This is a genomic window from Mesorhizobium sp. IMUNJ 23232 (assembly GCF_044326205.1).
In the GTDB taxonomy this organism is placed as follows: domain Bacteria; phylum Pseudomonadota; class Alphaproteobacteria; order Rhizobiales; family Rhizobiaceae; genus Kumtagia.
The window spans coordinates 337,115-381,124 of record NZ_JBIRCY010000001.1; the positions used below are offsets into that span (position 1 = coordinate 337,115).

At 64.5% G+C, this 44,010-nt stretch carries 43 protein-coding genes and 1 pseudogene (1 of these 44 running past the window's edge); 13 read left to right on the forward strand and 31 right to left on the reverse strand.

The features are described 5' to 3' along the window. The 6 genes from ACH196_RS01655 to ACH196_RS01680 form a co-directional block, all read right to left on the reverse strand. Positions 1-127: the 5' end (the start) of a suppressor of fused domain protein gene (locus ACH196_RS01655; RefSeq protein ID WP_396644344.1), read on the reverse strand. The gene continues 662 nt to the left of window position 1, outside the view; the window shows 127 of its 789 coding nt (coding positions 1-127); its start codon is at positions 125-127; its stop codon lies beyond the left edge, outside the window. A 23-nt stretch (positions 128-150) separates the two neighbouring features. Continuing rightward, positions 151-594 (reverse strand): DUF3052 domain-containing protein, encoded by a 444-nt coding sequence (locus ACH196_RS01660; RefSeq protein ID WP_396644346.1) that lies wholly within the window; start codon positions 592-594, stop codon positions 151-153. Positions 595-596: 2 nt separating this feature from the next. Next, a complete protein-coding gene (sdhA, locus tag ACH196_RS01665) occupies positions 597-2,447 on the reverse strand; it encodes a succinate dehydrogenase flavoprotein subunit (RefSeq protein WP_396644348.1) in 1,851 nt (616 codons plus the stop codon). 4 nt (positions 2,448-2,451) lie between these two features. Then, positions 2,452-2,847 (reverse strand): succinate dehydrogenase, hydrophobic membrane anchor protein, encoded by a 396-nt coding sequence (gene sdhD / locus ACH196_RS01670; RefSeq protein WP_396644350.1) that lies wholly within the window; start codon positions 2,845-2,847, stop codon positions 2,452-2,454. 2 nt (positions 2,848-2,849) lie between these two features. Further along, complete coding sequence (sdhC, locus tag ACH196_RS01675) at positions 2,850-3,266, reverse strand: succinate dehydrogenase, cytochrome b556 subunit (protein ID WP_396644352.1); 417 nt, start codon at positions 3,264-3,266, stop codon at positions 2,850-2,852. Between the two features lie 298 nt (positions 3,267-3,564). Then, positions 3,565-3,909, reverse strand: coding sequence for a hypothetical protein (locus tag ACH196_RS01680; RefSeq protein ID WP_396644354.1), 345 nt, complete (start codon positions 3,907-3,909; stop codon positions 3,565-3,567). Positions 3,910-4,241: 332 nt separating this feature from the next. Here ACH196_RS01680 and ACH196_RS01685 point away from each other — a divergent pair, with 332 nt between their 5' ends. From ACH196_RS01685 to ACH196_RS01695, 3 genes are all read left to right on the forward strand, one after another. After that, on the forward strand, positions 4,242-4,613 hold the full coding sequence (locus tag ACH196_RS01685) for a hypothetical protein (RefSeq protein WP_396644356.1): 372 nt from the start codon (positions 4,242-4,244) through the stop codon (positions 4,611-4,613). A gap of 137 nt (positions 4,614-4,750) precedes the next feature. Continuing rightward, positions 4,751-6,118: a hypothetical protein gene (locus ACH196_RS01690; RefSeq protein ID WP_396644358.1), complete on the forward strand. Its 1,368-nt coding sequence runs from the start codon at positions 4,751-4,753 to the stop codon at positions 6,116-6,118. Further along, positions 6,115-6,966 carry a hypothetical protein gene (locus ACH196_RS01695; RefSeq protein WP_396644360.1) on the forward strand — a complete coding sequence of 284 codons (852 nt, stop codon included), beginning with the start codon at positions 6,115-6,117 and terminating at the stop codon, positions 6,964-6,966. The genes ACH196_RS01690 and ACH196_RS01695 overlap by 4 nt, the downstream gene beginning before the upstream one ends. A gap of 163 nt (positions 6,967-7,129) precedes the next feature. Here the strand turns inward: ACH196_RS01695 and ACH196_RS01700 are convergent, their stop codons facing one another. The 15 genes from ACH196_RS01700 to ACH196_RS01770 all read right to left on the reverse strand — a co-directional run bounded on the left by ACH196_RS01700 (position 7,130) and on the right by ACH196_RS01770 (position 24,512). After that, on the reverse strand, positions 7,130-7,861 hold the full coding sequence (locus ACH196_RS01700; protein WP_396644362.1) for an SDR family NAD(P)-dependent oxidoreductase: 732 nt from the start codon (positions 7,859-7,861) through the stop codon (positions 7,130-7,132). A gap of 155 nt (positions 7,862-8,016) precedes the next feature. Then, positions 8,017-9,213: a diguanylate cyclase gene (locus ACH196_RS01705; protein ID WP_396644364.1), complete on the reverse strand. Its 1,197-nt coding sequence runs from the start codon at positions 9,211-9,213 to the stop codon at positions 8,017-8,019. Between the two features lie 171 nt (positions 9,214-9,384). Further along, the gene (locus tag ACH196_RS01710; protein WP_396644366.1) at positions 9,385-10,593 is read right to left on the reverse strand and encodes a GGDEF domain-containing protein; all 1,209 of its coding nucleotides are present in this window, start codon (positions 10,591-10,593) and stop codon (positions 9,385-9,387) included. A 140-nt stretch (positions 10,594-10,733) separates the two neighbouring features. Beyond that, positions 10,734-12,143 carry a 3-isopropylmalate dehydratase large subunit gene (gene leuC, locus ACH196_RS01715; protein WP_396644368.1) on the reverse strand — a complete coding sequence of 470 codons (1,410 nt, stop codon included), beginning with the start codon at positions 12,141-12,143 and terminating at the stop codon, positions 10,734-10,736. Between the two features lie 66 nt (positions 12,144-12,209). Further along, complete coding sequence (locus tag ACH196_RS01720) at positions 12,210-12,338, reverse strand: hypothetical protein (protein WP_396644447.1); 129 nt, start codon at positions 12,336-12,338, stop codon at positions 12,210-12,212. A gap of 88 nt (positions 12,339-12,426) precedes the next feature. Beyond that, the gene (locus tag ACH196_RS01725) at positions 12,427-13,017 is read right to left on the reverse strand and encodes an MgtC/SapB family protein (protein WP_396644370.1); all 591 of its coding nucleotides are present in this window, start codon (positions 13,015-13,017) and stop codon (positions 12,427-12,429) included. Between the two features lie 75 nt (positions 13,018-13,092). After that, positions 13,093-13,731, reverse strand: a complete 639-nt coding sequence (locus ACH196_RS01730) for a class I SAM-dependent DNA methyltransferase (RefSeq protein ID WP_396644372.1) — start codon at positions 13,729-13,731, stop codon at positions 13,093-13,095. Between the two features lie 144 nt (positions 13,732-13,875). Continuing rightward, positions 13,876-14,034, reverse strand: a complete 159-nt coding sequence (locus ACH196_RS01735) for a DUF3309 family protein (RefSeq protein WP_349005197.1) — start codon at positions 14,032-14,034, stop codon at positions 13,876-13,878. An 85-nt stretch (positions 14,035-14,119) separates the two neighbouring features. Beyond that, the gene (locus tag ACH196_RS01740; protein ID WP_396644374.1) at positions 14,120-14,800 is read right to left on the reverse strand and encodes an outer membrane lipoprotein carrier protein LolA; all 681 of its coding nucleotides are present in this window, start codon (positions 14,798-14,800) and stop codon (positions 14,120-14,122) included. A gap of 127 nt (positions 14,801-14,927) precedes the next feature. Further along, positions 14,928-17,600, reverse strand: a complete 2,673-nt coding sequence (locus tag ACH196_RS01745) for a DNA translocase FtsK 4TM domain-containing protein (protein WP_396644376.1) — start codon at positions 17,598-17,600, stop codon at positions 14,928-14,930. A 123-nt stretch (positions 17,601-17,723) separates the two neighbouring features. Beyond that, complete coding sequence (locus ACH196_RS01750; protein WP_396644377.1) at positions 17,724-20,339, reverse strand: calcium-binding protein; 2,616 nt, start codon at positions 20,337-20,339, stop codon at positions 17,724-17,726. A gap of 166 nt (positions 20,340-20,505) precedes the next feature. Continuing rightward, positions 20,506-22,278 carry a diguanylate cyclase gene (locus ACH196_RS01755; protein WP_396644378.1) on the reverse strand — a complete coding sequence of 591 codons (1,773 nt, stop codon included), beginning with the start codon at positions 22,276-22,278 and terminating at the stop codon, positions 20,506-20,508. A gap of 182 nt (positions 22,279-22,460) precedes the next feature. After that, the gene (locus tag ACH196_RS01760; protein WP_396644379.1) at positions 22,461-23,117 is read right to left on the reverse strand and encodes a DUF1236 domain-containing protein; all 657 of its coding nucleotides are present in this window, start codon (positions 23,115-23,117) and stop codon (positions 22,461-22,463) included. Between the two features lie 102 nt (positions 23,118-23,219). Further along, the gene (locus ACH196_RS01765; RefSeq protein ID WP_396644380.1) at positions 23,220-24,305 is read right to left on the reverse strand and encodes a putative zinc-binding metallopeptidase; all 1,086 of its coding nucleotides are present in this window, start codon (positions 24,303-24,305) and stop codon (positions 23,220-23,222) included. A 72-nt stretch (positions 24,306-24,377) separates the two neighbouring features. Continuing rightward, on the reverse strand, positions 24,378-24,512 hold the full coding sequence (locus ACH196_RS01770; RefSeq protein WP_396644381.1) for an FAD-dependent monooxygenase: 135 nt from the start codon (positions 24,510-24,512) through the stop codon (positions 24,378-24,380). Between the two features lie 159 nt (positions 24,513-24,671). Here ACH196_RS01770 and ACH196_RS01775 point away from each other — a divergent pair, with 159 nt between their 5' ends. The 3 genes from ACH196_RS01775 to ACH196_RS01785 all read left to right on the forward strand — a co-directional run bounded on the left by ACH196_RS01775 (position 24,672) and on the right by ACH196_RS01785 (position 27,004). Continuing rightward, the gene (locus tag ACH196_RS01775; protein WP_396644382.1) at positions 24,672-25,466 is read left to right on the forward strand and encodes a lytic transglycosylase domain-containing protein; all 795 of its coding nucleotides are present in this window, start codon (positions 24,672-24,674) and stop codon (positions 25,464-25,466) included. Positions 25,467-25,962: 496 nt separating this feature from the next. Next, entirely contained in the window at positions 25,963-26,493 is a 531-nt protein-coding gene (locus ACH196_RS01780) for a hypothetical protein (RefSeq protein ID WP_396644384.1), read from the forward strand. Between the two features lie 61 nt (positions 26,494-26,554). Next, positions 26,555-27,004, forward strand: coding sequence for a c-type cytochrome (locus tag ACH196_RS01785; protein ID WP_396644386.1), 450 nt, complete (start codon positions 26,555-26,557; stop codon positions 27,002-27,004). A 46-nt stretch (positions 27,005-27,050) separates the two neighbouring features. Here the strand turns inward: ACH196_RS01785 and ACH196_RS01790 are convergent, their stop codons facing one another. Further along, positions 27,051-28,022 carry a hypothetical protein gene (locus ACH196_RS01790; RefSeq protein WP_396644388.1) on the reverse strand — a complete coding sequence of 324 codons (972 nt, stop codon included), beginning with the start codon at positions 28,020-28,022 and terminating at the stop codon, positions 27,051-27,053. A 121-nt stretch (positions 28,023-28,143) separates the two neighbouring features. Then, complete coding sequence (locus tag ACH196_RS01795) at positions 28,144-29,367, reverse strand: argininosuccinate synthase (RefSeq protein ID WP_396644390.1); 1,224 nt, start codon at positions 29,365-29,367, stop codon at positions 28,144-28,146. Between the two features lie 183 nt (positions 29,368-29,550). On the opposite strand from ACH196_RS01795, the gene ACH196_RS01800 reads away from it, so the two are divergent. Together ACH196_RS01800 and ACH196_RS01805 are read left to right on the forward strand one after the other, a co-directional pair. Further along, positions 29,551-30,489: a hypothetical protein gene (locus tag ACH196_RS01800; protein ID WP_396644392.1), complete on the forward strand. Its 939-nt coding sequence runs from the start codon at positions 29,551-29,553 to the stop codon at positions 30,487-30,489. Between the two features lie 129 nt (positions 30,490-30,618). Beyond that, entirely contained in the window at positions 30,619-31,260 is a 642-nt protein-coding gene (locus ACH196_RS01805; RefSeq protein ID WP_396644394.1) for a LysE family translocator, read from the forward strand. A 3-nt stretch (positions 31,261-31,263) separates the two neighbouring features. Here ACH196_RS01805 and ACH196_RS01810 read toward each other — a convergent pair whose 3' ends face one another. From ACH196_RS01810 to ACH196_RS01820, 3 genes are all read right to left on the reverse strand, one after another. Next, positions 31,264-31,692, reverse strand: coding sequence for a hypothetical protein (locus ACH196_RS01810; RefSeq protein WP_396644396.1), 429 nt, complete (start codon positions 31,690-31,692; stop codon positions 31,264-31,266). Positions 31,693-31,851: 159 nt separating this feature from the next. Further along, positions 31,852-33,084: a 23S rRNA (adenine(2503)-C(2))-methyltransferase RlmN gene (rlmN, locus tag ACH196_RS01815; RefSeq protein WP_396644398.1), complete on the reverse strand. Its 1,233-nt coding sequence runs from the start codon at positions 33,082-33,084 to the stop codon at positions 31,852-31,854. A gap of 333 nt (positions 33,085-33,417) precedes the next feature. After that, positions 33,418-34,365, reverse strand: a complete 948-nt coding sequence (locus ACH196_RS01820; protein WP_396644400.1) for a hypothetical protein — start codon at positions 34,363-34,365, stop codon at positions 33,418-33,420. Between the two features lie 515 nt (positions 34,366-34,880). Between ACH196_RS01820 and ACH196_RS01825 the strand changes: the two genes are divergently transcribed. Then, a complete protein-coding gene (locus ACH196_RS01825; RefSeq protein ID WP_396644402.1) occupies positions 34,881-35,246 on the forward strand; it encodes a hypothetical protein in 366 nt (121 codons plus the stop codon). Here the strand turns inward: ACH196_RS01825 and ACH196_RS01830 are convergent. Beyond that, positions 35,230-36,123 (reverse strand): DMT family transporter, encoded by an 894-nt coding sequence (locus ACH196_RS01830; RefSeq protein WP_396644404.1) that lies wholly within the window; start codon positions 36,121-36,123, stop codon positions 35,230-35,232. The genes ACH196_RS01825 and ACH196_RS01830 overlap by 17 nt on opposite strands. 149 nt (positions 36,124-36,272) lie before the next feature. Here ACH196_RS01830 and ACH196_RS01835 point away from each other — a divergent pair, with 149 nt between their 5' ends. Continuing rightward, positions 36,273-37,184 (forward strand): LysR family transcriptional regulator, encoded by a 912-nt coding sequence (locus ACH196_RS01835; RefSeq protein ID WP_396644441.1) that lies wholly within the window; start codon positions 36,273-36,275, stop codon positions 37,182-37,184. A gap of 6 nt (positions 37,185-37,190) precedes the next feature. Here ACH196_RS01835 and ACH196_RS01840 read toward each other — a convergent pair whose 3' ends face one another. Continuing rightward, positions 37,191-37,694, reverse strand: a complete 504-nt coding sequence (locus ACH196_RS01840; RefSeq protein ID WP_396644443.1) for an invasion associated locus B family protein — start codon at positions 37,692-37,694, stop codon at positions 37,191-37,193. A 335-nt stretch (positions 37,695-38,029) separates the two neighbouring features. On the opposite strand from ACH196_RS01840, the gene ACH196_RS01845 reads away from it, so the two are divergent. Further along, positions 38,030-38,602, forward strand: coding sequence for a sigma-70 family RNA polymerase sigma factor (locus ACH196_RS01845; protein ID WP_396644406.1), 573 nt, complete (start codon positions 38,030-38,032; stop codon positions 38,600-38,602). Positions 38,603-38,630: 28 nt separating this feature from the next. Here ACH196_RS01845 and ACH196_RS01850 read toward each other — a convergent pair whose 3' ends face one another. The 3 genes from ACH196_RS01850 to ACH196_RS01860 all read right to left on the reverse strand — a co-directional run bounded on the left by ACH196_RS01850 (position 38,631) and on the right by ACH196_RS01860 (position 40,492). Further along, on the reverse strand, positions 38,631-38,975 hold the full coding sequence (locus tag ACH196_RS01850; RefSeq protein WP_396644407.1) for a YkvA family protein: 345 nt from the start codon (positions 38,973-38,975) through the stop codon (positions 38,631-38,633). Positions 38,976-39,069: 94 nt separating this feature from the next. Beyond that, on the reverse strand, positions 39,070-39,663 hold the full coding sequence (gene thpR, locus ACH196_RS01855) for an RNA 2',3'-cyclic phosphodiesterase (RefSeq protein ID WP_396644409.1): 594 nt from the start codon (positions 39,661-39,663) through the stop codon (positions 39,070-39,072). Positions 39,664-39,847: 184 nt separating this feature from the next. After that, positions 39,848-40,492 carry an arylesterase gene (locus tag ACH196_RS01860; RefSeq protein ID WP_396644411.1) on the reverse strand — a complete coding sequence of 215 codons (645 nt, stop codon included), beginning with the start codon at positions 40,490-40,492 and terminating at the stop codon, positions 39,848-39,850. 127 nt (positions 40,493-40,619) lie between these two features. On the opposite strand from ACH196_RS01860, the pseudogene ACH196_RS01865 reads away from it, so the two are divergent. Next, positions 40,620-41,057, forward strand: a pseudogene (locus ACH196_RS01865) (ABC transporter ATP-binding protein); the annotation flags it as partial. Between the two features lie 375 nt (positions 41,058-41,432). After that, the gene (locus ACH196_RS01870; protein WP_396644445.1) at positions 41,433-43,931 is read left to right on the forward strand and encodes an ABC transporter permease; all 2,499 of its coding nucleotides are present in this window, start codon (positions 41,433-41,435) and stop codon (positions 43,929-43,931) included. The last annotated feature ends 79 nt before the right edge of the window (positions 43,932-44,010 follow it).

Sequence of the window (44,010 nt, forward strand, 5' to 3'; positions counted from 1 at the left end):
CGCTGACGGGCGCGCGGAACTGGTGCTGGTGGCCATCATAACGGTGTATGCGCGAACCGCCGGGCGACACTTCCTGGCTCCAGCCGGCTTCCGCGCCGACCAGGAGCAAGGCGGCTCCGGCCGTCATCGCGATCTGCCCAAGCCGGCGCATCACCGCCGCTCCTTGCGGATGACGAGCTTCAGACCGGACCAGACCGCATCGATCGCGGCGACCTTCACGTCGACCAGATCGAGTTTCAGCGCCTCGCTGCGCACAACATCCTCGGTAACGTCGGTCGGCACCTTCGAGGCTTTCTTCGGCCACGACACCCAGATCATGCCGTCGCGCCGGATTGCCGATTGCAGGGCCGGCAGGTGATCCTCGATCTCGGCGCGCTTTTTCGTGAAGGCGTGGATCGCGTCGTACTTCTCGCTCTCGCCTCCAGCATCCGGCCACGCATCGAACCGGTCTGCGGCGGCGAAAAGCGCCGAGTCCACCAACCAGTCAAGTTCGGCGGGCAAAACGATGAAGGCTGCATGCATGCCATCCTTCAAGCCGAGCTTTGTCGCCAGCGGCGTGCCGGAATAGCCTGCCGTGGCGAGCGCCGCGCCCATGCCTAATAGACCCGTGCCTTGGGCGCGATCTTCTTGGGGTCGATGCCGCCCTGCTCGACCGGCAGCGTCGTCTCCGTATGCACCGGGCGATAGCCGAGCGTCACTTTTCCGGACGGGTCGACCCAGGCCAGCGTGTGCTTGCGCCAGTTGGCGTCGTCGCGGCCGCCATAGGGACCGTCGGCATAATCCTCGCGGGCGTGCGAGCCGCGGCTCTCCTTGCGGGCCTCCGCGCCGTAGACCGTGGCGATGGCGTTGGCCATCAGGTTTTCCAGTTCCAGCGTCTCGACCAGGTCGGAATTCCAGATCATCGAGCGGTCGAACACCTTTATGTCCTTCAGCTCGCTCCAGATTTCCGAGATGCGCTTGCAGCCGTTTTCGAGCGATTCCTGCGTGCGGAACACCGCCGCGTCCTCCTGCATCGCCCGCTGCATCTTTTCGCGAAGCACGGCGGTCGGCGTCGAGCCGTTGGCGTTGCGCAGCCGGTCGAAGCGCTCCATGATCTTGTCGACGGACGCTTCGTTGACCGCGGGGATCGGCGCGTTGCGGTCGATCACCTGGCCGGCGCGGATCGCTGCGGCGCGACCGAACACCACCAGGTCGATCAGCGAGTTGGAGCCCAGCCGGTTGGCGCCGTGCACCGAGGCGCAACCCGCCTCGCCCACCGCCATCAGGCCGGGCGACACGCGGTCCGGCTCTTCCGGCGTCGGGTTCAGCACCTCGCCCCAATAGTTCGTCGGCACGCCGCCCATATTGTAATGTACCGTCGGCAGCACCGGGATCGGCTCGCGGGTGACGTCGACGCCGGCAAAGATCTTCGCCGATTCCGAGATGCCCGGCAGCCGCTCGTGCAGCACCGCCGGGTCGAGGTGGTCGAGGTGCAGAAAAATGTGGTCCTTGTTCTTGCCGACGCCGCGCCCCTCGCGGATTTCCATCGTCATGCAACGCGAGACCACGTCGCGGGACGCCAGATCCTTGGCCGAGGGTGCGTAACGCTCCATAAAACGCTCGCCCTCGGAGTTGACGAGGTAGCCCCCCTCGCCGCGCGCTCCCTCGGTGATCAGGCAGCCCGCGCCGTAGATGCCGGTCGGGTGGAACTGCACGAACTCCATGTCCTGCAGCGGCAGTCCGGCGCGCGCCACCATGCCGCCGCCGTCGCCGGTGCAGGTGTGGGCCGAGGTGGCCGAGAAATAGGCGCGGCCGTAGCCGCCGGTCGCCAGCACCACCGTTTTTGCCGAGAAGCGGTGGATCGTGCCGTCATCGAGGTTCCAGGCGACCACGCCGGTGCAGCGGCCGTCCGGCTCCATAATCAGGTCGAGCGCGAAATATTCGATGAAGAACTGTGCATTGTGGCGCAGCGACTGGCCATAAAGCGTGTGCAGGATGGCGTGGCCGGTGCGGTCGGCGGCGGCGCAGGTGCGCTGCACCGGGGGGCCTTCGCCGAACTGGGTCATGTGGCCGCCGAACGGCCGCTGGTAGATTTTTCCTTCCGCGGTGCGCGAGAACGGAACGCCGTAGTGTTCAAGCTCGTAGACCGCCGCCGGCGCCTGCTGGACCATGTATTCCATGGCGTCGACATCACCCAGCCAGTCCGACCCCTTGACGGTGTCGTACATGTGCCACTGCCAGTTGTCCGGCCCCATATTGGCCAGCGACGCTGCGATGCCGCCCTGCGCAGCGACGGTGTGCGAGCGGGTCGGGAAAACCTTCGTAATGCAGGCGGTGCGCAGACCCTGTTCGGCCATGCCCAGCGTGGCGCGCAGGCCGGCGCCGCCGGCGCCCACCACCACCACGTCGAACTTGTGGTCGACGAATGTATAGCCTTTGCCGGCGGCCGCCGAAGTTGCCTGTGCCACTGGATCAGCTCCCGAAGGCCATTTTGAGCAGCGCGAAGCCGGTGAAGACGCCGACCGCGATGGTGAAGAAGGTGTTGGCGAGCAGCAGCGCGAGCTTCATGCCTTCGCCATAGATATAGTCCTCGATAATGACCTGCATGCCCAAGCGCATGTGGTAGAGGCCCGAGATCACGAAAAGAAGCAGCACCAGAGCCACGAAGGGGTTGGCGAGCGCGGCGCGGGTCTCGGCGAAGCCGGCGCCGTTCAGCGCCACTAGCAGGCCGACGAAGAACAGGGTCAGCGGGATGTTGGCGATAGCGGTCAGCCGCTGCCGCCAGAAATGCTCGGTGCCCTCGCGCGCCGACCCCAGGCCCCGGACCTTGCCGAGCGCCGTACGCATGTCCTTGTTGCCGCCGCTCATGATCAAGCTCCCCGCGCCAGGTAACCGGCGATCCAGATCGCCAGTGTCAGAACGACGGAAGCGGCCAGCGTCGCCCAGGCGATCTTCGAGGCCGTATGCTTTTCCAGCCCGACGCCGGTGTCCCAGACGAGGTGGCGGATGCCGCCCATCATGTGGTGCATCAGCGCCCAGGTGTAGCCGAACAGTATCAGCCGTCCGAGCCAGGAACCGAAGATGCCGTCGACGAAATCGAAATAGCTTTGCGACGTCGATGCCGCGATCAGCCACCAGGCGACCAGCAGCGTGCCGAAATAAAGCGCGCCGCCGGTGATGCGATGAATGATCGACATCGTCATGGTGATCGGCGGGCGGTAGATGGTGAGATGCGGCGAAAGCGGCCGGGCGCGCGGGCTTTGGCGGGTGGCTGGTGATTGGCTCATGGCTGCCCCTTGTCGTCGTCGCCCGTCCCGTCGCCGGAACGACTTGGACCGTATCCGGATGCGACTGGACGATGGGTACTTAATGCGCTTTTTGCACCGCGTCAAAGGCCAAAAAACCGTTTAGCCGCGCGGCTTTAGTCAGGGAGAATGAGCAATCGGCGGGTGCGCCGCACTTCAATCGTTTGAAGCTGTCGGAGGTTATGAGAGCCACCTGCCTGCGGGTCAAATGCTCGCCGGACCTGCTTGTCTCATGCACGGAAAATTTTTTTCTCCGGCTCTGTTTCAGAAGCCGGCAAACCTAGCGGGCGCAGTCCATCGGCTTGCCGCCCTTGACGAACAGTGCGTTGTTCCCCTCCAGCACGAGCGCATAGCCGGGAATGCCGTAGCGCGAGCGCTGTTCGGCGGGCGCGGCAGGCAAGGTCACGGCCTCGCCGGTCATGTCGGTCAGAACTACGTCGCTGGAGCGGTTCTCGACGGTGATCGACCCATCCTCGCCACAGCGATATGTGGTCGTTCCGGGCCGGCCGGACGGCTCCGCCGCCGAGGCCGTGGCATGAGTGGACCCGGCATCCCCCTCGCCGACGCAGGCAGCGAGGCATGCAAAAGGGACAGCGAGCAAGGCAATCCGAATGGTCCGACGCAACACGACCTCCTTGCCCTCCCCCGAGCGGGTGGAACTGCATATAGCCGGAAAGGATTGGCGATCAATGGGGCGGCAGCGGGGCAGGCCCGCTATCCACCATGCATTGGCCGGGCATGGTTTCAAGGGCTTAGCCGGAACACCGATCCCTGCCATACCAGCCGCGGCAAACACGCCTGCGACACACGGGGTGGTCGAGGGGTCGACGACAGACAACCCTCGTTAACCATAATCTCCGATAGGCGCCGTACGGCGCCATGCCGGCCTTAACTTTGGTTAAGAAAGGATTAACTTCGCGAATCGAGGAGGCATTGCCTCAATCGAAGGAGAGCATGATGCATCTCGGAATTGGAATTCTCGCAGGCGCCGCGATGAGCGCGGCGCTTGCGATCACTGCCGCAACACCTGCCGCCGCCTGGGATCGTGACCGGGTCTATGCCGACAGTTTCGGCAACCTCGTCATCGAAAGCGCCGCCGGGTTCAAGCGCATCCTCGTCGGCGAAGGCCACGAGGCGGAGCGGCTGGCCAAATATGTCGGTGCCGGCCAGCCCACGCGCGCCGACGAGCCGGAGGTCATCTATTCGGACCGGACCGGCGAGCTGGTCATCGGCGAGTGCTACCGGCCACCGGTGCTGGTGAAGGGCCGCGGCTACATGTACGGCTTCGACCAAGGCGAGATTCCGCTGCAAGGCGGCCCCTGCCAATAGACAGGGTTCCGACGCCGGGTCGTATCAGGCATCGAGATTCGCATGAAAGAGGCGTGCGGCGTCACGCGATGGCGCGGCCCTGATTCGGTCAACTTTGTCCGGCCAAGCTCCGCGTGTTGAGGAACGGTTAACCATCGATGAGCCATGCGGCCCAGTCTCGCCGGCTGAAGGACCATATCGCCGGCCTTGAAACCATGACGCGGTTCGTGCTCGCCACGCTTGCGCTGGCAAGCGGCGTCTACACCTATCTCGGGGTCCGCAGCCTGCTCGACGGCTCGGCAACGGTCGTGTTCTTCGCGGCGGTGATTTATTCGGCCTCGGTGTCGGTCGCCATCTACGGCTTCTGGACCTATCTGATCCGCTTCCTGCCGGAGATGCGCGACGGCGGCTCGCGGCTGGCGCTGCTCGGCATCATGGCGATCGGCTCGGCGATGATCGTCGCCATGGCCTCGTGGCTGAACGCGGCGGCTCTGGCCGGCTCCGCGGCGGTCGAGCAGCATCTGGCCATCACAATCGAGGAATACACCGCCGATCTCGACCAGGCGCACGGCAATGCGCTCGGCTCGCTGTCGCTGCTGCCCGATATCCAGCGCGCCGGAGAGCGTTTCGCCCGGCTGGCGGCGGACGAACAGAGTTCCGGCGCGCTCACCGGCACGTCCGGATCTGGCAGTGTCGTGCAACTGCTCAGCCAGATGTCGGCCCAGATGAAGGAACTGGAGACCACCATCCAGTCCTCGCGCGAACCGATCCAGCTTGCCTTCGAACAGGGCCAGAAACATCTTGCGACGATGCGCGGCCTCGTCTCGGCGCCTGGTCCGATCGAGCAACGCTCCGACCAGTTCGCCGCCGAATCCGTGGCGCTGACCGGTGTCATCGCCTCGCTGGAGCAGACATCGATCGCCGCCTCCGTCACCCGCGCCGCCGCCGACCTGTCGGTCGGCTTCATCGCGCCGGTCGCCGACGGGATGACGCCGGACCTCGCCGGCCGGCAGGATCAGGTGATAACGACGATCCGCGGCTCGGTCGCGGCGCAGTCCAAGGCGCTGTCCGACGCCGCGGCGGAAATCCTCAACCAGCCAAAAGTGCCGGAGCGGCGCTATGTGCCGCTGACCTCGGCGGAGGCTGTGCTGCGTTATGCCGGCGACTTCATCCCGAGCTGGGCCGGCGCGATCTCCATCGACTTGTTGCCTGCCGTGCTGGTCGGCATCATGGCAGTGGTGCATGGCGTCATGCGGCGCGGCGAGGACGAGCTTGAGGAGGCCGACCGCATCACCGCCGGCGACATGCTGCGTTCGCTGAAATACAACGAACTTCTGCAGGCGCGGCTGCGCGAGCAGCAAGCGGCGGAGAAACATGCCGCAGCCGACGTGCCGGCCGGTGCGGCAATTATGGCTGAAGCGTTGCCGCCGGCAGAGCCCGAACGATCAGAACCGTCTACCAGGCCGGCAACCGCCGAGAACGTGACGCCGCTGTCACTATCCGAACGCAAGCGGTTCGAGCCATGAGCCTGCCGGGCGATATCCGTTCAGCCGACGCGCCTGCGGAGCGGGAACAGCGCCGCAACCTGCTCGTCCGATATCTCTCCCGCTTCGACGACGGCGAGCTGCTTCGCTGGGCGTTTCGCGGCCTGCTGATCGGCGCGGTAAGCGTTCTGGCGATCGACCTGCGCGATCTCGCCGAGACCAATGGCTGGGCGTTTGCCGAGATTGCCGCTCCGGCGGACCCTGAGCCGGTGCTGCCGCCCGCCGTCAAGGTCGGCGTTCCCGATGCTCCCTCAACCGATCCGCGTCCCTTCCTGACGACCGAAGAAAGCCTGCTCGGCAAGCCGATGAGTTTTACGCTCGAACCCGGCGGCCGGCTGGAGGCTACCGGCAGTATCCAGCCGGGAACCGCCGACCGTTTCGCTGCCGAAATGGACGAGCGCGGCGAATATGTGAAGACCGTGTCTCTGAATTCGCCCGGCGGCGCGCTGGACGACGCGATGGCGATGGCGCGGCTGATCCGCGAACGCGGCCTCGACACCGAGGTTGCCGACGGAGCGCTCTGCGCCTCCTCATGTCCGCTGCTTATGGCCGGCGGGAAACACCGCGCGGCCGGCGACAAGGCTGCAATCGGCGTGCACCAGTTCTATGCCGCCGCCGCGATTGAATCCTCGCCGGAGCAGATCATGGCCGATGCGCAGGCCACGACCGCGCGGATTTCACGGCATTTGGCATCCCTCGATGTCGACCCGGCGCTGTGGCTGCACGCGCTGGATACGCCGCCGCGCGCGCTCTACTATTTTTCGAAAGAGGAACTGGCGGGCTACCGGCTTATCAGCGGGGACGGCGGCAAGACCGCGAAGAAGAAGTAGGCTCACGATCCGCCTGCATCCACTGCCGCGCCGCGCCGACAGGCTTCCGAAAGCAGACCCGGACTCCGGAACTCCGGACGACCACCAAAATACCTTGTCGCCGATCCATTCGCGCATGGGCGGCTGGACGGTGCATGCTGCTTGATCGGGCCACGCGAGACCGTCACACCTGACGCATGCCACCGTCGACGCATAGCTCCGCGCCGGCGACGAAACTCGCCTCGTCGCTGAGCAGAAACAGCGCCGCTGCGGCCACTTCCTCGGGCCGCGCCATGCGGCCCAGCGGGATATGCCCGACGAGCGCCGTGCGCACGTCATCGGAAACCGCGTCGAACATCGCGGTGTCGGTAGGACCCGGGCTGACGACATTGACGCGAATGCCGCGCGGCCCGAGTTCCGCGGTCCAGGTCCGCGCATAGGAGCGCAAGGCCGCCTTGCTCGCCGAATAGGTGCCGTAGGAAGGCACCCCCGCCGTATCCGCGGCCGAGCCGACGAGCACGACGGAGCTGCCCTCCCCCATGATGCTGACCGCCTCCTGCAGGGCGAGTACGGAACTGCGGACATTGACCAGGAAATGGCGTTCGAAATGCTCAGGCGTTTCGTCGGCGAGAAGAGCCGGTTCCGATATACCCGCGTTCATAACCAGCGCATCGATGCGGCCCTGCTCGTCCCGGACCGTCGCGATGGCTTCCGATACGTCCCGCGGCTTGCCGGCATCGGCGACAATGCCGCGCGCCCCTCGTCCGATTTTCCTGGCTGCCGTTTCGACGTCTTCGGGCTGGCGCCCGGTAAGAAACACCGCCGCACCTTCGGCTGCAAGCCGCCCCGCAATGGCAAAGCCGATACCCTTCGCACCGCCCAGTACCAGCGCAACCTTGTCCGTCATTCGAGCCATCGCAAAATCCTTCGCGTCTATAATGGCGTGCCGGATTGCACTCCGTCTATTTACCCGCTCCCGCCGAGCGTTGGATCTGGGCTGTCCAGATATAACGGGGATGTTGGGCACGCGGAGCGGCCCTTGCTGGGTGCGACGGACCGGCTCCCGGTCGTTCACCTCACCCGGCCTATCGCCGTGCCAGGCATGACCTCCGCAGGCCGCGCGACCCGCACGCAGTCGCGCCCATCCTTCTTGGCGGCGTAGAGCGCCTCGTCAGCCCGTCGCATCAGGCCCGAAAGACTTTCCAAGCGCAGCAGTTCGGCGACGCCGAAGCTCGCGGTGAAGCGTCTGTCCGCCGGCAACCCCTCAATCGGCAGTGAGGAGAACGAACTGCGCGCGCCCTCCGCGAAAAGCCGCGCGGCGATCAGGTTCGAGCCCGGCAGGATGATGGCGAACTCCTCGCCGCCAAGTCTTGCCGCGACCTGCCGGCCGCCTGCTGCGCTCTTCAGGAATCCTGCGAATGCCTGGATAACACGGTCGCCGCTGGCATGGCCGAAGGTGTCGTTGACGGCCTTGAAATGATCGAGATCGGCGATGACCAGCGACACGGGCATTCCCTGGCGCAACGCATCCTCCATAGCCTTGCTTGCACGGCGCTCGAAGCCGCCGCGATTGTAGAGCCCGGACAGCGTGTCAGTTTCCGATTTGGAGGTGACGTCGGCCAGGATGTCACGAGCCATGATGACCAGCATCAGCAGCGCTACACCGATGGCGAAGATCGTGGCGAGCGTCTGCGAGAACAGCGCATAGTTGGTCTTGAGATAGTCCTGTGCGCTCGCCCCCGTGCCGCCGGCAAGCACCATCAGGAACGGTTTCGACAGGAATTGCAGCGCGCTGGCCGACAGAACGACCAGCAGCACCGTATCCAGCCGGCCGCGGGCGCGCGAGAAGCCGACGATCCACACGCCGATCAACTGCATGGCGAAATAGGGAGCCTGATAAGCGAGCATGCGCCAGAACGAGGTGCGCGGCAGGTCTTGGATCAGGGTGCACACGACGACCGACACAATGAAGGTGGCGGCCATCGTCGTGCGCGGATTCTGCACCGAATATTTCTGCGCCAATCCGACATTGAACTGCGCCATGCCGGCCAGCACGATGGCGAAAGAGAACACGATCGCCGGCGTGTTGCTCCCCAGCGCATAGATCATGAACTCGACGCCGAAATAGGCCATGCCGAGCCCATAGCTGAGCGCGAACCAGCGCGCGGCGGTCAGCTTGGCATCGTAGAGGGCAACGGCCATGAAGGCGGCGGCGAGCAGGCCCGCCACGACGAAATTGATCGCCAGGATGAATCCCGCCCCGCTCAACCGATCCTCCACCGCGTCATGCGGGTGAAGGTATAGACAAAGCACAGGTGTGAGAAGAAGCAGTTAATCCGGCAGGGGCCAAGCTTGCGCCCGGCCTATCTTGAAGAAACAGCAACCAAAGCTTGCACTGCCCAATCGGCTGGCGTCCCCACCGCTTCGATGGGTCTAACGTCAGGTGCCGGCGCGCCACTCCCGCACATCGATCGGGGAATCGCCTTCGGACCGGATATAAGTGACGCGGACGCGGTCGCGGCCGGCGCGCTTGGCCTGCATGAGCGCATCGTCGGCGCGCTTGAACAATGCTGCCAGGCTTTCGTCGCCGGCGCGTGCCGCGACACCGAAGCTGCAAGTGACCAGTCCGAGATCGGGCGTCACGCCTTCCAGCGCACCCGTGGAAAGCGCGGCCCGCAGGCCCTCGGCGAAAAGCCGCGAAGCGCCCAAGTCGCACTGTGGCATGAACACCGCGAATTCCTCGCCGCCGGTGCGCCCTATGATCGCCTTCCCGGCGCCCGCTTGCCGGAGCAGGCTGGCGAACGCGGTGATGACCGCATCACCGACCGCATGGCCGTGGCGGTCGTTTACCAGCTTGAAATGATCGAGATCGGCGAGAACGAGACCAAGCGGCAGCGGCTTGCGCTTGGTCTGATCAAAGAATGGCGCGGTTTCTTCCTCAAAGCCACGGCGATTGAGCAGGCCGGACAGCGCGTCCGTACGCGATTGGATCCGCAATTCCTGCATCGCGTCAAATGCGACGGTGGTCAGCAGCGTCAGCGCAATCAGCACCGAGAAGAGGATGACGGACAGGCTCGTCGTCAGCCAGTAAGCCGAGGTTATGTACGGCATCTGTTCGGAATGGCCATTCTCGAACAGCGCGACGACGACGGGCCGGATGAAGAAATCAAGCGCACGCAGCGCAGCCAGCCAGATCAGCAGCCGGTCCACGAAAGCAAGTTTCCTGGCCTTCCGCAGGCTGAGCGCGATGACCACGCACATTGCTCCGAGCCCGTAGTTCACGGCGAAGATGCGGGCGACAAAGTCGGGCTGCAAGAACAGGAACCAACTGAAGACAGCCATTCCGGCGATACCGCATGCCGCAAGCCGGAATACGGGCACCCGCAGGGCCTGCCGGGCGATCACTGCCCGTGCCAGCAGGAACACGGCGCAGAAGAAGAGCAAATTGGAGAGGAATTTCGCCGCCTCGAACGGCATTCCGAGGCTGAAGCCCTGCAGGACGAAGCCAGCGCCGACGCAGAGATAGCAGAGACCGAGCAACAGGACGTGACGGTGCTCGCGCTTGGCCGCCCAGATCACCAGGAACGCAAGCGAAAGCATGCCGGACACGGCCGGATTCAGCAGCGATATGAACAGGCTCTGGTCCAACGCGCCCCGCCCGCGGTTACCCAGCGTCAAGAATTAGAAGAAACCCACGAACAACAGGTTAAGCCGGCAAGGCGATCGCTTCAACCAGGCGATCGCCCGTACGGGTTCGGCGGAGCGCACCGGGTACCCCGCCGGCGCCCTCAGTTCCAGTCGCGGATGTCGACGAAATGCCCGGCAATCGCCGCCGCCGCCGCCATTGCCGGGGACACCAGATGGGTGCGGCCCTTGAAACCCTGGCGGCCCTCGAAATTGCGGTTCGAGGTTGAGGCGCAGCGCTCATGCGGCTTCAGCCGGTCGTCGTTCATGGCGAGGCACATGGAGCACCCCGGCTCGCGCCAGTCGAAACCCGCCTCGATGAAGATCTTGTCGAGGCCTTCGGCTTCCGCCTGCTCCTTCACCAGACCGGAGCCGGGCACGATCATCGCATCGACGGTCGGCGCGACCTTCTTGCCGTCGACAACCTTGGCCACGGCGCGCAGATCCTCGATGCGGCCATTGGTGCAGGAGCCGATGAAGACGCGGTCGAGAGTGACGTCGGTCATCTTCGTTCCCGGCGTCAGGCCCATATAGTCGAGGGCGCGCTGCTTGGAGGTGCGCTTGTTCTCGTCCTCGATCGTCGCCGGGTCGGGCACAATGCCGGTGACCGACACGACGTCCTCGGGCGATGAGCCCCAGGTGACGATCGGCGGCAGCTTGGCCGCATCGAGCACGATGACCTTGTCGAAATGCGCGCCCTCGTCGGTCTTCAGCGTCTTCCAGTAGTCCAGCGCCATGTCCCACGCCTCGCCTTTTGGCGCACGCGGCTTGTCCTTGACGTAGGCAAAAGTCGTCTCGTCCGGCGCGATCAGGCCGGCACGGGCGCCGCCTTCGATCGACATGTTGCAGATTGTCATGCGGCCTTCCATCGACAGCGCCCGGATCGCCTCGCCGGCGTATTCTATGACGTAGCCGGTGCCGCCCGCCGTGCCGATCTCGCCGATGATGGCGAGGATGATGTCCTTCGCCGTCACGCCGGCGGGCAATTGCCCGTCGACGCGCACCAGCATGTTTTTCGCCTTGCGCTGGATCAGCGTCTGGGTGGCCAGCACATGCTCGACCTCCGACGTGCCGATGCCATGTGCCAGAGCGCCGAACGCACCATGCGTCGAGGTGTGGCTGTCGCCGCAGACAATCGTCATGCCGGGGAGCGTAAAGCCCTGCTCGGGGCCGATGATGTGGACGATGCCCTGGCGGATGTCGTTCTCCGAATAATATTCGACGCCGAAATCCTTGGCGTTCTTCGCCAGCGCCTCGACCTGGATGCGGCTTTCCTCGTTCTTGATGCCAAGCTTGCGGTCGGGCGAGGTCGGCACGTTGTGGTCGACCACGGCCAGCGTCTTTTCGGGATGCCGTACCTTTCGACCGGTCATGCGCAAGCCCTCGAAGGCCTGCGGGCTGGTGACTTCATGCACGAGGTGGCGATCGATGTAGAGCAGGCAGGTGCCGTCGTCCTGGCGGTCGACGACATGGTCGTCGAAAATCTTGTCGTAGAGGGTGCGCGGTGCGCTCATGGTCTTTATCCGTCGATAGGAATGAGAAGGAGGAAAAGTCCGGCGACAGCCGGAAGCCCGTCGGCTTCAGCGAAGTCGGGAAAGCAGCGCGCCCGAGATACGCGCAAAGAACCGCGCGGGCAGGCGCTTCTTGTCCTGCAGCACGAAGCCCTTGTAGCTCGGATCTCCGAAAAGCTCTTCCATCGCGCCGCTCATACCAAGCTTTTGACGCGGCGGCAATTGTGGCATGGAGCTGTTGCGACAGACGGCAAAGATGCTCAAATTGTCCGAACGACCGAGGACCTCAGTTCTGAGCAGGCTTCATCTTCGACGGATCGTCCTCTTTCGGCTTGATCGCCCGCTTGGCCGAACGGCGCTCATCCTCCGGTAGCTCAAAATCCTCGCCCTGGTTCATGTCCATCTTGCTTTCGAGAGCATAAAGCAGCACCAGCACGGCCAATGCCAGCAGCGTCGAAAACAGCGCGATCTGCCAGAGGCCGAGACCAGAGGCCACGCCGATGGCGCCGGCCAGCCACATGCCGGCGCCGGTGGTCAGCCCATGCACCTGCCCGCGGGTGAAAATGACCACGCCGGCGGCAAGGAACGCGACGCCGGCCGTCACCGCCTCGACGACGCGGATCGGGTCGACCTTCACGGCATCTTTCAAGACATCGGTGGTGAACATCGGCGCATGGATGATCTCGATGGTGAGAATGGCGAAAGTCGCCGACGCCACGCAGACCAGGATGTGGGTGCGCAGCCCTGCCGGCCGGTTGCGCCATTCGCGCTCGAAGCCGATCACCGCGCCGAAGATCGCCGCCAGCAGCAGCCGCGCGGCGATCACCGGAAACGATGTATAGGTCGCATGGCCGAATTCAGCGGCGAGCTGGTCCATGGAAATCCCTCACGCGTTGGCCGCTAACGCGGCCACATCGGCGAGGTTCCAACGGCGACGAGGGGCTTTGCCGGCTCAGGTGATTTCGAATACGAACGCCTTAACGACCGCATCCGGCTCGGCGATCGCATAGCACCGGAACCACGGGCTTTCCTCGACCGCCTGCCATTTTCCCTGGCGCTCCAGCTCGTCGAACACGGCGCGAAAACCGCCCTTCTCGAAAACCTGGTCACGCACGGTGAACATCGCATGGCCGCCTTTTTGCGTGATGCGAACGAGCTCGTAGAGCCCGGTCGCCGGCGCATGGCCCATCGTGAAGACGCCGGTCGAAAAGAAGGCGCGGAAATGGCCGTCCGGCCACGGCAGCGGGCCGCCGAGCGCTGCCTCGCGCAGATCGTTGTAGCTGCCGCGTGAACCGGCGATCTTCAGCATGTCCGGCGACAGGTCGAGACCGGCCAAGTCGCCATAACCCAGCGCCTTGAGTTGCGGACCGGAGAGCCCGGTGCCGCAACCGGCGTCGAGCAATGGCCCTTCGCCGATCGGCACATAGCGCGTCACCCAGGCCACGACGAGGAACGGCAGCAGGTAACCCAGCGCCGCGGTCTCGCCGTCATAGGTAGCCGCCCATGCGGCATAGGCGTGCGCGAGCGCCTCGGGCGTTCCGGCGGTGTAGACCGATTCCAGCGCCGCCGCCGCCTTGTCCGAAGTGCTCATCCGCCTGCGTCTCCCGATCGATGTTGCCGGAAAAGTGGCAGGCCATGCCCTCTGCGGCAAGCGAAACAGCGGAATGATCGTGAAGCTGAAGCAAGTTCGTCCGGCTGACGCCACCCAAAGCGAGATGGCCAGCCGGACGAAGGCCTAGATGCGTCCCATCAAAAGCAGGATGAGGAGCACGATCAGGACGACGCCGACGATGCCGGAAGGACCGTAGCCCCAGGCCCGCGAATGCGGCCAGGCCGGAACGGCGCCAATCAGGATAAGGATCAGGATGATGATCAGGATGGTCGTCAGCGTCATTGCAGCCCTCCGGGTTTATTAGCCGATTGGGATGACAATGCGCGGGCGAACCGCAAGGTTCCGCAGGCAGGTTGCCGGACGATGACTACCGGTTCGACTTCTTGCTGTTGAGCTCGAGATTCTTCTTGTAGTCGATGGCGAACAGGCTTTGGTCGATCTTCACGTCCTGTTTGACGTTGAAGATCATGACCGTGGTGTCCTTGCCCTGCGCGTCGGTGATCGTCCATTCCTTGAGTTCGTAATTGGACGGATCGAACTTCATGGTGATTTTGGAATTGCCGAAGGACGACTTGTCGACCAGTTGGATGACCGTCTGGTCGGGCTCTTCCTTGACGCTGCGCACCTTGTTGCCGGACAAATCGATGCGGTCGTCGAGCAGCAGCTTCAGCGGCGTCTTGGACAGCGGATAGAGGTCCATCGTCTTCATCTTCGGGTTCTCCAGCACGACCGAATCGCCGTCGGAGATCACCCTGAAGCCGGCTTTGCCATCATAGTTGAAACGGATTTTTCCGGGCCGCTGGATGTAGAATTTTCCGCCGGTCTGGCGGCCCCGCGCGTCGAACTGCACGAACTCGCCGCTCATCGAGCGGATGGACGCGAAATGGTCGGCGATCTTCTGCGCCGTCGCGGAAACCTCCGCGGCAGCCGGCGCCGTCATGCCGGGCAGCAGCGCGAGGCCGACAACAACCGCAATGCCGAGCGCCATGCCGATCACGCCACGGCGCGTCTTCGGCGCGCCGGCATTCATCATGGGAGCCTTGGTCATTTTTCTCACCCGGGAATCGCGTTCTTCGTTGCAGCCCAACTAAGAATGTAGTTGGGCTTTAGTTTGACGGAGACAAGCCCGGCGCCGTTTCACGTTTGCGGGACACAGGCAAAGCCCGGCCCGGGCGTCACATCTTGTCCTCCTCCGTCGGCACCAGAATCTCGCGCTTCCCTGCATGGTTGGCCGGACCGACGATGCCTTCCTTCTCCATCTTCTCGATGATCGAGGCGGCCTTGTTGTAGCCCACGCCTAGGCGGCGCTGGATGTAGCTGGTGGAAGCCTTGCCGTCGCGCAGCACCACCGCCACCGCCTGGTCGTAAGGGTCGTCGGAATCCTCGAAATTTCCGCCGCCGCCCCCGGAGCCGCCGCGCGGCGCGTCATCGTCACCGTCCTCGCCATCATCCTCGGTGATGGCGTCGAGATATTCCGGCACGCCCTGCAGCTTGAGATGGTTGACCACCTTCTCCACCTCATCGTCGGAGACGAACGGGCCGTGGACGCGCTGGATGCGGCCGCCGCCGGCCATGTAGAGCATATCGCCCATGCCGAGCAGTTGCTCCGCGCCCTGCTCGCCCAAAATGGTGCGGCTGTCGATCTTCGACGTCACCTGGAACGAGATGCGGGTCGGGAAGTTCGCCTTGATCGTGCCGGTGATGACGTCGACCGAGGGACGCTGCGTCGCCATGATAACGTGGATGCCGGCGGCGCGCGCCATCTGGCCGAGCCGCTGCACCGCGCCTTCGATGTCCTTGCCGGCCACCATCATCAGGTCGGCCACCTCGTCGATGATGACGACGATGAAGGGCAGCGGCGCCAGATCCAGCTCTTCCGTCTCGTAGATCGCCTCGCCGGTCTCGCGGTCGAAACCGGTCTGCACGGTGCGCGAGATTTTTTCGTCCTTTTCCATCGCCTGGGCGACGCGGTTATTGAAGCCGTCGATGTTGCGCACGCCGACCTTGGCCATCTTGCGGTAGCGGTCTTCCATCTCCCGCACCGTCCATTTGAGCGCCACCACCGCCTTCTTCGGATCGGTGACGACCGGCGTCAGCAGATGCGGGATGCCCTGATAGACCGAGAGTTCCACCATCTTCGGGTCGATCATGATCAGCCGGCAGTGCTCGGGTTTCAGCCGGTAGAGCAGCGACAGCACCATGGTGTTGATGGCGACCGACTTGCCCGAGCCGGTGGTGCCGGCCACCAGAACGTGCGGCATCTTGGCGATGTCGGTGATTACGGCCTCGCCATTGATGGTCTTGCCCAGCGCCAGCGCCAGTTTCGCCTTGCTGGTCTCGAAATCCTTGCTGGCCAGCAGTTCGCGCAGATAGACGGTCTCGCGCTTGGCATTGGGCAGTTCTATGCCGATGGCGTTGCGGCCCGGCACCACGGCGACGCGGCAGGCAATCGCGCTCATCGAGCGCGCGATGTCGTCGGCAAGCCCGATGACGCGCGACGATTTTATCCCGGGCGCCGGCTCAAGCTCGTACAGCGTCACGACCGGGCCGGGGCGGACATGGATGATCTCGCCCTTGACGCCGAAATCCTCGAGCACGCCTTCCAGCATGCGGGCGTTCTGCTCCAGCGCGTCCTTGGAGAGCGTCGCATCGCGCACCACGCTTTTCGGCTCGGACAGGAAGAACAGCGACGGCATCTCGAACGTATCGGCGCCGATCATCGAGGTCTGCGCCTCGCGCTGCACGCGAGCGCCGGGGGTCGGACGCGGAGCAGGTGCCTCGACGCGGCTCGGCATGGTCGGCGCAACGGGCGCGCCGGACGGGTTCGAACGGTATTGCTGGACATGCGTGGGCTGGGCGCGCGCCGCCTGGCGAACGGGCTGGAGGTCCTCCTCCTCGTCGTCGAAGGCGTCGTCATCCACCGGCTGTACATGCGGAACACGACTGTCGGCGGAGACCATCGCGGCAAAGAATTCCGGTTCGACGCGCGCCCGGCCTGCCGGGCTGACGCGGGCCTCGGCGCGCTCGGCGAATTCGACGCGCTCGGCGGCCTCGCGCCAGCCACCCGACGGCGCCGGCAAGTCGTATTCGTCGTCATCCTTGCGTGTCCGCCGGCTGGCCAGCCGGCGGCGCACGAAACCGCGGGCCGACAGCCACCAATGGGTGATCGCGCCCAGCGCCAAGATACCCTCGTCTTCTTCCTCGTCGACGAAATTGGCATCGTCGAGTTGCGGTTCCTCGCGTTGCCGCTTTTCGATCTCGACCGGCATCGGCCGGCGGAACAGCAGGCCGCTTCCAAAGGCTGTCAGGGCGAGAGCCGGCAAGGCCAGCGCGCCGGCCAGGCCCATGGCGACAAGGCCGCTCGGATAGTGGCCGATGATCAGCGCTGGAATCTTCAGCACGATATCGCCGAACACGCCGCCGAGCCCGGAGGGCAGCGGCCAGGTCTCGGGCGGCGTCACGCAGCCGGCGACGCCGGCGAACAGCAGAGAGGCGCCGAACCAGGCGGCGGCGCGCTTGAGTTTCCGGTCGATGCCATGCGCGGTGAGGAAGAGGATGGCCCAGACGACGGCTGGCGCAAGTGCTGCCACCGCCGACAGGCCGTAGAACTGCATGGCGAGGTCGGAGAACGCTGCCCCGGCATAACCCATGGCGTTGGTGATGGGGTTGTCGGTCGCGTGGCTGAGGCTAGGGTCGGCGACGTTCCAGGTGCCGAGGCTGGCGAGCGCGAAGGCGATGCCGGCAAAAATGCCGATGCCGATTAGCCGGCCGACCTGGCGGCGCAGGAAAGCGCCGACGCCGGTGCCGTTATCGGAAAGCGCGAGCGGCGCGGCAGCCCCAGGACGCATGCAAAAATCCTCGCGGTCGTTTTCACTACGGCCGGCACGCGCGGGACGCGATGCCGGCAGAATCGACCGTGAGACTAGGCGGCGAGGGTTAAAGGCGCTTTAACCATGCCGATCGCGTAACGATCAGATCACCACGAAATCGGCGGCGGTCAGCGTGAGATCCGGCTTGAGCGTGGCGAAATGTATCGCAGCTTCGGAGTCGGTGCCGTCCTCGTCGTACCAGAGCTTGCCCGTGTCGGTCTCATAGATGATGCGGTCGCTGGCGTCCCCGGCAAGTCCGGAGGTGTTTGCGCGGAACGCCGACGCAACCAGCCCGCCCGGTACTGTCAAGGTGTTGAAGATATTATTCTCCAGTGCAACCGTATCCTCCGCCGCGCTGAAATCGGTGATCCTGTCGACGTTGGCGGCCCCCAGCTTGGTCGAGAACACAAAAGTGTCGGCCCCGCCCAACCCTGTCAACGTGTCGCTGCCAGCCTTGCCGTCGATGCGGTTTGCGCCCGCGTTGCCGACGACCGCCTGGACGAACTCATTGCCGGTCAGGTCGATCTTGCTGGTGCCACCTGACGAGGTGGTGGTCAGTTGCTCGACATAGACCCCTTTTCCGAGCGTGTAGCTGACGGCGGCGCTCACCCGATCCAGGCTGCCTTCGTCGACGCGCTCGACGATGACGTCCAGCGCATCGTAGACGGCAAAAATGTCATTGCCGCCAAGACCGTACATGATGTCAGCGCCGCCTTTGCCGTCGCTCAGCACATTCGCGGCCGCGTTGCCAATGATCTCCTGATGCAGCGCATTGCCGGTGAGATTGATCGCGCCGGTGCCCGTGGCGCCGTTGGTGGTCAGCAGTTCGATACTGCTGTCCGAGCCCAGCACATAACTGACGCGCGCCATCACCCGATCGGACCCTTGGCCGGCCACCTCCACGACGACATCGGAAGCGTCGCTCACCAGAAAGATGTCGTCACCCGCGCCGCCCTCGAGCCGGTCTGTGCCCAGACCACCATCCAGTCGGTCGTTGCCGCCATTGCCCTTGAGCAGATTGTCGGCGGCATCGCCGGTGAGTTGGTCGGCAAAACCCGACCCTTCGAGATTCTCGACCGACGTGTAGGTATCCCCGGCCGCATCGCCTTTGTTGGCCGACGCATTCGCCAGGCTTGCCGCTACCGCTGCCGCGGCCGCCGCATAGGAGGCGGTGTCGATGCCGGCGCCACCGACAAGCGCGTCCGCGCCGATGCCACCAGTCAGGATGTCATCGCCGCCACCGCCGCCGAGCTTGTCATTTCCGCCATCGCCGAAGAGGCTGTTGATGGCATTCGACCCCTCGACAGTGTCGTCAAATTGCGAACCAATGACGTTCTCGACCGAATTGAACGTATCGCCGGCCGCTTCGCCGGCGCCAGCGCCAAGATTGGCGAGGCTCAGCGTCACGCTGGTCGCCGCTGCCGAGTAGTCGGCGGTGTCGACGCCGAGGCCGCCGCTCAGATAGTCGGCTCCGAGGCCACCAGCCAGAACGTCGTTGTCGTTGCCGCCGAACAGCGAATCATCGCCTTCCCTACCCGACAGGCGATCGGCACCGGCATCGCCGACGATATCGTCACCATGCACCGTTCCGCCGATCGTCTCGTTGGCGGCATCGCCACGAATGACGAAATCGATATCCGTGTCGATATCGTAGGGAATCGTCCGAAAGTCGTAAGACAAGGTCGCGCCCATAACGACCGTCAGCTTCGCGGCGTCCTTGGCCGCGTCGGCGCTGATACTCGGCAACAGGCCCAACTGGTTTATTCCGATCGTTGCCTCGCCACCGACAGCCAGTTCCAGCCCTTCGATGCCCTGTATGGTATCGTCGGACAAATTAGCGACGCTGGCCACTCTCAGCGTGTCGATCCCCAACCCACCGTCATACGTTTCGGCGACGGCATCGTCTCCGAGCAATACGACGATGACATCGTTACCCTCCTCGCCGTGAAGCTCGTCCCGGCCGGCGCCACCATTGATCATGTCGGCATCGGCACCGGCGCCGACAAGGTCATTGCCTGCTCCCCCGCGCAAAATGTCCGCACCGTCAAGGCCGCGAAGGACGTCGTTGCCGCCGTTACCGCTTAATTCGTTTGCATCGGCACTGCCTTGCACGATGTCGTTAAAATCCGTGCCGATGACATTTTCAATCGAGGCATACCTGTCGTCGATGCCGTCGAAAAACCTGCCTTCGCCCTTTCCCGAATTGAGGGACACGGACATGCCCGAGGATTTGCCGAAGTTTATTCCGCTGTAGTCGACGGTATCCGTGCCGAGCCGGCCATATATACGGTTCTGTCCGAGCCCGCCGCTGACAAAGGTGTCGTTTCCCTCCCCGGCATCGAAGGCATTGTCACCGCCTCCGGCGTGGAAAACATCGTCGCCGGACGACCCGAAAACCACCTCGTTGCCTCCCGCCCCGACAAAAACGGTCGCCGTGTCGAAGCTCACGACGTCGAATTTGTCGCTATAGAGAGCACCTATATATTGGTCGTCTATTTCAAAGGTGACCGACGTGATTTCACCGGGCGTAAGCGTCTGAACAAAATCGAGTTGAGCCGTCGCCCCGAAACGATGATCGGATGTGAAGGCGCTGCCGATCGTCACGGTGAGATCGGCGTCCATTTCTCTCGAACTCGGACCGTAGAACAGCGTGGCCGTCAGTTGACCGCCGCTGAGATCCAGCGAGAAAGTGTGCCTGTCTTCCGAGATAACGAGCATGAAGTCCTCCCAAGCCCTGCTCCTAACCTAGCGGAGGACAACCTCCACGACAACTGTAGCGGGAAAACGACAAAGGGAGCGCCAAATATGGGTATTCTGTATTTTCACAAAGATGTCGACACGACGCGCTGGTTGGCCGACGGATCAGGATGGGCGCCGCGCCATGCTACGCGACTCTTGACGCGCCCCCGGCGCCATGCACCGCGGCGTCATACATCACCGTCCGATTGCGGCCGGCGCGCTTGGCCGCATAGAGCGCCAGGTCAGCCTTGTGGGCGGCGGTGTCCAGGCCCTCGGATTCGCCGAGCAGGTGGCCGCCGATGCTGGTGGTGATCCGGAGTTTTGTCCCGTCAGCCAGCGTCACGGGCTGCGCGCGCAAGGTGTCCAGGATGCGGGCCGAGAGATCGGCCAGCGTCTGGTCGGTACAATCTGAAACCAGCACGACGAACTCGTCACCTCCCCAGCGGGCGCAAATATCCTGCTTGCGCACGACCGCCGCCAGCCTTTGGGCAACCTCGCAGATCACCGTGTCGCCGATGCTGTGGCCTCGCGCATCGTTGATAGCCTTGAAGTGGTCAACGTCGAGCAACAGCAGGCCAATCCGCAAGCCGCGCGAAGCGCATTCGGCGGCGCACGGTCGGAACGCCTCGGCAAAACCACGCCGGTTGAGAATGCCGGTCATTGGGTCGAGATAAGCGATGCGGCGCAACTGTTCCGTGCGCTCCTCTACCGCCGCTTCGAGCGTCGCGGTGTTGTCCCGCACCGAGGCCGCCATGCGGGTCAGCGCGTTGGCGAGCCGGCCGATCTCGTCCTTGCCGCCATCGTCGACCCTTGCGGATAGGTTGCCCGCTTCCACCTCGGCCAATGCCGCTTCGGCGCGTTCCAGCCGGTCGAGCACGACGCGCTTGAACAGCAGCGTGATCAGCCCGGCCGCCACGACCATTACCAGTGCCAGCAGCAAACCGATCGGCACGAACAGGCTGCGGTCGATGATCTTGTCGACGTCCATGAAGGTGACGTTGTACCAGCCGAGCCGGTCGCGATAACCGACGCCGACCAGCATCTGGTGACCGCCGACCTCGACGAAACGCGCCTCGACCTTGCCGTCCCGCTCGGAAACGTTGCGCAGCATCTCCGCAAGGTTGGCGCGGTCGACGTCGCCGTCGACAAGCTGGAACACGGTCTTCTTGTTCCCCGCGTCCTTGGTCAGGCTGTGGAAATCGATCTTGCTGGCGTCGCGCACCGCCTGGACCGCGCCGAAGCGGTCGACGAACATCGTGTCGATGCCGGGCTGGTCGGTGTTGACCACTTCGTGGATGAAGGAGGTGAGGTCGATGCCGGTGCCGAGGATGCCCAGCGTGCGGCTGCCCTCGCGGATGACGCAGTTGATCCAGACCTTCGTGACCTTGAGATTGTCGTCATTGTCGACGTTCAACTGGCATCCGGCGCCGAGCGCCGCCGTCTTGTAGTACCAGCCGTCGCGCGGGTTGGCCGGATCGAGCGCATAGCGAAGCTGCGAGCCGGCAAAGCTGTTCCTGGCATCGTTGAAATAATAATGGCCCGAACCGCCGATAGCGAGGAAGTAGCTGCGGTCGCGGAATGCAAGGCGGAAATGCTCGAGTTCAGCAATGCCGCGCACCTGCTTGTCGGGGTCGGCCTCGTCGCCGGTCCAGGCGAGAATCGCGGGAGACCGCGACAGAGTCTCGGCCAGCGCCACCTCACGCATCAGCGCTTCGAGCCCGCGCGAGCGGTCGTAGAGAACCTGCTTTTCGGCGAACAACGTACCGAGCTTGACGACGGTCGAATTGACCAGCCAGTTGAACGACAGCGCCGCCGGGATCGCTACTGCCACGAAGGCTGCGAGCACCAGCAGCAGGACACGCAGCCGCAGGCTTCGGGCGAGGCCGACGCGAAAGCTGCGCAGTCTGCTGTCGAGCATAGTATACGAATCCCGCCGGGGCGCCGGAGAAAGAGAGCCGGCGCCAAACAGGATTACGCATCACACGTATACGGGGTGTTAAGCAATGGTCTCGCGTGTCGGCCGTCAGAGTGACGGGCAGATCTTGAAGGTAGAACGCGCCGGGCGCTCGGACCCGGCGCGTTCTCACCTGAAAGCAGTCATCAACGCATGACATAGACGATCTGGCGCGAGCCCGGCTCGACCAGCACTTCCTGTCCGTTCACGTTGACATAGCGGTATTTGTAGTCCGGGATTTCGCGGATCTGGACAGTGTCCGGCACCTTGGCGCCAACCACCACCTCGCCTTCGAGATGGACTGGCTCCAGCCGGTTTTGGGTCACGTAGGTCCGTACCTGGGCAGGCGGCTCGGCAACCTCGCCAACCGTGCCACCGAGTGCGGCGCCACCAACCCCGCCGATCAGTGCGCCGACAGGACCGCCGATGATCGCGCCGCCAACAGCGCCGGTCGTGCCGCCGACAATCGCGCCGGCCGACCCGGTATCAGCCGGTTTCTCGATCACCGCCACCGTGGAATTGGCCGGACGCTGGCTGAGAACCACCTTGCCGCCGCCGAAATCGCCGCTCAGATAGTCGGCATAGACCCAGCCTTCATCAACCGAGCACCATTTGCCGTTGGCGAGGCATCCCTTGATGGTGGTGTCCTGGCCGGCGGCAAGCACGCCGACGACCGGATACTGGGAGCCTGGTCCAGCGCGTACGTTGAGTTCGGTGGTGGCTTGAACCGGGGTCTGGGCGAACGCGGTCCCGCCGAGCGCCAGCAGGGAGCCGGCCGCGGCAAGCATCGTGAGCTTGTTCATGATGATTCTCCATCGTTGAGCTTCCCTCGGGACTGCAACGATGTGTGCCGTTTCACGGTTCCGAGCCGGTGGGCCCAGTCCGATGACGTTTTGTTACCGGGCTCACGCCGCGGCGGCGGGCATCTGCGTTTCGGCGCTGCGCTTGCCGGCCAGCAGCTCGTGCACGAAGCGCAGCTTGCCGGCGGCCGGCGGCGAGATCACGAAGGGGTAGAGGTCCGGCAGGCCCATGCAGCGGTTGATGGAGTTGGATGCTTCCGACAGCACCAGCCAGCGCTCCAGCACCTTGTCGAAGCTTGCCGTGCCTTCCGCCTGTCCGCCGGCCGCCGCGCCGCCTCCGGTATCACTCCGGCTGAGATCATGCTGGTCGACTGTTTCCAACTGGCCGAGGCGCATGTTGAGCGATTGCACCATCTCCAGCGTATCGCTGATATGCAGGTAATGCGCCCAGGTCTCCGCCCAGTCCTCCCACGGGTGGCTCGCCGCATAGGCGGAGATGTGATTCATCTGCCAGTCCGGCGGCGCGCCGTTGGCGTAGTGCGCTTGCAGCGCCTGCTCATAATCCACGGTCTCGTCCCCAAACAGCGCGCGAAAAGCGTTCAGCCACACCGGGTCGTCGCGGACCAGCCGGTCCCAGTAATAATGGCCGAGTTCGTGACGGAAATGCCCGAGCAGCGTGCGGTAATGCTCACGCATCTCGGCGCGCATCTTTTCGCGCTCGGCGGAATCGGCTTCGGCCACGTTCAAGGTGATTAGGCCATTGTCGTGGCCTGTGAGGATGCGTTCGCCGCCCGGTCCGCCGCCGATCGGGTCGGCGAGGAAGTCAAAGGCGAGGCCGGCTTCGTCCTCCGGGCTGGCCTTCGGCCCGACAGGCAGGCCGAAGGCCAGCAGTGTGTAGACCGCGCGTTTCTTGGCAGCCTCGACCCGCGTCCAGCGCCGCCGGTTGCCGTCGATCGACAGGTCGGGAATGATCTTGTTGAGCGCGCAGGCGCGACAGAAAGGCTGGTCGGCCTGGCCGATCCAGTTGCAATCGCATTCGACTGCGTTGACGCACTGGAAAGCACCGCCTTGGCCGGCGATCTCGAATTCGGCACGGTCCGGGTTGTAGAGCACCGGGGTACCGCAGGCGAGGCATTGCGCGTTTTCGAAATACAGGCGCTGGCCGCAATGCGGACAAGTGAAAAGCTTCATGACGGGTTCATTTCGGACGAGGCTGGGGCGGCGTTCAACGCGACGCGGCGGGGATGGTTCCGACGCATCACTTCACAGCCATTGCGCAACGACCTGCCGCGCCATCGCCTCGAACACCTTGAAGGTCAGCCCCGTTGCGCGAAGAATTTTCGCGGCCGCCAGCCCGGAAGAACCGGCGCCAACAATCACCACGTCCACATCTTCCATGGCTTATTCCACCCCTTGCCACATTATATACTTGATCGTAGGGAAATTGGCCGAAACAGGCCAGCGGCTTGGCCGCTTCAAGGCTACAACCTGCGGTGACATGGCGGCGATTCGCTGGCATTGTCGCCAAAACGTGTTTCAGGCAACCAGGAGATGAGGATGGCATTGTTTGCCAAGGGATTGACGCTCGCTATCGCCGCCATGGCGGCGGTCGGCGTGTCGGCCGTGAGCGCCGAAGCCGCGTCGTGCGGCAAGAACGCCGCGGGTTTCGAGGCGTGGAAGGCCGAGTTCGCGCAGGAAGCGGCGGCGAACGGCGTAGGATCGAAGGGGCTGGCGGCGCTGGCGAAAACGTCCTACGCGACCAAGACGATTTCGGTCGACCGGGCGGTCCACAAGGCGTTCAGCGGGTCGGTCGATGCGTTCATGAAGCGGCGCGGCGGCGCGACGATCATCTCCAAGGGCCGGCAGCTCAAGAAGCAGAACGCGGCGCTCTTCGCCTCGATCGAGAAGAAGTATGGCGTGCCCGCAGGTCCGCTGCTTGCCATCTGGGGCATGGAAACCGGCTTCGGCGCCGCCATGGGCAACCAGAACACCGTCTCGGCGATCGTGACGCTGGCCTATGACTGCCGCCGTCCGGCCTTCTTCACGCCGCATGCCATTGCCGCACTCGAACTGGTTGATGCCGGTGTGTTGAGCTCGAGTTCTGTCGGCGCCGCGCATGGCGAGATGGGGCATACGCAATTCCTGCCCGGCAACGCGTTGAAGTATGGCGTCGGCAACCGGAACCTGCGCGACAAGTCGACGGCACTCGCCTCGACGGCGAACTTCCTGCGCGCCCACGGCTACAGCGGCGGGCCGGCAAGCGCCAATCGCGGCGCCATCGCGGGATGGAATTCGGCCTCGGTCTACCAGCAGGCGATCATCATCATGGCCGACGCTATCGACGGCAATTAAATACCTTCGCCCCTCGCTCCGTTCGCGGGGAGAAGGATGTCGAACGCACCCCGGGGGGCCGGCAGGTAGCCGGCTTCCGACGAGGCCGGCCGGCGGTCACACCATGAATAACCTTAAAGCGCGTCGCGCCCAATCGGTCCCATTGTGCCGGAGACGGTTTGGGCCAAGGTCGAGGGCTTCGTCGCCGGCCGGGCTGGTGGCCCGGACAAGACGAAGCCCGATGGGTTTGGGCCAAATCCGGCCCGGCAGAATGAGGCCGATTGGGCGCGACACGCTTTAGGCCGCGGCTCACAAGCGATGACTAGCCATGCGCCATACGCTGTGAGGAAAGGTTTCGAGCCGCCGGCCGAACCGGCGTCACTTGTCTAGATGACCCAACGTAAGATTAGGAGTATCATCTTCCTTGGCGCGATCCTAGGAAAGCAGCCAACTCCGAAAGAGCGGGAGCTGTGCTCGTGCGACGCGCCGGCAAACCTGACGCTCGATGGAGGAGGTAATGCGCATCCATTCAAGCTGTGTTTTTGTGGCAGCTATCGCTGTCGCCTGGGCATCCGCCGAGGCCGCAGCCGATATGAGCGATGAACAATTAATCGAGAATGCGATTTCGGCGGCCCCCGAGACTGTCGGGAAAAACGCCGCCGTCGTGAACTGGGATATGAAGTCGCTCAGAAAGGGCACGAACGGCTTCACCTGCATTCCGGACGACCCCGCTACTCCCACCGACGACCCGATGTGCACGGACGAGAACGGGATGGCGTGGATGCACGCCATCATGTCCAAGAGCGAGCCGCCCAAAGGCAAGGTCGCTTTCGCCTATATGTTGAAGGGGGGCAGTGGCGCCAGCAATACCGACCCCTTTGCAACCGCGCCGCCGGCCGGGGGCAAATGGATTGAAGACGGCCCCCACGTAATGGTCATGAATTCGCCGGACATGATGGCCTTGTATCCCCACGAATGGGACCCGACACAGCCATATGTCATGTTCCCCGACACGCCCTATGCGCACCTGATGATTCCGGTGAAGTAATCCAGCCAAGACCTGCCGCCCTGGCGCGGCGGCAGGCCACCCTCGCAAAGGGGACATCTGATTGTTCAAGCTCGCGGCCATAGCGTTGGCAGCCGTGTTTGTCGCGGGCGGGGCTCTGGCGCACAAAGGGGCGACGGGAATCGTTGCCGAACGCATGGCGGCCATGAAGAACATGAGCAATGAGCTGAAGGCCATCGGAGATATGCTCGCAGGAAATGCCCCGTTCGATGCGGCGGCGATGGTTCAGCACTCCGCCGCGCTCCACGAAAACTGCCACCGAACCACAACCTTGTTCCCGCCCGGCAGCATCGATCATCACAGCAGGGCCTTGCCGGCGATATGGGAAAAGCCGGACGCATTCCAGGAGGCAATGCAGCGGCTGCATAGCGCGACAGAGACTTTTGTTGCGACAGCAACTCTCGGCAACAGAGCCGCGCTCGCGGCTTCTTTTGAACAGATCGGGAAAATCTGCACCGGCTGCCACGAGACGTTTCGGTCGCCCGAGAATTGACGCTCGTACCGCTAGTTGGCTGGCCTGTTGGATGTCGGTCTTTCGTCTACACCATGAATGGGTGCACGAAAGCCAGTTTGTAAGGCCCGCCGTCGACCTTCTCCGAAAGGCTGCGCTGCACGATCTTGATGGCCTGGGGCCAGCCCTGGTTGCCATCCATGGTCATGATCGTATCGCCGCTGATCGAATAGACCATGCAGACGTGCTTCCAGTACCAGGGGCCGGAGGGGCGCTTCGATTCGTCCTCGCCCTTCCATTCGCTGGTGTTCGCCCGAACCAGGACAATATCGGCGCGCGCCAGCTTCGTCGGATCGTAGCCTTCGTTCTTGGCGTCGACCCGCCACATGTTGACGGGGCTGCTCGGCTTGTACGCCCATTCGATGGCGCGCTGCGGCGACCAGAGCACCTCGTCGCCGCCATTGGCGAAAGGATTGCTCTCGCCCTTGATGAAGGCGGCCTGGGCCCAGCACCAGTAGGCGAAGGCGCCGCACCAGTTCAGCGTCTCGCTCTTCATGTAGACGCCGAAACCGTTCTTGGAGTGGCCGATCGATATGGCGCTGTTCATCTGGTCACGCGCCACTTCGATCACCGCATCGCGAAGCGACAGTTTCTGCACGTCCTCGCGCAATTTGGTCGTGATTTCGCCGAGCGCGTTGCCGACCTGCCGGCATTCGTTGTTCGACACCACCGTGATCGGCAACGGCTTGATCTGGTCGGCCCCGCCGCCAACCGCCCGCAGCACTGTGCTGCCGGCCTCCTTGGCGGTGAGCGTTATCTTGCGGATCGTCTGCTCCTTTTCCCAGCCCGAGAGGCGGCCGTCCTTGTGCACGGCCGCGTCGTCGCCCGCCTCGGTGAAGACCTCGACGACGGATTTGCCGTCCTTTTCGTCCGTCTTGACCTCTAGGCCAGGGCCGGCAACCAGATGAAAGATGGTCGGCTTGCGCTTGACCGACATGACCAGCGTGTAGCGGTCCTCGTCGTAACCCGCGCGGTCGTTGAAAATCCTGAGATGCGGCACCGCTTGCCTCCGCCATGGCTATCGACGGAGGGATAATGGAGCGGGTTGACGCGCACGGCAACCCGCAGGCGCGCCATAGGCAGCGTGTTCGCTCTATGGACGATGCGGAAAACCGCCGGGATCAGCCCTTGCGGCTACGCGCCGCCAGCGTGCGCAACCTCAGCGCATTGAGCCGAATGAAGCCCGCCGCATCCTTCTGGTCGTAGGCGCCGCGGTCGTCCTCGAAGGTCACCAGCGTGTCGGAATAGAGCGACTTGTCCGAGCGCCGGCCGGTGACGATGACGTTGCCCTTGTAGAGCTTCAGCCGCACCTCGCCCTCGACGTCGTCCTGGCTCTTGTCGATCAGCGCCTGCAGCATCTCGCGCTCCGGCGCGAACCAGAAGCCGTTGTAGATCAGCTCGGCGTAGCGCGGCATGATCTCGTCCTTGAGATGCGCCGCGCCACGATCCAGCGTGATCGATTCGATGGCGCGATGCGCCGCGAGCAGGATCGTGCCGCCCGGCGTCTCGTAGACGCCGCGGCTTTTCATGCCGACGAAGCGGTTCTCCACCAGGTCGAGCCGGCCGATGCCGTTGTCGCGGCCGAGATCGTTGAGCCGGGCCAGCAGCGTCGCCGGCGACAGGCTTTCGCCGTTGATCGCGACCGGGTCGCCTTTCTTGAAGGTGATCGTTATCTCGGTGACGGTGTCCGGCGCGTCCATCGGCGAGACGCTGCGCTGGTGCACATATTCCGGCGGCTCGCTCCACGGATCCTCCAGCACCCGGCCTTCCGAGGAGGAATGCAGCAGGTTGGCGTCGACCGAGAACGGCGCCTCGCCGCGCTTGTCCTTGGCAATCGGGATCTGATGCTTTTCGGCGAAGTCGAGCAGGTCGGTGCGCGACTTGAACGACCAGTCGCGCCACGGCGCGATGACCTTGATGTCGGGGTTGAGCGCGTAAGCCGACAGTTCGAAGCGAACCTGGTCGTTGCCCTTGCCGGTGGCGCCGTGGGCGACCGCGTCGGCGCCGGTTTCTTTCGCGATCTCGACCAGATGCTTCGAGATCAGCGGCCGCGCGATCGAGGTGCCGAGCAGGTAGAGGCCCTCATACTGCGCGTTGGCGCGGAACATCGGGAAGACGAAGTCGGAGACGAACTCTTCCCGCACATCCACGATACGGATGTCCTTGATCCCCATCATCTCGGCCTTCTTGCGCGCCGGCTCGAGTTCACCGCCCTGGCCGAGATCGGCCGTGAAGGTGACCACCTCGGCGCCGAGTTCGGTCTGCAGCCATTTCAGGATGATCGAGGTGTCGAGCCCTCCCGAATAGGCGAGCACGACCTTCTTGACGTCTTTCCACTTCAACATGATGTCCCCGGATTTCCAAATGCGGCCCGGCGGCCGGTTTTCGGCCGGCACTAATAGCAGGAATGCCTTGGCGGGCAAGGGTTGGCTGAAACCGGCATTGCCGCACCGCTGGACACAGCTTCGCGAGGAAGCCGCCCTTCAATAAACTCTTAATGATTCTCCCCGAACAGTTCCTGCGTGCCGATGACCTTTGCAAAAACAGTTCGCCCCGACCGCCTCGCATCCTCGCGCGGCCCGCTTGCCGGCGTTCTGCTAGCCGCTTCGCTGGGGATTTCCGCGCCAGCGCTTGCTTCCGACCGCTGGGAGGAGGCAGGCAGCGGCGCGGTCGCCATCCTGCCGGTTCCGGTCAAGGCGACGGCGATCACCGGCGGTTCGCTGGTCTGCGCCGAGCAGCGCTGGAGTTTTCGGCTGCGCACGGACGACCGCGTCGCATCGTCGGGCTTTGTCCAGGCGAAACTGACGGTCGACGAAGAGTCCTTTCCGGTGATGGCCGAGCAACGGCCCGGCCTCATCACTGTGCCGATCGACTTCGCGATGATCGAGGGACTGAAATCCGGCGCCGGTCTGGCGATCAGCTTCGGCAGCGGTCCCGATTCGCCGGCAGCCACTTTCGCTCTGCGCGACTCGCGAAAAGTGCTGGAGGCGGTCGCGCCGCGCTGCAGCCAGGTCGACATGTCGGCCTTCGAGCAGGTCTCGCTTTCCGAGACCGACCCGGCCGTCGAGCGGGCGCGTCCGCTGCTGGCCGAGGAGACAAAACTCTTCCGCGAGGCCACCAGCGCCACGCCGAAACTGGCTGCCACGCATCTCGATCGCGGCGGGGGCCGCGAGATGCTGTTCGCGACGCTTTGCGGTTCGTCCTGGTACTACGGCCGCACCGGCTGCTCGCTGTTCGGTTATATCCGCCCCACGCCGGCGGACGAATGGCGACAGGCCTATAACAGCGAAGGCATGGGGCTCTACATCGACCCGAAAATTTCAAACGGCGGCTGGCCGGATCTGGTCACGCTGGAGCGAGGCGGCGTCGTGCAAATCCATTGGAAATGGAACGGCTCACAATACGAGCTTCGCGATCCGATGGTCGCCGGCGACGAGCCGACGAGCACGGGGGCGGTCACCCCCTGACGGCCCTGCCCGACGAGTGACGCGACGCCCGAGGCAGATTGGGACGAGGCGAAGCAAAGGAGCGTCGCGGACGGGATTGCGGGCCGAGACGACGGGCGCTAAGCAAGGCGCTTCCTCGCGAGGCCGTTCATGACCTTCATCCCCGACGCTTCCACGATCGTCCAGTTCGCAATCGCCACCTTCATCATCGCGATCACACCCGGGCCGGACATGACGCTGTTCGTCGGCCGGGCGCTTTCCGAGGGCCGCGCAGCGGGGTTCGCCTGCATGTCCGGCGCGCTCACCGGCATCGTCATCCACACCGCGCTGGTGGCGCTCGGCCTGTCGGCGCTGATCGTCGCCTCGCCGCAGGCGTTTTTCGCGCTGAAGATTTTTGGCGCCGGCTATCTGGTCTGGCTGGCCTGGCAGGCGATCCGCAACGGCTCCGCCTTCTCGCCGGACGCCACGCCGCGCCCGCCGCGCTCGCTGGTGAAGAACTGGGCGACCGGCCTCGGCATCAACCTGATGAACCCGAAGATCATCCTGTTCTTCATGACGTTTCTGCCGCAATTCGTCTCGGCCAGCGACCCGCACGCGCCGGGAAAGCTGTTCTTCCTCGGCATGATGTTCATCGTGCTGTCGATCCCGGTCACCGCTCCCATGGTGATCGCCGCCGACCGCTTTGCCGGCCTGCTGCGAAAAAGCCCCCGGGTCACGCGGATCGTCGACTATCTGTTCGCGGGGGTGTTTTCGGCCTTTGCGCTGAAGATTCTCACGGCGCAGGCGAAGTAGCTGTTAAGAGAAGGTCTCTTTCAGTTCTCCAAGCGTGTTTTCCTTTGGCGGAACAAACAAGCGGCTGAGCGAAAACCTGCCATAGGCGTAGCCGCCAGCGAAGCCGCCCGCTGTCGCCGACAAAGACAACGACCACTCGCCGAGCAGTAGGCCAATTGCTGCAAGCGCCGTTGCGCCCCCGGCAATGGCGAACATCAACGGCGCACGTCGGTGCAGCACGAGCGCCAAGAAATTGATGAGTATGAATCCCGGCCATGCGGTCAGGAAAGCCATCTCCATGGCAATGAAGCCAACCATCAAAAAGTCGGCGAATTCGACGCCATCCTCCTGAACGACGGCTATCGTTGCCGAGATCATGGAGGCGACAACTACCGCGATACAGTAGCCAAGGCCATATTTTGCCAAGAAGCGTAAGATGGGACGGACAATCATTTGACTCCTCGCACCTGTGCCTAAGCCAGCGGAGATTGAAATCTCCACCCGAGGCGGCCTTATGACGGGAGCGCGCAGCTTCTATGCAAAAAAGCCGGAGATTTGGGAGGCGGCACCTACCCGCGCGACGCCCAATCAAGATATTCAGATTGAGGCTGACTATTCCCCATGCCCGGCGATCATCATCGCTTCCAGGGCCAGCCGCTCGGTCTTCTTCATCCGCTCCGATTCCGACTTGAGCTGGCCGCAAGCGGCGAGGATGTCGCGGCCGCGCGGGGTGCGGATCGGCGAGGCGTAGCCGGCATTGTTGATGTAGTCGGCGAATTTCTCGATCGTCTCCCAGTCCGAGCACTGGTAGTTGGTTCCAGGCCAGGGGTTGAACGGGATCAGGTTGATTTTTGCCGGGATGCCGCGCAGCAGCTTGACCAGCGCCTTGGCGTCGTCGAGCGAATCGTTGACGTCCTTCAGCATCACATATTCGAAGGTGATGCGGCGGGCGTTGGACAGGCCGGGATAGGCCTTGCAGGCGGCGATCAGCTCTTTCAACGGGTATTTCTTGTTAATCGGCACCAGCAGGTCGCGCAGGTCGTCGTTGGTGGCATGCAGCGAGATCGCCAGCATGACGCCGACCTCGGCGCCGGTGCGCGCGATTTCGGGCACCACGCCGGAAGTCGACAGCGTGATGCGGCGCTTCGACAGCGACAGGCCGTCGCCGTCGGAAGCGATCAGCAGCGCCTTCTTCACCGCCTCGAAATTGTAGAGCGGCTCGCCCATACCCATCATCACGATGTTGGAGACTTTTCGCCCTTCCGCCGGCACGATGGCGCCGTCCGGCGTGTCGCGGTCGGGGAAATCACCAAGCCGGTCGCGCGCCGTCAGAAGCTGCGCGAGGATTTCTTCCGAAGTCAGGTTGCGCACCAGTTTTTGTGTGCCGGTATGGCAGAAGGAGCAGGTCAGCGTACAGCCGACCTGCGAGGAAATGCACAGCGTGCCGCGCCCTTCCTCGGGAATATAGACCGTCTCGATCTCGACCGGCCGTCCCGCCCCGCGCGGCGGAAACCGGAACAGCCATTTGCGCGTGCCGTCACTGGAAATCTGCTCCTCGACGATCTCCGGCCGTCCGATGGAAAAATGCCTAGCGAGCGCGGCGCGCAAATCCTTCGAGATGTTGAACATATCGGCAAAATCGGAGACGCCGCGCACATAAAGCCAGTGCCAGAGTTGCTGCACGCGCATCTTCGCCTGCCGCTCCGGCACGATGCCGGAGGCAACCAGCGTCTCCGCCATCTCGGCGCGGGTCAGGCCGATCAGCGACGGCTTTTCGGCGAGCGAAGGTTTTGCGCGCAAGGCGTCGCGCCGGTCGGGCGTGGTGAGGTCGAGGGTAAGCGTCATGGCAAGCCTATATGGGGATGCCGCCGAAAATTCAAAGCGAACCGCCGCGCCATAGCATGAAGGGCGCGCCGCGTCACGGCCCGCCGGCATACACGGTACGGCAATCGCCCGAACCCTCAGGGGAAGTAGACGGGCAACGGGATTTTTCGACAGCAGGGAACGGCGCAAACGCCGGGGACAGTTTACTTTTCCGTCTGCGCCAGCCTCGAAGCTGGCTGCGCCCTTCCGCGGAAAAGTAAACTGTCCCCTGCATGCAGCCGTCTTCGTCGCCGAGGAGCGGAAAATTCCGCGCCGGCACTCGATGCTTCGGCTTTCGTGTCAGGGGCCGTGCTGTCATGACGAGTTGCGCCTCGGCGGCTCCAGCGCGTCGTGCGCCATGGCATTGGCATGCGCCAGAATCTCGTCGACCTCACGGATGTTCTTGCGTTTCGGAACATCCGGATCGAAGCGCGGCAATCTTCCGCCGGGCGGCCGCCCGCGCCGCAGCGGCGAAAAACGCCGGAAGCGGACCGGGCCCGGCTTGCCGCTTGCCGCCGCCGCGTCGCGGGCTTGCTTGTCCCGTGCAAGACCTGCGTCGTTGCGCGCCTTCCAGCAGGCGAAACGTTGTGCCTGACCGGGAAGATCGTCCAGCGCCCGACCAAGCGCATCCAGCCGCAAGGTCAGCTTTGCCGCATTGATCGGATCGTTCTGCGACGGCGGCGGCGGCAGGGGGATGCGTGGCGCATCGTCGTCGATCGACCGGATGCGCGGGGCGGCACGCGCCGGAACATAGTTGCGGCGGATGCGGAACGGATATTTCAGCGCATCGAGCAGCGAAAGGTTTTGTCCACGCGGCCTGGCGGCGCGGCGTTCGGCGGCTTTCAGTTCGGCTTCATAGCGGGCGAAGTCTTGCTTCGACAAGTTAACGGCGAGGCCGAGGCGGCGCATGGCGGCCACCGTGTCGGAAATTTTTGGTTTTGGCTTGCGCGGGCGGAACGGCGGCAAGTTGACCACGATGCCTTGCGCCGCCGCAATGATGAGGCGCCGCGCGGCGGATTCGGCGGGGCGCAAGAGCAGAAGAATGGCGCGGTAGAGGTGGCGTGGCAGGCAGAGCGCCGCGACCGGTTTTTTCCGCCCCGTCCTACCCGCTCGCCCCGGCCTTGGGGCAACAGCGGCTTCCCCGAGTACCAGCGACAGCGGCCTGCAAAAACCCATCTCGGCCATGCCGACCAGCATCATGAGGATATGCTTCAACGCCTGCCGGTATCGCTCGATCGTTGCACTCGCGTCTCCAAACTCCACCGCCGCCTCCTTCCAGCACAGGCGGTAGCGATTGTAGCACCGATCGGGAGGGCGGGGATGAACTCCGGCAAAATTCTTGGCGTACGGCGGGTGGTGGTCGGTCAAAGCATTGAAAAGACTGGAGCGAGGTTTCGAAAAACAAAATATTTTGGGATGAAGCAGCTTTTTCCATCCCCGTTTTTCCGAAGGCTGATGACTCGTTCGCGCCCCACGACACCGCGTCGCACTCCGTCCAACACCCCTCATCCGACCTCGCTTCGCTCGGCCCCCTTCTCCCACAAGGGGAGAAGGGGGAGCGCTGCCGTTTCGTCTCGGCAAATCTCCAACGTTGATGATTGGCGCTGAGGCAAGCGCAAAACTCCCCCTTCTCCCCCTGTGGGAGAAGGTGGCCTCGCGCAGCGAGGTCGGATGAGGGGTGCTGGACGGAGTGCGACGCGGACCTTTTTGGACGCACAGGACGGTATCCAGTATGGAACATGCAGGGAGCAGAAATCATACTTCCGAGAAAACAATCCTTGACGGTCGCGGAAAGGCGAACCTGCCATCACCGCCGACACAACACATTGAAAAGGCGTTATTTTTCGAGGGAAAGCGGCGAGCCCCACAGTCCTCCCGACCTGAGCGAACGACTGTTCGAAAAGCATGTCATGCTTGTAAAACCAATCGGGAACAGGGAGTTGCTCGCAGCCCGCGTGGATTTCCGCGCAACAAGCATGACCAAGGAGGCAACTTCGCGGGTTCGTCTCGCCAAGCGCGAGCTTGTGACGCCGCCCGGTCCTTTCGGCTGCGGCAAGACAACGGCACGGCGCATGGCCGCCGACGCTGCGATCGCCGCGGAACCCGCCTGTTCTTCTGGCCGCGCCGTCAGCGCCGCAGGTTGACGATCACCACGCCGCCCAACGCCAGCAGGCCGCCGATGATGCCGAGCAGGCCGGGCACTTCGGCCAGCCAGACGAAGCCGATCAGCGTAGCCACCGGTGGCACGCAGTAGAGATAGTTGGAGGCGCGTGAGGCCGGCAGGCGGGACAGCGCGACGGCCCAGCTTCCATAGGCGACGAAACTGGGGATGATGCCGAGATAGACGGCCGAAAGCAGCGCCTCGGAGTTCGCCGCAGCCGCCTGCGACAGTGCCGAGGGCAGGGCCGGCGACAGCAGCAGGCCACCCACCACCATGTTCCACGCCGCCACCGTCAGCGGCTTGTGGCGGGAAAACAACGGTTTTTGCACGATGGTGTTGATGGTGGTGCAGACGGCGCCTCCGAAGATCAGCAGCGCGCCAGTGTCGAGCGACAGGCCGTCGCCTTCGCCGAGCGCGATCAGGCCGACGCCGAAGAACGACACGAAAGTGCCGACCCAGGCCATCGCCCGGAACCGCTCGCCGAGCAGCAGCGTGGCGAAGATGGCTGTCAGGATCGGGCTGACATTGATGATGAAGCTTGCTGCTCCCGCCGAGACGGTCTGCTCGCCCATGTTGAGCAGCACGGTGTAGAGCGCCACGAAGACGATGCCGCCGGTGGCGAACCGCCACGCCTCGCCGAGAGACGGCAGTGCGGGCCTCATGACCAGCAGGTAGACGAGCGCCGGCAGCGCGGCGATGCCGAAGCGGATGGCGCCGAGCTCGATCGGCCCGAACGCCGTCAGGCCGGCGCGGATGGCCGGGAATGCCGAGGCCCAGCCGACGACGGTGATGGCGACGGCGGCGACGGTGGCGAGCTCGAGGCGGGGCGGCGAGTCGGAGGTAAGCGCGGCGGCGGACATGGTGGTCTCCCAAATTCGATACCGGCTCAAATGCAGTTTCGGGATCGAATTGACAAACGAGAGATTCGATGACCTGCTGTGAGCCAGGCTCACAGCTCAAATGGATTCCTGGCGCAATGCCGATGACGGATCACACCTTGGACCGCTCCATGCCTCCGCTGGATACGCTGCGCGCCTTCGAGATCGCCGCCAAGACCGGTAGCTTCAGCGCGGCGGCGGAGAGGCTGAACCTGACGCACGGCGCCGTCAGCCGGCAGATCGCCAGACTGGAGCATTGGTTGGGGCTGAAAGTCTTCGACCGCGGCGCGCGCGGCGTGGCGCTGACCATCGAGGGCCAGCGGCTCTATCTGCGCACCAGCGAGGCCTTTGCGTTGATCGCCGACAACACGGACCGCTGGTCCGAGCCAAGGGGGGCCGCAGTGGTGCGTGTCACCTCGATCCCGTCGATCAGCGGCCTGTGGCTGATGCCGCGCCTGCGCTTGCTGGAGGGCGGGCCGCCAAAACTGCGCATCGTGCTCGACGTCGACAACCGCCAGGCCGACCTCGCCGAGGAGGGCCACGACCTGTCGATCCGCTGCGGGCGCGGGCGTATCCCGGGGCGCGTCTCGGTGCAGCTTTTCGAGGAACATTGCTTCCCCGTTGCCTCGCCGGGGCGGGCGAAGGAGATCGGCAGCGGGGCTCCGGAACGCCTGCTGGCGCATCCGCTGATGAACGACTCCGACGCCTCGGCCTGGCGTGCCTGGTTCGGGGCGCACGGCATCGACTATCGCCCGCGCGCCGAAGACCGGCGGTTCGAGGATTACAATCTGGTGCTGGATGCCGCCGCCTGCGGCCTCGGCATCGCGCTGGCGCGCCCGCCGCTGACGGTCGACCAGTTGCGTTCGGGCCGCATCGCCATGGTCGACGAGCGGTCCGTGCTCAATCCGGTGTCCTACTGGCTCGACCGGCCGGAAAGCGTCGCGCCCCGGCCCGCGGCGGCCGACCTGGCACGGCGGATTGCGCGCGAGGCGGGACTGGCTGAGGAGAGGATCGAAGCGTTCTTGAGTTCGGATGTAGCCTGATTGGCGCTACTTGCAGCTCGCGATCGACGACAGCGCCGCCGAAATGCCCTTCAGCGAGAAGGTATAATTCGTCGGATTGCCGCGTCCCGACTTGGCGGCGATCTTCATGTCCTGGCCGCCTTTCATCGCGGCGATCAGCAGCGGCTCCTCGGCGGCGTTTTCCACCCAGGCCGACTTGCCCTTGGTGAACATCGAGAATTTCTTGTCGCCGACCGAGACCTGGACCTTGGAATTTTCCTGGAAATTGTAGGAGGCGATGAACTGCGGCTCGTAGCTGACCTGTTGGCCGGGCCGCTGGCTGACGAAGAAGAAGATGTCGCCGTGGTCGAGCGCCGGCGGCTGCTTGTCGGTCGGCACGGTCAGCACGTAGCAGACCTTGCCGTTGCCGGACTGGTAGCTGTAGGTGCCCCAGGCATTGTGCTGGCCGATCTTGGTCGCCGACTGGGCAAGCGCCGGCATCGCGCCAGCAACGAGAACCACGCCCGCAATCGCTGCTAACAATCCGCGCATCTTTTTCATCGTCTCACGTTTCGCTGGAATTGCCGAAGCAGGCCTGGATTCGACCCCTGCCCGTTCGTTTAATTTTGAATTAGTCAGGGTTACCAAATGGTGAACGTCCGCGAAAAAGGCCATCCACCACGTTGCATCACCACCAACCTGCCCCGCAGCCTTGTCCGGGCCGTTGGAGCTTTGTCGCCTGAGGCGAGTTCAAGACAAGAAAAGCGGCAGCAGTTTGACTTTTTTCGCCGGCATGCAATGGAGGACGCGGTCGCGGCGGTCCGGGAAGCCGTTTCAAGACAGCGGCCGCAGACGGCGAGGACACGGCTTTCCGGCATGATCCGATCATGACCAATTCGCGCGATGAGGAGTTTTCCCGGCTCGCCGCCCTTGTGGCCCGCGATGGCGACCGCGCCGCGTTCACGCGGTTGTTCGACCATTTCGCGCCGCGCATCAACGGCTATCTGCAGCGGCTGGGCATGGAGCCGGCCATGGCCGAGGACCTCGCGCAGGAGGTGATGACCGTGCTGTGGCACAAGGCGCATCTGTTCGATCCGGAAAAATCGTCGCTGGGGACGTGGCTGTTCCGCATCGCCCGCAACCGCCGCATCGACCTTCTGCGCCGCGACCGCTCGCACCTTCTCGATCCGTCCGACCCGATCCTGCTGCCGGAGGATCCCGAGCCGCCGGACCAGGGCATCGACGCGCGGCAGCGCGACGAGCGGGTGCGCGCGGCGATGACGGCGCTGTCCGGCGAGCAGCTAGAACTTTTGCAATATGCCTTCTTCGTCGGGCTGACGCACAGCCAGATCGCCGAGCGCACCGGCCTGCCGCTCGGCACCGTCAAGTCGCGGATCAGGCTGGCTTTTGGAAGGCTGCGGAAGATTCTCGAAGCCGACGGCGCGGTCGATACGGATTGAGCGGCGGACCTGATATGGCGGGCGCCGATCAGGAAATGTCGTGCAACGCTTCGCGGGCGGCGAGCCGGTGCGCCGGCTTCATGTGGGCGCGCACGGCGGCAAGTGCTGCGGTCAGCACGGCGATGTCGTCGGTGAAGCCGATGCCGAAGAAAACATCGGGAATGGTGTCGGCCGGCAGGACGAAATAAGCCAGCGCGGCCAGCAGGATGCCCTTGGCCCTGAGCGGCGTGCCCTTGTCCATCGCGCAGTAGTAACCGGCGACGACCTCGTCCATGAACGGAACCTGCGCGGCGGCCTTCCTGGCGGTGCGCCAGAATTTTTCGCGCACGTCCTGTTCGGGTGCGACACCTCGAGATTTGGTCGACTTGGCCATCCAATTCTCTCCCTTCACGAAAAAATGTGGGGAGGGGGACGCCTTGCTGCAAGAGTCCGCATGCATTGGGACTCTTGCGCGCAAAAGAGCCGATCTACCGCATGGTGCCGTAAGGCTCTTCAAAACTGGCCGGCAGGCTGGGGCGCATGTCGGCGCCGGCCAGCGGCCAGACCTCTTCCACCACGTAAGGGCCGCCGCCGACCGAATCGCGCGACGACATCAGCACGAAGCGGCCGACCCGGAAGGGGGCAGCGGAAAAATTGCCCCGGGCCGAAAGGTAATGCGCCACGTCGATTGGGCTGGAGTTGCGCAGCCGCGCCAGCGTGACGTGCGGCGTGAATTTGCGCGCATCGGCCGGAAGGCCGAGGCGCTGGCAAATGCGGTCGATCTCGGCCTGGAGCGCGTTCAGGTCGGGCGAGGGCGAGGCAGCCGCAAAGATCGAATGCGGCTTCTTGCCGCCGAAGGCGCCGACGCCGTCGAGCCGAAGCTGAAACGCCGGGCGGCGGACCCTGTCCAGCGCATTGGCGATCTCGTCGGCGACATGGCCTTCGATATCCCCGAAGAAGCGGAGCGTGATGTGGTAGTTCTCGACGTCGATCCAGCGGGCGCCGGGCAGGCCGCCTCTCAGCAGAGAGAGGGAAAGGGCGGCATCACGCGGAATTTCGAGGGCGGTGAAAAGACGCGGCATCAAAAGCCTCCCTTCCTCGAATCGACTTACCAGTCAAGCGAATCATCGATCCGGCGCGACGGCAAGCGGTTTTTGTGCATCGCAACAGCAAATCGCTTTACGTTGCGTTATGTTAGGCGAGACGGGCCGATCCATGATCATCTCGTTCCGGTTCGGACCTGATCGTATCGGCTCCCGGCCGCCTTCAGGACGAGCCCTTGGGCGCGGCCAGCACCTTTTCCATCGTCGGCAGGAAATTCTCGACCATCCTGTCCACGCCAGCAGGGTTCGGGTGCATGCCGTCCTCCAGTTGCAGGTCGCGGTTGCCCGCGACGCCGTCGAGGAAAAACGGGTAGAGCGCCAGCCCGTATTTCGCAGCGAGGTCGGGATAGATCGCGTCGAAGGCGGCCTGATAGTCCGCGCCGAGATTGGGCGCGGCGCGCATGCCGGCGAGCAGCACGGCGATGTTGCGCTGCTTCAGACGCGAGAGCATCTCGTCCAAATTCTTGCGGGTGATGTCGGGGGTCACGCCGCGCAGCATGTCGTTAGCGCCGAGTTCGAGGATGACGATGTCCGTTCCGTCCGGAACCGACCAGTCGAGCCGCGAAAGCCCGCCGCTGGTGGTGTCGCCAGAGACACCGGCGTTGGAGATCACGACATCGTGACCCCTGGCTTTCAGCGCCGCCTGCAGCCTGTCCGTAAACCCTTTACCGGCATCCAGCATGTAGCCGGCCATCAGACTGTCGCCGAAGCCGACGATTTTGCGCGGTCCCGCCTGGGACGGCGCGAAACCGAGCGCCGAGGCCATCATCGCCGCCGCGACAAAAAGCATGAAACGTTTGAAAGCCATGCGCAAAAGCCCATATGACGACAGCGTGCCTACAGTCTCCCACTCCATATAGGGCTATTCCGTGACCGCAGAAGCCGTCATCGAACTTCGCGATGTTTCGTTGACGCTGGGCGAAGGCGCCTCGTCGGTGCACGTACTGAAGAACATCAGCCTCGACGTCTCGGCCGGAGAAACCGCCGGCATCGTCGGTCCATCGGGTTCCGGAAAATCGACGCTGCTGATGGTTCTGGCCGGACTGGAGGGCGTCGACTCGGGCACGGTGCGCATCGCCGGAAAGCTGCTCAACGGCAAGAGCGAGGACGAGGTGGCGGCGTTTCGCGGCCGAACCATCGGCATCGTCTTCCAGTCCTTCCACCTGATCCCAAACATGACGGCGCTTGAAAACGTCGCCGTGCCGCTGGAGCTTGCCGGCCATGCCGATCCGTTCGGCTGGGCGGCGCGCGAACTCGCGGCGGTCGGCCTCAGCGAGCGGCTGACGCATTATCCCGGTGAGCTTTCGGGCGGCGAGCAGCAGCGCGTGGCGATCGCCCGCGCCCTGGCGCCTTCGCCGCGCATCCTGATCGCCGACGAGCCGACCGGCAACCTCGACCAGGCGACGGGCCGGCAGATTGCCGACCTGTTGTTCTCCGAGGCCGCCGAGCGCGGCACGACGCTGGTGCTGGTCACGCACGATCCAGCGCTTGCCGCCCGCTGCTCCCGGCAGATCGCCATGCGGTCGGGGCGCATCGAGGCGGGTGCGGCGCGGCTGTCTCCCACCTCCCCCTCGATGGGGGAGGTGCCGAGCGTCAGCGAGGCGGAGGGGGGTGCGATGACGGTGGGATCACCCCACCCGGCCCTTCGGGCCACCCTCCCCATTGAGGGGAGGGAGGGAGCTTCGGCCATCAACGCCGGTGAAAGACTACGCTCCCTCAAACTCGCCCTGCGCTTCGCATTGCGCGAGATGCGTGGCGGGCTCTCTGGCTTCCTGATCTTCCTGACCTGCATCGCGCTGGGCGTGGCGGCGATCGGCGGGGTCAATTCGGTGGCGCAGGCGATCACGGCGGGCGTAGCGGCGGAAGGCCAGGCGCTGCTGGGCGGCGACATAAGGTTCGAGCTGAACCAGCGCGAGGCGACCGAAGGCGAAGCGGCTTTCCTCAAGGACCTCGGCACGCTGGCGGTGAGCGCCAACATGCGCTCCATGGCGCGGTTGGAGGATGGATCGGACCAGGCGCTGGTGGAAGCCAAGGCGGTCGACAATGCCTATCCGCTGTACGGCCAGTTGCTCACGGAGCCGTCGCTGTCGCGGGAGGACCTGTTCGGAGGGAAGGAAGGCGTGTTCGGCGCGGCGGCGCCGGAGCTTTTGTTCGAGCGGCTCGGCTTGCAGCCGGGAGCCCGGATCAAGCTCGGCAATACCACTTTCGAGCTGCGCGCAAAACTGACCGGCGAGCCGGACGCCATCTCCGACGGTTTCGGTTTCGCGCCGCGCCTGCTGCTCTCTATGGACGGGTTGCGCGCGTCGGGTCTCGTGCAGCCGGGCAGCCTGGTCGAGCATGCCTACAAGATCCGCCTGGCCGACGGCACGAGCGAGGCGCGGCTGGCCGAGATCCGCACGGAAGCGGGCCAGAAATTCCCCGAGGCCGGGTGGAGCATCCGCACCCGCAGCAACGCCGCGCCGGCGCTGTCCTCCAACATCGAGCGGTTCTCGCAGTTCCTGACGCTGGTCGGGCTGACGGCGCTGGTGGTCGGCGGGGTCGGCGTCGCCAATGCGGTCAGCGCCTATCTCGACGGCAAGCGCGGCGTGATCGCCACCTTCAAGAGCCTCGGCGCATCCGGTAGCTTCGTCTTCACGCTCTATCTCGCGCAGATCATAATCATCGCTGCGATGGGCATCGCGGTCGGGCTGGTGCTGGCGGCGCTGATGCCGTTCGCGGCGAGTGCCGCGCTTTCATCGCTGATTCCGGTGCCGGCCGAGGGCGGCATCTATCCCGGCGCGCTGGCGCTTGCCGCCATATTCGGCGTGCTGGTGACGCTGGCCTTCGCCATATTGCCGCTGGGCCGCGCCCGCGACGTGCCGGCCACCGCGCTGTTCCGCGAGGCCGGCATCGGCGGACGCGGGCTGCCGCGCTGGGTCTATCTGGCGACCACGCTCGGCATCGCAGCGCTTCTGGCGGCGATGTCCATATGGTTCGCGACGGACCGGCGCATTGCCGCGATCTTTGTCGGGGCAGCGGTATGCGCCTTCGTCGTGCTGCGCGCTGTCGGGCTGGCCGTGCAAGCGCTGGCGCGCCGCGCGCCGCGCGTGCGCTCCACCGCGCTCAGGTTGGCGCTGGGCAACATCCACCGGCCCGGCGCGCTGACGCCCTCGGTGGTGCTGTCGCTCGGGCTCGGCCTGACCCTACTGGTGACGCTGGCCCTCATCGACGGCGATCTGCGCCGGCAGATTTCCGGAAGCCTGCCGGAGCGCGCGCCAAACTTCTTCTTCGTCGACATCCAGGCGGCCGATGTAGACGCCTTCAGCAACCTCGTCGGCAGCCTGTCGCCTGAAGGCAAGCTGGTGCGCGTTCCGATGCTGCGCGGCCCCATCATGGAATTGAACGGCGTCGACGTGCAGCAGGTAAAAGTGCCGCCGGAAGGCGCCTGGGTGCTGCGCGGCGACCGTGGCTTGACCTATTCGGAGACAATTCCCGAAAACGCCACGCTGAGCGAAGGCGCATGGTGGCCGGAAAATTACTCCGGCGAGCCGCTTGTCTCCTTCTCCGCCGAGGAGGCGCGGCAGATCGGCCTGAAAATCGGCGACACGGTGACCGTCAACGTGCTCGGCCGCAACGTCACCGCGAAGATCGCCAGCCTGCGCGAAGTGAAGTGGGAATCGATGGGCATCAATTTTGTCATGGTGTTCTCGCCCAACACCTTTGCCGGCGCCCCGCATGCATGGCTGGCGACGCTTACCGCCCGCGACGCCCCGCCGCATGAAGAGGCGCGCATCCTCAACCAGGTGACGCGCGCCTATCCGGCGGTGACGACGGTTCGGGTCAAGGACGCGCTGGACATCGTCAATCGGCTGGTTGCGCAGCTCGGCACTGCGATCCGGGCCGCGGCGAGCGTCGCGCTGATCGCCTCCGTGCTGGTGCTGTCGGGCGCGCTCGCCGCGGGAAACCGTGCGCGCATCCATGACGCGGTGGTGCTGAAGACGCTCGGCGCCACCCGGCGCACGCTGATAACAGCCTTCTCGCTGGAATACATGCTGATCGGCCTCGCGACAGCGGTGTTCGCGCTTGCCGCCGGCGGCGTGGCGGCCTGGTTCGTAGTGACGCGCATCATGACGCTGCCCTCCAGCTTCTCGCCGGCCGTCGCAGCTTCGACCGTTGTGATCGCGCTGGTGCTGACGGTCGGCATCGGCCTCATCGGCACCTGGCGGGTGCTCGGGCACAAGGCGGCGCCGGTGTTGCGGAATTTGTAGGCAGTGGGCAATAGGCAGTCGGCAGTAGGTTAAGAAACAACTGCTACGCAGCGTCCCTACTGCCGACTGCCTCTTGCCC

Excerpts from the sequence above, each read along its gene's own strand:
- ACH196_RS01780 (WP_396644384.1), top strand. The coding sequence starts at position 25,963 with ATGCGCATCCATTCAAGCTGTGTTTTTGTGGCAGCTATCGCTGTCGCC.
- thpR (WP_396644409.1), bottom strand. The coding sequence starts at position 39,663 with ATGCCGCGTCTTTTCACCGCCCTCGAAATTCCGCGTGATGCCGCCCTT.
- ACH196_RS01845 (WP_396644406.1), top strand. The coding sequence starts at position 38,030 with ATGACCAATTCGCGCGATGAGGAGTTTTCCCGGCTCGCCGCCCTTGTG.
- sdhD (WP_396644350.1), bottom strand. The coding sequence starts at position 2,847 with ATGAGCGGCGGCAACAAGGACATGCGTACGGCGCTCGGCAAGGTCCGG.
- ACH196_RS01755 (WP_396644378.1), bottom strand. The coding sequence starts at position 22,278 with ATGCTCGACAGCAGACTGCGCAGCTTTCGCGTCGGCCTCGCCCGAAGC.
- ACH196_RS01765 (WP_396644380.1), bottom strand. The coding sequence starts at position 24,305 with ATGAAGCTTTTCACTTGTCCGCATTGCGGCCAGCGCCTGTATTTCGAA.
- ACH196_RS01795 (WP_396644390.1), bottom strand. The coding sequence starts at position 29,367 with ATGTTGAAGTGGAAAGACGTCAAGAAGGTCGTGCTCGCCTATTCGGGA.
- ACH196_RS01870 (WP_396644445.1), top strand. The coding sequence starts at position 41,433 with ATGCGTGGCGGGCTCTCTGGCTTCCTGATCTTCCTGACCTGCATCGCG.
- ACH196_RS01850 (WP_396644407.1), bottom strand. The coding sequence starts at position 38,975 with ATGGCCAAGTCGACCAAATCTCGAGGTGTCGCACCCGAACAGGACGTG.
- sdhC (WP_396644352.1), bottom strand. The coding sequence starts at position 3,266 with ATGAGCCAATCACCAGCCACCCGCCAAAGCCCGCGCGCCCGGCCGCTT.
- ACH196_RS01810 (WP_396644396.1), bottom strand. The coding sequence starts at position 31,692 with ATGATTGTCCGTCCCATCTTACGCTTCTTGGCAAAATATGGCCTTGGC.
- ACH196_RS01835 (WP_396644441.1), top strand. The coding sequence starts at position 36,273 with ATGCCTCCGCTGGATACGCTGCGCGCCTTCGAGATCGCCGCCAAGACC.
- ACH196_RS01770 (WP_396644381.1), bottom strand. The coding sequence starts at position 24,512 with ATGGAAGATGTGGACGTGGTGATTGTTGGCGCCGGTTCTTCCGGGCTG.
- ACH196_RS01730 (WP_396644372.1), bottom strand. The coding sequence starts at position 13,731 with ATGAGCACTTCGGACAAGGCGGCGGCGGCGCTGGAATCGGTCTACACC.
- ACH196_RS01775 (WP_396644382.1), top strand. The coding sequence starts at position 24,672 with ATGGCATTGTTTGCCAAGGGATTGACGCTCGCTATCGCCGCCATGGCG.
- leuC (WP_396644368.1), bottom strand. The coding sequence starts at position 12,143 with ATGAGCGCACCGCGCACCCTCTACGACAAGATTTTCGACGACCATGTC.
- ACH196_RS01725 (WP_396644370.1), bottom strand. The coding sequence starts at position 13,017 with ATGGACCAGCTCGCCGCTGAATTCGGCCATGCGACCTATACATCGTTT.
- ACH196_RS01805 (WP_396644394.1), top strand. The coding sequence starts at position 30,619 with ATGACCTTCATCCCCGACGCTTCCACGATCGTCCAGTTCGCAATCGCC.
- ACH196_RS01660 (WP_396644346.1), bottom strand. The coding sequence starts at position 594 with ATGGGCGCGGCGCTCGCCACGGCAGGCTATTCCGGCACGCCGCTGGCG.
- ACH196_RS01745 (WP_396644376.1), bottom strand. The coding sequence starts at position 17,600 with ATGCGTCCTGGGGCTGCCGCGCCGCTCGCGCTTTCCGATAACGGCACC.
- ACH196_RS01760 (WP_396644379.1), bottom strand. The coding sequence starts at position 23,117 with ATGAACAAGCTCACGATGCTTGCCGCGGCCGGCTCCCTGCTGGCGCTC.
- ACH196_RS01840 (WP_396644443.1), bottom strand. The coding sequence starts at position 37,694 with ATGCGCGGATTGTTAGCAGCGATTGCGGGCGTGGTTCTCGTTGCTGGC.
- ACH196_RS01830 (WP_396644404.1), bottom strand. The coding sequence starts at position 36,123 with ATGTCCGCCGCCGCGCTTACCTCCGACTCGCCGCCCCGCCTCGAGCTC.
- ACH196_RS01690 (WP_396644358.1), top strand. The coding sequence starts at position 4,751 with ATGAGCCATGCGGCCCAGTCTCGCCGGCTGAAGGACCATATCGCCGGC.
- ACH196_RS01695 (WP_396644360.1), top strand. The coding sequence starts at position 6,115 with ATGAGCCTGCCGGGCGATATCCGTTCAGCCGACGCGCCTGCGGAGCGG.
- ACH196_RS01800 (WP_396644392.1), top strand. The coding sequence starts at position 29,551 with ATGACCTTTGCAAAAACAGTTCGCCCCGACCGCCTCGCATCCTCGCGC.
- ACH196_RS01750 (WP_396644377.1), bottom strand. The coding sequence starts at position 20,339 with ATGCTCGTTATCTCGGAAGACAGGCACACTTTCTCGCTGGATCTCAGC.
- rlmN (WP_396644398.1), bottom strand. The coding sequence starts at position 33,084 with ATGACGCTTACCCTCGACCTCACCACGCCCGACCGGCGCGACGCCTTG.
- ACH196_RS01735 (WP_349005197.1), bottom strand. The coding sequence starts at position 14,034 with ATGACGCTGACGACCATCCTGATCATCATCCTGATCCTTATCCTGATT.
- ACH196_RS01720 (WP_396644447.1), bottom strand. The coding sequence starts at position 12,338 with ATGAGCGGCGCGATGGAAGAGCTTTTCGGAGATCCGAGCTACAAGGGC.
- ACH196_RS01740 (WP_396644374.1), bottom strand. The coding sequence starts at position 14,800 with ATGACCAAGGCTCCCATGATGAATGCCGGCGCGCCGAAGACGCGCCGT.
- ACH196_RS01860 (WP_396644411.1), bottom strand. The coding sequence starts at position 40,492 with ATGGCTTTCAAACGTTTCATGCTTTTTGTCGCGGCGGCGATGATGGCC.
- ACH196_RS01700 (WP_396644362.1), bottom strand. The coding sequence starts at position 7,861 with ATGGCTCGAATGACGGACAAGGTTGCGCTGGTACTGGGCGGTGCGAAG.
- ACH196_RS01685 (WP_396644356.1), top strand. The coding sequence starts at position 4,242 with ATGCATCTCGGAATTGGAATTCTCGCAGGCGCCGCGATGAGCGCGGCG.